The organism is Rhodoferax sp. P2_H8_2 (assembly GCF_056403235.1).
Genome location: NZ_JBFUFW010000005.1, coordinates 171,977 through 229,647 on the forward strand (window position 1 = coordinate 171,977; position 57,671 = coordinate 229,647).

The window sequence follows — 57,671 nt, forward strand, 5'->3', positions numbered from 1 at the left end:
CCATGCGCCGCAATGGCGAGCAGCAGCGAGCGGATCATCCCCGACGTTGGCGGGGGCGCAAACGCGGAACGTTCCAGGGCTGCTGCGTTGCTCATGGCAGATCGATCAGTTGACCAGTTGCACGGACAGGCCTACACGCTCTATGCCCGCCCGCTGCAATGTGTCCATGACCTTGACGACGGTTTCGTACTTCACATTGCGGTCCGCGCTTATGACCACTGCGGTCTTGCCTGCAGTCGCATCGACTTGAACGCGCTTGACGCTGCTGGCCAGATCCTTCAGCGTGACCGAAACCGTCTGGTCCTTGGCCTTGAGCTCCAGTGCATCTTCCTTGCTGACGACGATCTGGATGATCTGGTCCGGTTGCCGCGCTGCCTTGCCCACGCTGGGCAGGTCAATCACGCTGGGCGTGATCAACGGCGCGGTGACCATGAAGATGATCAGCAGCACCAGCATCACGTCGATGAAGGGCACCATGTTGATCTCGTTGATGGTGCGGCGTCCCCGGCCGCCGCGGCCTGCTACAGAAGGCATGGGTAAGTTTCCTTCGGGCTGGGCTTAATGGGGGGCTGCGGCCTGCGCGCTGACGTTGCGCTGCAGGATGTTGGAGAACTCTTCGATGAAGGTTTCCATCTGGATGGAGATGCGGTCCAGGTCGCGCGCAAAGCGGTTGTAGGCCACAACAGCAGGGATGGCGGCAAACAGGCCGATGGCGGTTGCTACCAAGGCTTCGGCAATGCCGGGCGCAACGGTAGCCAAAGTCACCTGCTGCAATGACGCCAAACCATTGAAGGCGTGCATGATGCCCCACACCGTGCCAAACAGGCCGACGTAAGGTGACACGGAGCCAACAGAGGCGAGGAAGGACAGGTTGCTTTCCACCACATCCATCTCGCGCTGGAAGCTGGCGCGCATGGCGCGGCGGGCGCCGTCCATCAGCGTGCCCGCATCGGTGATGCGGCGCTCCCGCAGCTTCTGGTACTCGCGCATGCCGCTGGCGAAGATGCGTTCCATCGGCCCACCGTCGGCTGCATTTTTGGAGGCGGCAGAAAACAGATCGTTCAGGCTGGTGCCAGACCAGAAATCGCGCTCAAATGTTTCATTGAGCGTCTTGACGCGTTTGAGCGAAAACAGTTTGCGGAAGATCGCTGCCCAGCTGGCGATGGACACGCCCATCAGTAGCAGCATCACTGCCTGCACCACGGCGCTGGCGTTCATCACGAGATGGAGGATGGAAAGGTCTTGGCTCATGGTGTGGTGGTCAATACAAAAATCAGGTCAAAAGTTGCTGCAAGCGAGAGGCTGCAGTGTGCAGCTGTTCCATCGAACTGGCAGTAGAAAAACGTACGAACTGGCCGGTCTGGGCGCTGCCAAAGTCGCGTCCCGGTGTCACCGCCACATGGGCGCGGCGCATCACTTCAAACGCAAAATCCCAGCTGCCGTTGACACCCAGCTTTTTGCAGGCATCGGAACAATCGGCCCAGGCATAGAAAGCACCATCGGGCACGACCGGCACATGCAATCCCATGGCCTGCAGGCGCGGGATGAAATCATCGCGTCGCGCCTTGAATTCGGAGCGGCGTTGCTCGTACAGCGCCAGGCTCTCCGGCTCAAAGCAGGCCAGTGCCGCGTGTTGCGCAATGCTGCTGGGGCAGATGAACAGGTTTTGTGCCAAACGTTCGATAACAGGAGCCAGCTCGGTGGGAACGACCATCCAGCCGAGTCGCCAGCCGGTCATGTTGAAATATTTGCTGAAGCTGTTGATGCTGATAATGGATTCATCCAGCGCCAGCGCGGTGTTGCCAAACTGCGCGTCGTAGCTCAGTGGCAAATAGATCTCGTCCACGATGGTCACGCCGCCATGGCTTTGCACGACGTCGTGGATGCGTTGGAGTTCAGCGGGATGAATCGACGTGCCGGTCGGGTTGGACGGCGATGCCAAAAGCACGCCGCGGGTATTTGGCCCCCACGCCGCAGCCACCTTGTCAGCACTCAACTGGAAGCGCTCTTCCGCAGTGGTCGGGATCAATATCGCCTTCGCATCGGCGGCAGATACGAACTGTCGGTTGCAGGGGTAGCTGGGGTCTGGCATCAGCACTTCGTCGCCAGCTTCCAGCAAGGCCAGACAGGCCAGTTGCAAAGCCGCAGAAGCACCGGCAGTTACGACAATACGTGTCGGGTCCACCTGCACACCAAAACGGCTGGCATACCAGGCGCTGATGCGTTCGCGCAGCGGGGCAATGCCATTGGCTTGGGTGTACTGCGTCAGGCCGCTGGTGATGGCGCGCTGCGCTGCCGCTTGCACCAGCGGGGGGGCAGTGAAATCGGGTTCACCGATATTGAGAAACACCATGGGCGTTTCGCTGTTGGCGACGTCACGCGCCATTTGGGAGGCGGCTTTGGCCACCTCCATGACGTAAAAGGGTTCGATGTTGCGTGCGCGTGCGGAGAGTTGCATGTAGCCTTGCGCTTAGCCAGCAGCCTTGCCGCCGCGGTCTGCCTTGACCTCGGCTGCGCGCAGCGAAGGGGCGAGGCCGTTGAGCACCGCGTTGACGTATTTATGGCCGTCAGTGCCGCCAAACTCCTTGGCCAGCTCAACGCACTCATTGAGCACCACGCGCCATGGCACATCGAGGCAATGCTGCATCTCGTAGGCGCCAATCCACATGACTCCGTGCTCGACTGGCGAGATTTCCGTCATGGGGCGGTCCAGCAGCGGAACGATCAAGCCGTCCAGCGTTTCGCCCTGTTCAATGCAGCCATGCAGCAGCGCATCAAAGTGCGCAGCATCGGCTTTGGAGAAGCCCGCGAGGTCGCGCGTGAAGGTGTCGATGTCGGAAGCATTGTTTTGGCCGACCAGGTGCTGGTACAGCCCTTGCAACGCAAATTCGCGCGCGCGACTGCGGTTGGATTTGCTGCCCGCTTTGCGCGCGCCGGTGCTGGTCAGCCCGGTGCGGGATTGACGGGGAGGGCGTTTGGTTGCGGGGGTTTTGGTTTCGGTCATTAGATGCTTTCCAGCAGGTTGGCCATTTCAACAGCGACGCGGGCCGCATCGCGGCCTTTTTCATCCTGACGGGCGATGGCCTGTTCCATGTTTTCAGTGGTCAGTATCGCATTGGCGATTGGGATTTGGTAGTCCAGCCCGATGCGTGTTACGGCAGATCCAGATTCGTTGGCCACCAGCTCAAAGTGGTAAGTTTCGCCGCGGATGATGCAGCCCAAGGCGACCAGTGCGTCGTATTTGGCTTTCTCAGCCAATGCCTGCAGTGCGACCGGTACTTCCAGTGCGCCGGGCACGGTGTGGTGGTCGATGTCACGCTCATCCACGCCCAAGGCGATCAACTCTGCCTTGCAAGCCTGCGCCAATGCATCGGTGACCGAGGCGTTGAACCGCGCCTGCACGATGGCGATGTGCAAGCCTTTGCCATTCAATCGATTGTCGTCCGCGACGCCTTTGTCTGCACCAAACATATGTTTTCCTTAATTCTTTCCAACGATCACTGGCAGATGTAGCCCGTGATTTCAAGTCCATAGCCAGTCATGCTGGGCATGCGACGTGGGCTGCCCATCAATTGCATCTTGTGCACGCCGCACCGGCGCAGAATCTGCGCGCCGATGCCATAGGTGCGCAAGTCCATGCGACCGCGTTCCGGAGCCTGTGCCGGCACGGCAGTGCCGGCAAACTGGGCCAGCAACTGTTCGCCACTTTCACCGCAATTCAGCAATACCACGACGCCCTTGTCAGCCTCGGCAATATGGGCGAGCGCTGCATCCAGGCTCCAGCTGTGCATGGTGCGGCCCGGCTCCAATGCGTCCAGTACGGACAGTGGCTCGTGTACCCGAGCAGGGACGGCGTCGTCGGCTGCCCAGGTGCCGCGTACCAAGGCCAAGTGCACGCCATGGCCCGTCGTATCGCGGAAAGCGCGGGCGGAGAAGTCACCATAAGCGGTTTTGAGGATGCGCTCGCCAACCTGCTCAATCAGCGACTCCACGCGACTACGGTGTGCAATCAAGTCGGCAATCGTGCCAATCTTCAGGCCGTGTTCCGCGGCAAAGAGTTGCAAATCCGGCAGACGGGCCATCGTGCCGTCGTCCTTCATGATTTCGCAGATGACTGCGGTTGGGCTGCAGCCCGCCATGCCTGCCAGATCACAACCAGCTTCCGTATGGCCCGCGCGCATCAACACGCCACCGTCCACCGCTTGCAAGGGGAAGATGTGACCGGGCTGTACGAGATCGGACGCGACTGCGCCAGAAGCGACAGCCGCCTGCACAGTACGGGCGCGGTCCGCAGCAGAAATACCGGTGGTGACGCCTTCTGCGGCCTCGATGGATACGGTGAATGCGGTGGAGTGCTTGGTGCCATTGCGGGTGGCCATCGGGGGCAACTGCAAGCGCTCGCAGCGCTCGCGTGTCAGCGTCAGGCAAATCAGGCCACGGCCATAGCGCGCCATGAAGTTGATGGCGTCAGCCGTCACATGGTCGGCCGCAAGAACCAGGTCACCTTCGTTTTCCCGGTCTTCTTCGTCGACCAGGATCACCATACGGCCAGCGCGCATGTCGGCGACGATGTCTTCAACGGGAGAGATGGATACGGGTTGTAGCGCGGACATTCAAATGCTTTCGGATAAACGGTGCGGTATCGGACTGATTCAGACAGCGGCTGGCGCAGTCATCATGCGCTCCACATAGCGTGCGATCAAATCGATTTCCAGGTTAACGGGAGTGCCTTTTTGCAGACTGTGCAGGGCGGTGTTTTGTACGGTGTGGGGAATCAGGTTGATGCTGATTTCACAGCCCGCTGGTTGGTCCTGCACGCGGTTCACGGTCAGACTGACGCCGTTGACCGTGATCGATCCCTTGTAGGCCAGAAATTTCGCCAGCGACTTGGGCACCAGGACATTCAGTTCCCAGCTTTCACCCACCTGTTCAAACCGGCTTACTTCTCCCACGCCATCGACATGACCGGACACCAGATGCCCACCCAGACGGTCGTTGGCACGTAGCGCCTTCTCTAGGTTGATACTGCCAATCTCACTGAGACCAGCAGTGCGCGCCAGAGATTCTGCAGAAATATCGATCGTGAAGGTGTTTTCAGATGCAGCCAGCGTGGTGACTGTCATGCAAGCCCCATTGAGCGCAATGCTGTCGCCCAAACCCACGTCATCCAAATAGCCCACAGGGCAGGAGATGGTCAGGCGCTTGCCATGTGATAAAGAGCTGCCCAAAGCGTGAACGGCGGCAATGCGCCCCACGCCGGTGATGATTCCGGTAAACATGGGGGTATTTTCGCAGGGAATGGGCGCTGTCCCGTCTTGACTCGCTTTACCCCCCAAAAAATTGTTCACTGCTTTTTTTCTGGGGCAAGCTGCAATTCAAACCCTTATGGCGTGGGCAATAGGGCGCGATAGGGGGCCGGAGTCCTCTGGCGGGTCATTTCCTTGTAGCGCTCGGGGGTGGCTTCCAGCGCAGCGCGGTAGGCTGCCAGGGCTTTGTCCGGGTCTCGGATGTCGGGTCGCTGGTCGTACGCGGCCCCTAATCTCAGCCAGGCATCCACGGCGCTGCCCACCTTGTGACGTATGCGCCATTCCAGTGCCCGCACTACCAAGGGGCCATCCTGGGTTTTTGTTCCTATTTTCAGTGCCAGCAGGGCCAGATTTTCGTCCACAGTGTCATTTTGAAAATGGGGCTCCAGAAGTTGTTTTGCTTCTAGGGCCTGTCCCTCATGCAGCAGGAGTTCAATGTCTAACGCAAATACTGCTTTGGACGTTGGATTAAGTTGCTGTGCTTTTTTGATTTCAAGACGTGCAGCCTCCAAATTGCCCAGTTCCATGTGCGCTTTGGAAATATTGCATGCAATGGCGATGACATGGGGTCGCGATGCCTGCACGGATTCCCATATCCAAAGGGCGTTTTTCCAGTCGCCCCAACTGGCCAACTGGTCGGCCACGACAGGTGTGATTTTGCGGTAATGCGGGTTGAGCGCAATACCCTCCTTGACCATCTCCAGCAATTGTGATTTGGTTGAATCCCACTTGGGGCTGCGTGGATCAGGCGATCCACTGATGGCCAAAGCCAGTTGGATGCTTCGAACCAACTTCCTTTCTGCGCTCGCAGCCCGTTGAGAGATATACACAGCGAGGACCAGACACACGATGCCAATGCCCAAGGCAAGTTTGAGATGCATGCCTTGCAAAAAATACCGATGCATCAGCCAGCGAGGCTGTGAGCCCGCCGCAGCGTCCGTTGCCGCCAACAGAGACAGACTGAGCGCGAACAATGCTCCCGTACAGGCCATGCGCCACGGGAATCCGAAATTGCTAACGATCAACAGCATTAAGAGGCTGACCAAAGCGCTGGTGCGCAAGGGCGCGTACGCGGTCGCAGTGTCTGTGCTATTCGTCCATGTTCTATAGGCTGATATCAGCAGATAGGCAATCAACAGACCGATAAACAGTGCACCGGTTAGCCCATATTCGGACAGGAGCTGCAGGAACTCATTGTGTGCGTAATAGTCTGTCTCGGTGACCGTATCGCCATTTTGATAGAGGGGGACATCCACCTCCCATGCTCCAGCACCGACCCCGGTCACGGGGTGATCGATGGCCATGCGTGCGGTGGCAGCCCACATGACGGAGCGAACTGAAAATGAACCGGTGGTGTATTCGTTGGCTGCACCTACAGAGGCCGCACGGAGGACTGCTCGGCTGATGGCGCTTTGTGCGCCAAACTCGTGGATCAATCTCGGGTTGGCGGTGGGGATAGAGCCAAACGCCAGCAGGCAGCCTGCAAATACTGCGGCGATGACCGAATTCTTCTTGCGGCCCCATGTGGTGATTGCCAATTGAGACCTACAGCGGTAGATTTGCAGAGGCAACAAGGCGCACAGCACCAGCAACGCGAACAGTGCAGAGCGGGTACCTGTCATCATCAACGCAGCAATGTTGAATGCTATGCCCGCAGCCAAACTCAGTGCTTCGCGGAAATCACGAACCCGGAGCAACAAGAGCAAGGAGTAGGGCAGGGCGCAGACCGCGTACTCAGCGAAAAAATTCCGATTGATGAAAGTCGATGCCGGGTTGGGGCCTTGTGGAAACACGTCAAAGTTGCCCCAGAACTGCCAGGCAGTCCAGATGGAGGCGATGGTCACCCCCCAATGGATACCCCATAGCATTCTGCTTTCCAGGTCCTCTGCCTGGGTGTTCATGCCCAGCCACAGCAACAGGCTCAACACCAGCCAGCGTGCGGCTTCCACGCCGCCCAGGTAAGTGTGTGACCAGACCATGCTGCCAAGCGCGTAGACCGCCAGACCGAGCGGCAGCCACATCAGACCATGCCAGATCACGGGCGACTGTCGTTGGCGCTGCATCCATAAGAAAAGCAGCCCGACGCTTAAAGTCATCAACGCCACGATGCCGGACTTCAGCGTGTCTTGCAGCAACTCCTGGCTTGGCACACCCAACCCGGGAGCCAGGATCATCATCAGGCCCAGCAACAAGGCCGTCCAACGGCTTTGCACAGCAGCGCCGGCGTCGGTGTGAACCGCGGTGTTTATAGGTCTCTTCCCTGAACCCGTGCCACAACGCGCAGATCCTGCCCTACAGAGGTGACCGAATGAAATATCAGCGGGATGGCGGCTGCAAGGTCTTCCAATGGATTCAGGGAGGCCATACCGCGACCTGGCCCAAGCAGTTTCGGCGCGATGTAAAACAACAGTTCATCTACCAGCCCAGCCTCAAGCAAGGCCCCGTTGAGTGTGCTGCCCGCTTCGACATGCACTTCATTGATTTCGCGTGTGGCCAGGTCTTCCAGCATGGCCTTCAGATCGACCCGCTGCGCAGTTTCTGAGTCGGTGCTAGAGCAATAAATTACCTTGGCACCCCGTGCCTCCAAAGCTTCTTTTTCCCTATCATTTCGGGCTGCAGCATATATAAACAGTGCGCGGCCAGCTATAAAAAGGCGAGCATCCGGCGGGGTTTCCAGTCTGCTGTCCAGAACGACCAAATGCGGTTGGCGTTTGGTGTCGGGTAAACGCACATCCAGGCGCGGGTTGTCTGCGCGCACCGTACCTATGCCCGTTAGCACGGCGCAAGCGCGTGCGCGCCACGCGTGGCCGTCAGCGCGCGCAGCCTCGGAAGTGATCCATTGGCTCATGCCATTGTGCAATGCAGTCTGGCCATCGATGGATGCCGCAATCTTCATGCGGACCCAAGGTCTTTTGCGGACCATGCGGCTGAAGAATCCGAGATTGAGCTCGCGCGATTCGGCCGCTCCCGGTCCTACTTCTACCGCCACACCAGCTGCACGAAGCCTTGCAAACCCTTGCCCGGATACGCGTGGGTGGGGGTCTTCCAGCGATGCAACAACCTTTTGGATTCCAGCCGCAATGAGTGCATCGCAACATGGGCCCGTGCGACCATGGTGGGAGCAGGGCTCCAGTGTGACGTAGGCAGTTGCTTCCGCTGTGGAGTGTCCGCGCGAAGCGGCGTCTCGTAACGCCATGACTTCCGCGTGCGGTCCGCCGACAGCTTGCGTGTGTCCTTCCCCGATGATCTGGCCCGCAGTATCGGTCAGTACACAACCGACTCGGGGGTTGGGTGCGCACTCATTGCCAGCAATATTGGCAAGCATCAAGGCGCGAGACATAGGCATATGCAGCGACAAGCCTGTGGTGTCGACCATGCCTTGGGCGACTCTACGCTTCGTTAGCCTGGCCTACTTCCAGCACTTGTCTCTAAGGACCGTTGTGCCTTGCACGCCATTGACTTTCACACTTCGCAAGCCTGTCGAGTCAATCTGGTACACCCCGCACTCATCACCCAACATGCCGTTCACTGGCGTGGCATAGACAAGGAAGTAGGTGGGGGTCAAGTCCGCGCCAGAACCCAGCTGGAGTTGGTAGTTGATCCCTGCTCCGCTGGCATCCCCTGGTGACTGCGCGAGAGGTCCCGGAAGAGCGGCAGGGGTGCCGACACGGTCAGTCGCATACGAATCATTAGCTGAATAAAAGCGCTGCATCCACTGCGCCGCCTGTAGCAACTGGGTTCTTGCATCCGCACGCTTGGCTCTCTTGACGTAACTGGTGTACGAGGGCAATGCCACAGCCGCGAGGATTCCGACGATAGCTACCGTAATCATCAATTCAATCAACGTAAACCCGCGAACTTGGCGGCTACCCTTTGAGGCGATTTGCTTTTGCATAAACGTATCCTGTGTTGCTTAGCCAAATTATCGGGGGAACAGCTGCCGCCACTCACGGGTCTTCAATTTTTTGGTGTTAGTGGTTTTACATGTGTTGGTATCTTCACAGGTGAACGTAACTTCCGTGCATTGCGGATCTGTAGAAAGAATACAAAATTTATCCTTATCAGGATCAGGCAGTTTTACAGAAACGTTGCGACCGTCCGCCTTTGACGAAATACCGTTTGCGAAATCAGGATTCGCGTCGTCTGTCCCCAAGTTGAGCAGTGCAAATACATCGCTTGTTGGTGCTGCACCTGACAGCGCATCAAAAATGTAGAAGAAACCTTCGCCGCCAACACCGCCTACGCAAGGGTCAGTAGAAATCCCCTTAGGTGAAATCGAATCTACTGCCACAAAGCGGTTGACCAGCAACTCCATCGGGTACACCAGCCGCTGCCCTGAATTGGGGAAATCAAAGATCCAGCCTTTTTTCCCTGCCGTATAGTCAACTGTATTTTTAGTCGTCGCCACGCGGGTAACTACATTTCCAGCGACCGTCGCGGTCGTGGTGACTTTGACCTCCTGGGCTACCAGCAAAGATTTACTTACCCGTGCTGCGCCAGTGCCGATATCTGCGGCGCCGAAGGGGCGATCATCCCAGATACCTATCAGGGTTTGCTGGTTGGTGCTGGTCTTGTCGACTGCTTCATAAAATTTACCAGTCCCCACGACCACCATATAACCGGGCTTGGGTTGTGTGACCGCAGGCGTCGTGCTGAGGTCCACGACGGTGGGCGGCGCGGTAATGGGCTGGCCCGCATCGGTTTTGTACAGCGGGTCTCCGCCCAATCCGACTTTCCAATCCGCCTTGTTGGTTGAGCTCAGGTCAAACTTCCATACATTACCCAGCAGATCACCGGCGTATACGCCGATCACCATGCCTGTGTCATTGCGAACCAGTCGCACACCACCCAAGCCGTTTTTGTTGGCCCCGCATGTGCCAGCGAGAGTATCGATAACCCTCACCAAGGCACCGGTCTCCATATTTACGATGAACAACTGCGCCTTGCAAGTCCTGCTCTCATATCCATTGCCAAAAATTGCAACCCATGAACCATCCGGGGTGGGCCCCGCCTGAACATCGCTCAGCACATGCCCCAACTCTTCAAAACCAGCCACTTTGGAGCTGACTTCCCATTGCACGCTGCTGGCGTTCAGTGCGGTCACATCGGTGGTCAGCGCCGTGGTGTTAATGGCAAAAACGGCACTTGTTGGACTTGTGGCGGGCGAGCTCTTGCTTGGCTTGCCAGCTCCGGCACCAGTGGTACCTAAAACCATATTGGCCCAAGTGCCGGCTGTGGGCAAATAGGTGTCGGTTTCAGTCAATGGGCCGTCAACATAGTACTGGTGCCCATAGCCTTTGTCGGCCAGCTTGTTGATGCTTGGCAGGAGCGCGTTGGGAATATAGGCGAAAACCTCAATACCGCCAGGGCTGGACGAAACAGAGTTGCCGCCGGCAATGGGATTGCCATCACGGAACGCGTGCAACATGCCGTCGTTGGCTCCCACAAACAAGACGCCTTCCTTCCGATTTGCAATCTTGTTGTTTACAAAGGTTCGATAGCCTCCCACGGCGAGATCGTCGTACTTCAGATCCACATTGGTCTTCACGAAGGTGGGCGTGGAGTTGACCACATCGCCCAAGCGTGTCTGGCGTACGCGGTACACCGCAGATGCTTTCAGTGCATTTTCGTCGGTGGCCTCATTGCTGGCATCTCCTCGCAAGTAGTCTACGAGATTGGTAGTGACGGGCAAGCCTCCCCCCATATCAGTCACCATGGCAGAGGTGAGAGATGAATATTGGAAAGGTACTGCGCGTGTCCCACTGGTCGCGCCATTGCCCGCATAAATATTGCGGGTGAGGTAGGACGGAATCAGTGACGTATAGGTGTTGGCACCAGAAATAGGGTCCTTGCCGGTAGCCGCTTCGACTTCCCAAGCAACGTTCAACTGGTCGCCACCACCGGAGAGATTGAATGCCTTGACGTTACCGGACCATTCCCCAGGCACAAAAATGGGCGTGTACTTGCGGGTAGTTGAAGACAACTCCACTGCCGACACCGCGACGCCGGCCTGGCTGCTGTCAATCCCGGATATCGCGGAAACAATGCTGCGTATAGCGGTGCGCAACTTCTCGGCCGTACCGGCATTGAGAAACTGACCGCGTCCGTTGACCGTCGCATGCCACATGTCATCAATCGCCACTGGATTGTTGCTGGCAGGCGTAGGCCAATCCAGGAGACGAGTACTAGACGTGCCGCTGAGGGAATTGAGTACCGGATTGATCCGGCCGTTTCCCGATGGATCCGGCACCGTCGTAAACGCATCCATCGTTCCCGAAATACCCAAGCCGATTGCATAAAAATTCATATGTGGCCAGGTGGCCTCATCGTTGATAACCGCTTTCAGGCCTGTTTGGCTCAGATTCGGGCGCAAACTCTGGAACCAATATTTGAAGCCAATGTCGGCGAAGCTGCTTGTAAATGCAGCGCCTGAAGCGGTATCGCTATAGGGACCCGTAGGTGTATATGTGACGCCCGCAGCATTGGTCTGCAAGGTGGAGTCGTAGTCTGTCGCGTCGGTATACGTCTCGTTGTAGTAACCATCGGTCATCAGAATCGTGTAATTGCGCCTGCAGCTCGCGTGGGTTTTATCCTCCGTTCCGCTGTAGAGGGTATTCAGCGGGCTGGATCCGGAAGATGGGGTTTCTGCCCACGGTCCACCGTTATCTCCCCGCGTGTAGTACTGCCCCACTTTATTGATGGCATTGCGATTCGGTGTTCCGCCATTGGTAGCAAGAGCATTCAACCAAGTCAGAAAAGCACTGTTGGTAGGCGTGTCGTACAACTTGACACCGGACGCCAGATTGCTGGAGCTACTGATGTTATTGATCGTGCCATAGCCCAAGCGGAAGGAGGCCGCCAAGGGCTGGAAAGCAAGACCCACACCGGTTTTGGCCATATCCAGTCGGGTGCTGTGGTAGGTCTTCCAATTGGCGTAGTTCTGTACTTCCTCCGACCAGGTGCAATAGGCTGTTTGGCTGACACAGTCCACACGATCCTTGAACCTCGGGAACTTGGTAATACTTCCGCTCGCTGTGTGCGGGTAGTACACCGTAGGGTCTGCTCCCACGGCGAGGCCGCTGCCTGCATCCGGGATGTAGCCCTTCATAGGGTCCGATGCGTTTTGCGGGTTGTTCTGCGCAAAGTAATCCGCGATCGTGGTCGGCGTTCCATTGCCCGCCCAGTTGGTGTTGACACCGTTATCCAGCGTGGAGTCAGTCACAACAGAGAAGGTCGCACCTGTGCCCGAGGCTGCCGTGATTTTGAAGGTGGGCAGAACCTTGTAGCCCGCGCCAGCGTCCGTGATCGTGACGCCGGTAATACCGGTGGCGGTACCCGTGTTGACAGTAAAGCTCGCACCACTGCCACTTCCCGTTCCGCTCAGGGTGATGGTGGGCGCCGTAGTGTAGCCAGAACCTTTGTTTGTGATGTTGATGGCCGTAACGCCATAGGTGTTGGCCAGAGTGGGCACGGCAAATGCCGCGCCAGTGCCACCACCCGTGTTGGACAGCGAAATGGTGGGGGCGGAGGTGTATCCAGAGCCGGGATTGGTTACGGTGATGCCTGTAATGACATTGCTCGTGCCTTGTACTATCGTCAATCCTTGGCCTGTTCCGCCAGCCGTTCCACCTAGAGTAATGCTTGGGACCCCTGTGTACCCGGAGCCTGGGTTGGTGATCGTGATATCCGTGATACCCACCGTGTTGGAACTTGTCAGACTCACACCGGCGCCGGTCCCCCCTCCGCCAACCAAGGCCACCGTGGGGGCGCTGGTGTAGCCGCGCCCCGCAGTGTTGAGGGTGACAGAGGTTACGCCTGTATAGGAGGTGGTAGTGCGGGTAACCGCAGCTCCGGTGCCGCCACCGCCGGTAAGCCCAATCGTGGGCGCTACGGTATAGCCGGAGCCTGCATTTGTCAAATTGATGGAAGCTACGCCGCTGTAGCTAGTGCTTGGTGCCGTTCCGCTTGGAATTGTTGTACAGGTCGAGCCGGTGTAAGTAGGGGCAGACGTGTATCCAGAGCCCGCATTGGTAATGGTGATACTGGTAAGTTTGGCGAGTGTGTAGGTGCCAGTGCCTGCGGCCTGGACCCCGCCGGGAGCGGTAGGAGCTGAAAAAGTGAGGGCGCGTGTTCCATTGGTGCATCCGGCGCCAACGCCAGCGAAAGCGCCGCTGGCCGCTTTGTAAAACGTACCAAGCGTGGTAGTGGCGGCTGCCGCCACACCGCCAGGCGCAAGCGCGCCGGTAAAGGTGACGGCCGGAGCGCTGGTGTAGTTCGCCGTGCCGACGTTGGAGACAGCGACCGTATTCACGCGGTTCAGGGTGCCAATGGCAGCGGTGCCTGCGGCTGGTATGCCGCCGGCAGCAAGAGTACCGGTAAAGGTGACAGCTGGTGCGCTGGTGTAGCCAGTGCCATTGCTCGTCAGTGTCAGCGTTCCTGCAGAGTAAATAGTGCCGGTGGTCACCGTCCCGGTGGCAGTCACGCCACCAGCTGGTGCTGCCCCAAATGTGATGGTCTTACCAGTCAGTGGAAAGCCGCTGCCTGGGTTCGTGATAGTGACCGACTGCACCGTCCGGCGCGTAGTATCTATGATCKGGGTACCTTGGGCGGTCATCCCTCCTGGCGTGCCAGGCGCAGAAAAACTGACCGTTGTGCCGGTGGAATAACCGCTGCCGAAACTGGTGGCGGCAATCGTGGCATTCGAGATCTTCTTTACCTGCGTCACGGTGACGGTGCCCGTCGCGGTGGTTCCTCCTGACGGTGGCGGCGAAAAGGTGGCCACTACGCCGGAGTTGGGGTAGTTGGTGCCCATGGAATCAACCGTCACCGAACTGGCGACGGCGATGGAGCCGGTAGTAACCGTTGCTCTGGCGGTGCGCCCTGTACTGGGCGCTAGCGAAAAACTGCCCAGAACGCCACCGATGGGGTATCCAGTGCCCGGATTGACGATGTCGACTCGGTTAACCGTATAAACCGGCGATTGCCCAGGGTTGTAAAAGTAAACGTTGAAACCGAGAATGGCCGCGGTGGGGCCTGCGCCCAGGGGGGTTCCATTTGGCGCCATTCGGCGTGCGTAGTTCACGCGGGGGTCGTAGTAAATCTGGTTGACGTCAGGCGAGCGATCGTGAAATTTGGATGGCGCGTTGTTGCCCGCATCATTGCCGGGCCCTGTCATGCCAAGCCCACCTGCGACTCCGCCGTACTGATAAAGCGCCGTCGAATCCATCGACCCGGAATCGTCAAACACGAAAACAATATTGGGTGGAACACCCGTGGCCGTGTTCAACAGAGGTTCCTGCGCCATCTGAGCCTGCAAGCCGACGCTGGCCGCAGCAAGTGCTATGGCGACGGTGGTCCGTGCGAAGTGCGTGGGTGTCATGGATTTCTCCTACTGGATTTGAATGGTGGATTGCAGCCAAACTTCGCTGCCTTCAGGGCGTGTGCGTGTGGAGTCCACAGGCGCCACTTCGGGGCCGAACCCCCGGGCTGTCACTAGATAGGTGGACGTGTTGTCCAGGGTGCCTGACGCGTTTTGTACTTGCATGGATTCGATCATGCATTCCGGTGGGCGCTTGTAGGTAACCAACCCATTCACCACCGACGACGGCACGGTCGTAAAAGCCGTGGCGGTGGTTACGGCGGGCGTTGATTGCGGCGTTGGCACGGTAAGAAAAGAGTTGCCCAAGCTGGCGCTGGTATCCCAATTTTTCAGGTTGCCACTACCGTCTTTTTCTGACCAGTACGCTGGGCTCTTGTAAGCGAGGGGAAGGGGTGGGGGGGTAACAACGAATATCGGCGAGGGTGAGAATGTCTGCACAACGACGTCCTCGCAGTACCGTAGCGCAATTTCAGCGGCCTGCGTAGCTAGTTGGGTGGTACGCACATTGCCAGACACGGCCTCCGAAGAGCTTGCATTGCGAATGGAAAACGCAGCAAGCAAGGAAATAATGGCAAGCAGGATTAAGGACACAATCAACACCACACCATGCTGCCTTTGCGCAGGCCGTACAGTGAATGGCAGACATTTTCCCGGTGTTGTGTTCATACCAGTGGGGGTAAATTAGTCGGACGCAGGAACACGGTTGCGCAGGACAACCGTGGAATAGAACGTTCGGCGCAAGAAGCCGTCAGGGGAAGTTGAAGGTGCTGCGTTCGGTGCTGCAAAGCAAGCAGCGTATTGGTTGGTGCTGGCATCAAGGCCCACAGGCTTGTCGCTGCGTACCTGCACGCACATCTTGACTGTCATGACGCGAGCCCAGCGCGCAGCGCTGTCGGGCAACGCAGCAAGGTCGGCGTTGCTTTCTACGGCATCAGCAGTCAAATACCCGGCCATGGTCATGGTGCCAGTCGCCTTTGCCGTGCCGTATACAAACTGCAAGTCTTCAATGTTCTCAACCAAAGGCTGCTCCGCCCCCCCATTGCCCTTGCAATAGAGACTTGACACACCAGCCGCCTTTTTGACATAGAACCTGTTGTCTGCCACATAGAAAGTGGGGGTAATGGCCTTTTGAAACTTCGCAGCAGCGCCGCTAGGCAGGTCATAAATCTTGACTTGAGGTGTAGGCGTAACGGCAGTTAGTGCAGCGCCCATGCAATCCGTAGGCTTCCCTGCGGAGGGAATGGTGTTGTTAATGTCTGCCTCATACCTTACGGCGATCGAGTGCGGTGGGGAGCCCGCGCAAGTCAGATCCTTAACGCTGGCCGCCGATGTGACATTGGAAAACACTAGATTGCAGCCCCGAATACCGAAGGGATCTACGGTGGCATCGAAAGCCGGATTGCGCGTGGTCGGCTCGGTGTAATTGGGTTGCTTTGGGTTATCACCCGCCATCCGAATCTGTTGGCTCAAAATGGACAGGGCAGCCTGGGCATCTTCATTCATGCGCCCCTGCGCAGCTGCAACATTCGTAGCCCCGGAGGAACCCAGGTAGGCGGATGTCACCGCAATCATCAATACAAGCCCGATGGTGATAGACACCATCAGTTCAATCAGGCTCAAACCTGCCTGAGCAGCAACAAGTGCGCTCCGACGCAATGGTTTCATAACTTGAACCTCACATGTAGGCAGCGTGGGAACGGATTCGTAAAGGCCGTGAACGAGGGGGCCACATTGGGGTCCGGGCATGCATCTGAGCTGCTTCCATCAAGGGAGGCGAAAGTGGTGGGCTCGTACCAGAGAACCCACAAGTCTCCTTCGGGGCGGCTAAGACTGTCGCAAGCGCCATTGCAAATAACGCGTATCCCAGCGAAGCCAGGCAGTTCCCTGCGCAGGGCCCTATGGGTTTCATTGATATCGACCAGGGCGATTTTTTCAGGCGTACAGTTGGGATAGATACACTCGCCACCGTCAGAAGTGGTCTTGACCAGGGCACCCCAGCTTGGTTTGTCAAGGGTATACGACTCCCCCGGGTATTTGGCGCTTGCGTACTCGCTGCTACGAAAGCCAGCTAGATTGGCCCGCATGCGTTCGATATGGCCGGCGGCAATGCTGGTTGCCGAGGCACGGTAGCCAGATAGCTTGGGCATTTGAACGGCATACGACATCATTCCGCCCAGAGCCAACATGCCAAACGAAAGAATCAGCACCGTTACCAGCACTTCCAGCAGGGACGAGCCCCTTTGTGTGGGCCTGCGAGGGATTGTATTTATGGACATGACGTGTACCCGTCCCCTTTGATTTTGACCCTTCCGCCGACGCTTACGCAAACCATGCGTTGCTCCTCACTGGAGTAGTTGGGCGGGCTGCCAAACGTGAGTGACATTGCTCCCCCGCTTAAGTTTTGAAGCCGACCGGTTGCTGTAAAGACGAGTTTTGTAGTGCTGGAAGCCTCAATGGTGTTGACCCCAGTAATAAGAGCTTGTCTGCGCAGTATTAGGTCACCAGAAGTTACTGACTGGGTGCTGTCTTGGTCGTAAAACACGATCCAGCCCGATTCCCAACCGCTGCCCGTTGCACAACTAGGGTTGGCGGCTTCGGGGTCGTTGCTGCGGCACATCACCATATCCCCGCCGCGGCGGACCCCCTCACTTCGCGCAAAACTGGCGTCTGCAATAAAGGAATTGACCGCGCTCGACATATTCACTGACCGTATGGTCTTGGTGAAAGAAGGTGCTGCCAAGGCAGCCAATATGGCGGCAATTGACAGCACGATCATTAGTTCGACCAAGGTAAATCCCAAGGATTTTTTCATGAATGTGATTCTCAATGAATACTCCATCTCGCCAAAAAGTAAGCGATAAGTGGGCAGCAAGCCCGATTGACGGTAGGGTCCGACTACCGCCGAACCTCATCTACTAACGTCTTAAACTCATCAATATCCTCAAAACTGCGATAAACACTGGCAAAACGTACATAGGCCACTTTGTCGAGCTTCTTGAGTTCGCGCATCACCAGTTCGCCAATCCGGGTAGAGGGGACCTCGCGCAGGCCCAGGTTCAATAGTTTCTCCTCAATTCGCTCTATGGCGCCATCAACCTGCTCGGTGCTGACGGGACGTTTGCGCAGCGCTAGGTTCATCGATGCCAGCAGCTTGATCCGTTCAAACTCTATGCGACGCCCATCCTTCTTGACGATGGCGGGGAAGTTGACGTCGGGGCGCTCATAGGTCGTGAAGCGCTTCTGGCAAGAGGCGCACTGCCGGCGCCTGCGGATGAAGTCCCCGTCTTCGCTGATTCGGGTCTCTACGACCTGGGTATCCGAATGGCTGCAAAACGGGCACTTCATCTGGGGCTACTTACTTATAGACCGGGAAGCGGGAAGTCAGGGCGTTGACCTTGGCGCGAACCGCTTCAATGTTGGCTGCGTCGCGTGGGTTGTCCAGCACATCAGCAATCAGATGGGCGGTCATTCTTGCCTCTTCATCCTTGAAGCCACGGGTGGTCATTGCCGGTGTGCCAATGCGCACGCCGCTGGTGACCATGGGCTTTTCCGGGTCGTTGGGGATGGCATTCTTGTTGATGGTCATGTGGGCGCTGCCCAGTACAGCCTCGGCTTCCTTGCCGGTAATGCCTTTGGATCGCAGATCGACCAGCATGACATGGCTCTCAGTTCCACCGCTGACGATGCGCAAACCGCGAGCGGTCAATGTCTCGGCGACGATCTTGGCGTTGCGGACTACTTGCTGCTGGTACGTCTTGAATTCAGGAGCAAGAGCTTCCTTGAATGCGACAGCCTTTGCCGCGATCACATGCATCAACGGGCCGCCTTGCAGACCGGGGAAGATGGCGCTGTTGATCGCCTTTTCGTGTTGCGACTTCATCAGGATGATGCCGCCGCGTGGGCCGCGCAAGCTTTTGTGGGTGGTGGAGGTCACCACGTCAGCGTGAGGCACCGGGTTGGGGTAGACGCCAGCGGCGATCAGGCCCGCATAGTGAGCCATGTCGACCATGAAGATCGCGCCGACATCCTTGGCGACCTTGGCAAAACGAGCGAAGTCGATCGCCAGTGAATAGGCGCTTGCGCCGGCGATGATCAGTTTTGGCTTGGCTTCGTGGGCTTTGCGCTCCATTGCGTCGTAGTCGATGGCTTCCTTGGCGTCCAGGCCGTAGCTCACGACGTTGAACCATTTGCCGCTCATGTTCAGCGGCATGCCGTGGGTCAGGTGGCCGCCTTCGGCCAGGCTCATGCCCATAATGGTTTCGCCGGGCTTGACGAAGGCCAGCAGCACCGCCTCGTTGGCGGACGCGCCGCAATGCGGCTGCACGTTGGCTGCTTCGGCGCCGAAAATCTGCTTGACGCGATCAATCGCCAGTTGCTCCGCCACGTCTACGTGCTCGCAGCCGCCGTAATAGCGCTTGCCTGGGTAGCCTTCGGCGTATTTGTTGGTGAGCTGTGTACCTTGCGCGGCCATGACGGCGGGCGAGGCGTAGTTTTCGCTGGCGATCAGCTCAATATGGTGTTCCTGGCGAGCGTTCTCGGCCAGGATGGCGGCCCACAGCTCGGGGTCGGTCTGTTCAACGAGGATGTTGCGGTCGTACATGGCAGTCCTTAAAGACATAGGGCCTGTGCGACAGTGACGAGGAATCACTGGCACGGGGGCTGCCCAGGCGAACGGCTGAACACAATGCGAGAAGCCTCGCCTGCGGTACGCTTCCTAGTGGTTATCCCACGTCAGCGGCCAAAACCCGCAGGTTTTGGCGCCTATCGCCAGTCGCGTACCGAGTGAGTTTAACCCAGCGGATTACGAGTTGAACAGGCTGGCCACGGTCTCAGGGGTGGCAGGTTCAATGGCTGGTGCTTTGACCGGAATGGACTGAGGGTTCATTAGCGGAACTGCACGCCCGGAAGCTACCAAGAGCAGTCTACGGTGTTCGGCCAGCACTTTAGCCGCATAGCCTCCGTCGTCCTCCATATTCCCGGCGCCAACGTACAGCTTAAGGCCACCTTCAATGGAGCCGGCGCGGTTGATGCACTCCTGCAGGACTTTGACGCCCACGCGCAGATTGGACACAGGGTCAAAGGCTGCCATTTTGCCGCCGTAGCCTTGGTACTTGTCGGTATGAACGCGTGTCATCACTTGCATAAGGCCTTGCGCGCCGACCGGACTCTGAGCAAACGGGTTAAAGCCCGATTCAATGGCCATGACGGCCAAAACCAGCGTTGGATCCAGTTTGTTGCGTGGCCCTGTTTCATAGGCTTCGGCTACCAATGCGCTCAAGGGCTCGGGCGCAACGTTGTATTTGCGGCTAAGCCAATAGGCGACGGCAGCCTGCTGCTTGGGCAAGTCTTGCGGATTCGAGGCGGTTGCACGGTCCACAGCTTCAGGCTCCGACGGCAAGCCAGTCAGCGCGGTTTGGCGCTCTTGCAACCATTCCATCAAACGGACTTCGCCAGCCTGGCGGATTTCGGGCCGTGCGGACACGGTTATAACGGCAAACATTACGGCCAGGCCCAGCAGGGCAAAACCGTTGTGAGTAATTTCAAAGAATCCCTGGGCGATATCGGTCACGAAGACGCGAAGACCTTGGGTAAATTTTTGGGTCGCTGTCATAGCTCTTCCTTCTTAGGCGGTATGTCAGAGACACTCCGTTTGGGTTGGTACGCTATCAATATCCTGCGGCGTCGTTTTGACATGTGCAGCGATTTGAATATGCCGGGTTCGGCAGCGGATGCGGGTTAGTCCCTACTCAAAATTCGGGACAGGCGGATTCTAGGTGGCTCGAATATATCAAGTCAACAATAAGAAATAGGTTTGTTATTCTATTTTTAGTCTCTTGAAAATTAACTTTTCAGCATTGGCGCGCCATTTTTAAGCTTTTGTTACATCCACAAAATTACCAATCACGGCCAGATTGATCATTGAAAATCCCACTTTGAAAGAGTGCAGGGCTATGACTAGACTGACACTGCCTGAGTTTTCAGGTGATCTGTCGGCAGTAGCCAGTCCCACCTTTGGGTGTAGCGATAAAGCGGCCCCGGCAATTTTCGGCGGCAATCTATTGCCTCCATGACCAGACAGGGACGATCTTCTCCTTGCTGGCAAAAACCGACGGCATGGGCCTGTGGCCAGCCGTCAAGCCCGAGCTTAGACGTTCTGTCTGAGCCCGGGCTTTCTTCTTTGAAGAACCCGTCTTGTATCTATATATAGGTAGTGCACGCGTGCTTCTAAGGGAAAAGTCGAAAGTACGTTGCACATGATTCTGCGGAAATCATCCGCAGGCAATGCCAATCGGGCGATTCGCGGTGAAAATAGCAGGTTCGAGTTCCAACTCCCATTTACCTAGAAGCTACTGTGACGTCGCCCCATACCTCTAAAAATAACGATATCTCCCATCTCGACACGCTGACTGGTGGTGCCTTTACCGCGCCAACTTCGGGCGAGCGCGCGGCGCGCGTACGGGATTGGCTGGCGAGTGACCCAAGCCATGAGGTCATGGCCGACGTGTTCAAGGAGTTGAGCATTAAGGACAAGGGCGCCGCCCGGCTAGTGCGCGAGCGCCTGGACGAAGCCAAGCGTAGCAAGGGTCAGGAAACGCTGGCCTTGGAGTGGGCCATCCGGGCCCAAGCCCTGCTGGATCTGGGTAAGCTCAACATTGCTGATGCACTGGCCTGGCAGCGTGACGCTGCAAAAGCCGGTGCTCCGCTGAGCAAGGAGCCTCTGACTACGTTGAAGGCACAACTGGCTGAACGCGTTCGCGGCATTGAAGACCTGCAACACCATGTGCAAGTGCAGCGCGAAGCCGCCGTACTGCTGGCACAGCGCATTGAAGTGCTATCGACCAAGCCATGGCGCGACGCCCAGGCTGCCTGGGAAACCCTGGGAACAGATGTGGGTCACTGGCAAGTCCAAGCCGCCCAACTGGTGAATGACAGCAACTGGGCCAGTGTTGACGTGAAATTTGCGCCACTGCTGGAGGCTTCAAAAGCCCAACTGCTCGTTGTGTGGGAAGCTTTTCAGGCCGCCTTGAAACAGACAGTGGCCGCTGCAGAAGATGCCACCGCCGCACTGCCACCAGTGCCAGTGTGGGCTGACGAGATTCGCCAAGTACGCGGTATTGCGCCCGAAGCCGTGGCCAAACCAGCCAAGCCCAAAGTCGATCCGGAAGTGCGCGCAAAGGCAGTTGCCACGGTACGCGAAGTGCTAACAGTGCTGGAAACCGAGATTTCTCAGGGTCATGGCAAAGCTTCGGCCGGTGCAGCGGGCGCACTGCGCCAGGCGCTCAAGGAAAACGGCCGTTTGATTGACGACAAGCTCGAAGCCCAAGCCCATGCCGCCTTGGCTGCTGCGGGTGAGCTGGAAGGCTGGCAGCGCTGGCGTGCGGACCAGTTGCGTGAAGAGCTGGTTGCCAAGGCAGAAGGCCTGCTGAAGCGCCCCGAAGGACAAGCCATGGGTGGCCGCAAGGTGCAGGAGGCTTTGCGTTCCTTGCGTGAGCAATGGAAGCAGACCGATCAGGGCGGCGTACCCAACCACGCGTTGTGGAAGCGTTTTGACGAAGCCTGCAACGAAGCACACAAAGTGGTCGAAGCTTGGCTCGACAAGGTCAAGGCTGAAACTGCAGCCCACAAGGCCCAGCGGTTGGAGTTGATTGCTGAGGTGAACGCCTGGGCCGAGGCCAACCGCACTGCGCTGGATGACGACTGGAAGGGTTTCAACCGCATCCTTCACCAGTTTGGTGACCGTTGGCGTGAGGGTGGGCATGTGGGTGAGAAGACATTTGCAGAGCTGATGCCTTTGTGGAAAGCTGCTATTGCCAATGCCGCAGCGCCGCTGGAGGCAATGCAGGCCCAAAGCGTAGCGGCACGCCAAGCCATGATTGAAGAGGCGAAGGTGTTGGGCGATGCGCCAGTACTGCGTATTGATGCGGTCAAGGCACTTCAACAGCGCTGGCAGGCGCAGGCACATGTGGTGCCGTTGGACCGTCGCCAGGAACAAAAAATGTGGGATGCCTTCCGCAAGCCTATCGACGACGCGTTCCAGCGCAAGACCGCTGAACGCGAGAAAGCTGAAGTGGCATTGGGCGCGCGTGATCGTTTGGTGCTGGATGCTGCCAAGGCTTTGGATGCTGCCAATGCATCGGGTGACGCGCAGCGCATTCGTACGGCAATGGCCGATCTGGATGCCGCGTTGCGTGGCCAACGCCAGGCGCAAGCGGACGTTAGTGCCGCCGCACAGAAAGAAACAGAAGCCCAAAGCGCGACGGCTGCGGCTGATCCGGTTAGTGCATCAAATGAGGCTGCAGCGCCCGTAGATAGTGCGCAAGCAGCTACTGAAAATGTAGCAAACGAAAACGAAGAAGCAGCGACTGCACCTGCTGTTGAGGTGGTCGTAGCACCCAAGCCAGCGCCCAAGCCCGTGGTCGCCATGCGTGGCGATGACCGCCCCGGGTCAAAGAAGGACACGCCGGCCCCTGCTGCCGGGCGTGGTGGCAAGTGGGGCGACCGCAAGGACTCCGCGCGCCCAGGCCGTGATGACCGCGGCACGCGCCCCGATAGCCGTGGCGGTGATCGCAATGGACCGGCCGCCGGCCGTGACCGTGCAGCGCCATGGCAAGAGGCTCCGCGTTTGGGTGACACGGCCTTCCGTGCCCAGCGCGATGCACTGGAAAACGCCGAGGCTACGTTGCGCAAGCTGGCAGCGCAGGCCCACGGCGAAGCCCTGACCCATTTGATGACGGCATGGGAAAAGCGGGATGCCGCGCTGGTGCCGAGCGTGCAGGAGTTGGGCGCACGCACCAACCCGACCATTCGCAGCGCTTGGGTGCAAGCGGTGTCCACCGGCCAGGCAGCGCCCAAGGCGCCTCAGGCTCCGGAAGCGTTACTGCGCCTGGAGATGGCGGCGGAAGTGCCTACGCCTGCTGAGCATATCTCCGCTCGCCGTAGCTTGCAGTTGCAGTTGCTGACCAAGCGCAATGACCCCGCGCCTGCCCAGACTTGGGGCCAGGATGCTGCGGCTGTCATGGCAACTGCATTTGATGCAGGTTCCGCACGGCGCTTGCAAAACGTGTTGAAAGTTTTGCTCAAACGTTAGACATCGGCCTGCGAATAGGCCGCGGCCAGCGCCAATGTGAAACAATGGGTGACTGGCCACATCAACGTGGCGATTTGATTGGGAGAACGCGTGGACTCCGTTGACGACCTGCTACGGCGGCTGGAACAACTCAATGCCATCGGGACGGCTTTGTCCAAAGAGCGCGATATCACGCGCCTGCTGGAAAGCATTCTGATTGCTGCCAAGACCATTACCCATGCGGATGGCGGCACGCTGTACCGCGTGACCGATGATCGCCAGGCGCTGCGTTTTGAGATTTTGCGCACCGATTCGCTGCACATCGCGATGGGCGGTACTTCCGGAAAACCGATCAATTTCCCCAATCTGCCATTGCATACTGAGGACGGCAAGTCCAACGACTCGCTGGTGGCGGCCTATTCGGCTATCCACAACGAGACGGTCAATATTGCCGACGCTTACACCGAGCCCAATTTCGACTTCTCGGGAACCCGCCGTTTTGACGAGAAGACCGGCTATCGCTCGCAGTCCTTCCTGTCGGTGCCTATGAAGGACCACGAAGGCGATGTCATTGGCGTATTGCAATTGATCAATGCCAAGCGTCCTGTGACCGGAGAGGTCGTGCCGTTCTCGTCAGCGGACCAAAGCCTTGCCGAGTCGCTCGCATCGCAAGCTGCGATTGCGATTACCAATCGCAGCCTGATGACCCAGCTCGAAACACTGTTCGAAGCCTTCATCAGTTTGATCAATCTGGCCATCGACGAGAAGTCGCATTACACCGGTGGCCATTGCCAGCGGGTCCCTGCGCTCACAATGATGCTCGCCGAGGCGGTGAATGCCACGAGCGAAGGTCCTCTGGCCGACTTTACGATGGATGACCGTGACCGATACGAACTCAAGATTGCCGGGCTGCTGCACGATTGCGGCAAAGTCACGACGCCCGTGCATGTGGTCGACAAGGCCAGCAAACTGCAGACCCTGTTTGACCGTATTGACTTGATAGACACCCGCTACGAAGTGCTGAAGCGCGACCAGGAAATTGCCACATTGCGCGCGCAACTGGCGCTGCGTGATAGCAAAAATGCCGAGGCCGAAGCGCAGATATTGGCCGAGTGCCGCGCGCGCATCGATGCGCTGGATGAAGATCGCGAATTCTTGCGCGCAACCAACCGCGGCGCTGAATCCATGAAGGACGCAGACTTGCAGCGGGTGCGTGATATCGGCATTGCCCATATGTGGCGCAATACGCAGGGCGTGGAGACCGATTTTCTGAGTGCCGACGAGGTGGAGAATCTCACCATTCGCGCGGGCACGCTCACGATGGCCGAGCGTGACACGATTAACTACCACATCGTGGCGACGATCAAGATGCTGGAACAGTTGCCGTGGCCCAAGCATCTGAAGAATGTGCCGGAATATGCGGGTGGCCACCACGAGCGCATGGATGGCAAGGGTTACCCCAAGGGGCTGACACGGGAGCAGATGTCTGTGCAGGCGCGCGTGATGGGAATTGCCGATATCTTTGAAGCACTGACAGCACGTGACCGACCCTACAAGCAGGGCATGAAACTGTCAGAAGCAATGGGCATCATGAGCCGTTTCCGCCAGAACGGGCATATCGATCCTGACCTATTCGACGTGTTCGTCAAAGAGGGCGTGTACCTGCGCTACGCCCAGCAATTCCTCGATCCTTGGCAGATTGACGAAGTCAACGCGCAGGCGTTGCTGCACTAGTAGCGCTCAGTCGCTGGCAGGTGGCCATGCTGCCCACCACACCAGACCATGTCCACCGCATTACCTCCAGGCGAGGAGGGTAGGCATTGGCATCCCAATCACTCAACACATAGCGCTTGTGCTGCGCGTCCAGCGCATGGTCTGCCGGGCGGTGCGTGTGGCCGTGGATCATGGTGTGCGAATGGCTGTCTTGCAGTAAAGCAATCGCAGCGTCGGTATCCACATCGGCATATTGCGTCACTGCGTCTTTGCGCGCTTCGCTCTGGCTGCGCAGGCCGCGGGCGATCTCAATACGTTGTGCCAGCGGTTGTGCCAGAAAGTCGTGTTGCCACTGCGCACTGCGCACCTGTTTGCGAAACTCCAGGTAGGGCTTGTCATCCAGGCACAGCGCATCACCGTGGGTCAGTACCCAGCGCTGTTGCGCCCACGAAAGCACTGTCGGGTCGTCCAGAAGGGTTGCGCCACACGCGGTCATCAGTTCTGCTCCCATCAGGAAGTCGCGGTTCCCGTGCATGATGTAGACCGGTAAGCGCTCGGCGGCTTCAGCAATGGCCAGCGCGCATTGCGCCTCGAAGCTGACAGCCTGGCGCAGGCAGTCGTCACCCACCCACACTTCAAACAGATCGCCCAAAATGAACAGGGCGTCCGTGTCGACAGATTGCAAATAGGTGTTGAAAGCCGCGAAGGTAGCGGTGTCCTGCGGCAGCAAGTGCAGGTCGGAAATGAAATCAATCCGGCGCCAACCGGATGGAGCGATCAGTTCCATCCGGCGTGTGCCTTTAGCTCAGCGCGACAGCTTTTTCAATGACAACGTCTTCTTTCGGGACGTCATCATGAAAGCCCTTGCGGCCAGTCTTGACAGCCTTGATCTTGTCGACCACATCGGTGCCCGACACAACTTTGCCAAACACCGCGTAGCCCCAGCCTTGCGCCGAAGGCGCAGTGTGGTTCAGGAAGCTGTTGTCCGACACATTAATGAAGAACTGGGCAGTGGCCGAATGCGGGTCACCCGTGCGGGCCATGGCAACGGTGTAGTTGGCGTTTTTCAAGCCGTTGTTGGCTTCGTTCTCGATTGGGGCGTCACATGACTTCTGGTTCATGCCAGGCTCCATACCGCCACCTTGCACCATGAAGCCGGGGATCACGCGGTGGAAGATCGTGCCGTCATAGTGACCCTTGGCCACATACGCCAGAAAATTGGCAGTCGACTTGGGGGCCTTGTCAGCATCGAGTTCGAGGGTAATGACACCGTAACCGGTGATGTGCAGTTCAACTTTTGGATTGCTCATGATTTATTTCACCAATGTGGCGGAGGTAATGATGATGGGGGTGACAGGCACGTTCTGGAATACGCCTTTGTTGCCAGTGGGAACCACACGGATTTTGTCGATCACATCCATGCCGGAGGTGACTTTGCCAAATACAGCGTAGCCATCGGCATCGCCTTTGGCATTCAGGGAGGCGTTGTCTTTCACATTGATGAAAAACTGCGAGGTTGCTGAGTTCGGGTTGCCAGTACGGGCCATCGCCAGCGTGCCACGGTCGTTAGTCAGGCCGTTGTTGGCCTCCAGCGGAATCGGTGGTCGGGTGGATTTTTCGCCCATGCTGAAGGTGTAGCCACCGGTTTGCACCATAAAGCCATCAATCACGCGGTGAAAAATTGTGCCTTCGTAGTGCTTGGACTTGACGTATTGCAAAAAATTATCAACCGTCTTCGGGGCCTTTTCGGGGTAAAGCTCGACAGTAAAGTCGCCCATGCTGGTCTTGAATTGGACCGTCGGATTGCCGTCGGCCAATGCCGACAAGGGAAATACCAGGCTGGCGCATGCGGTAAGCAGGGCGCGGCGGGCGATCATGTTCAGGTTTTTCATTACATCGTTCCTTCAAAGAAAATTTTCCACTGAGTGCCTTGTCGCATCCAGTACTGTCGTTTGGTCCATCCGGTCTTCACACCGTCGGCCACTTCACCAAAGGTCACCACCATGGTGTCGTTGGCGTCGGTCCAGCGCAGGTAGGACACATCCTTGAGCTGAATGGTACGCCCTTGCACCTTGGATACCTCGGATTGCAACACAGGTTTCCATTGGTCCAGGCTCTTTCCGTTGCTGCTGAAGTCGGGAGTGTAAAACGCGAGTATCTGGTTCAGGTCGCCCGAGGTCTTGGCGTTGCGCCAGGCATAGAGCGCATCCTCAAAGGGCTTGCTCTCGGTGCGCGTGCTGTGGGGGGCGACCCACTGCAACTGGGTGGCGATCACGACCGGCGTGCTGCGTACCTCTACCGTGCGGATGATGTGTTCCAGATCCGGGTTGGCCAGCACCACGCAGCCGTCGGTAGCCTGCGGGGGGCGAGAAAACTGGTTGGGTGGTGTGCCGTGCAGCCAGATACCGCCACCTGTCTTGCCGCGGCGTGTGTCCAGGATATTGGGGTAGTTGATGGGCAATGCGCCGGAGCCATAAAAATCCTTCAGGGATTTGGGGTCCAGATTGCTGGTGATGTAGTAGATGCCCAGTGGCGTGCGTTGATCGCCTTCGGTGGCTTTGGAGGTTCCCGCCTTGCCGACCGAGATGTAATAGTCCGCCACCAGATTCAGGCCTGCGGGACCATTCTCGAATAGATAGAGTCGGGAGCGCGAAGCATCCACCGCAATGGCGTGGCGCGAGCGCTGCGACAGCGCAAGGAATTGGGACGGCACAGTACCCGGCAGAGGCCGCTCACGTAACGCGCGAATGCGGCGCACCGACTCCTCACGCAGTTCACCCAATGTGCCCCCCGCATTGCGGGCCATGGCTTCTGGCACGTCACCCAATGCCTTGACCTGGCGTGTGCGTGCCGCCAGCAAGTCGCCGTATACCAATTGGGCCAATTGGAAGTTGGGCAGGTCTTCAACGAGCGAAGTCGCTTTCTCCAGTGCCTCGCGGTTTTGGCTCTTGCCGATCAGGTTGTAGATTTCAATCAGGCGTGCTTCCGCAACGCCGTCAGCATCTTTGGCAACTACGGCCTGCTTTTGGGCAACGGCAGGCTTGGATTTGTTCTTTTTATGGGTGCCGGTAGCTGCATGGCTGATATGGGGCGAGGCTATTGCGGCCATGCATAGCAAGGCGACTCCCTGCCTGCGCCAACAGGCACTCCACCCGGACAATCGGTATGACACGCCGATCAACCGCCAGTGGATTCCCGGACAATTTGCCAGCGGTCCCCGTTTTTGACCAGGTCCAGCGTCTTGCGGCTGGAAACGGCCAAACCACCAGCCTTGTAGTCCTGACGAAATTTGGCAGTTGCCTTGTTGCCGTTGACGGCCACGCTGAGGCCCTCGAGTTTGACGCTGATGTTGGCCTTGCTGGTAATGCGCGACTTGCGTTCGCCCTCCCAATCACTGCGGCTTGCGTTGCCTGGAGGGTCAAATTCTTTGCCATACGAGGCCAAGTAGCCCTTGACGTCCTTGGCGGCCCATGCGGTTGCCCAAGCGCGCACTGCGGCTTCCGCTTCCTTGGTGCCATTGCCTGAAGCTGTACTTGTGGCTGCAGGCGTCGGTGCGGAGGCCGTTGCGGCTGCCGCGGGCGGTGGTGTAGGTGTGGCAACTGGAGCTGTAACGACTGGTGTTGCGGCGGCTACTGCAGCGGGTTTGCTCTCGACGGGTTTGCTTGTCGTCACCGGGCTCGCCAGCGTGGGCGGTGCCTTGGCAGTGGTAACCGGCGCAGCAGGGGCCGTCACCGCTGGCAGGGTGGGCACAGCAGTGGGACGTTGGTTCTTCGCGCCAGCGGGCGTAAACAGTTCGCGTATCAACGCCAGCTTGGGTGCAACAGCCTGGTTGGAGGCATCCAGTTGCAGCGCCTTGTTATAGGCTTGGCTGGCCAGCTTGGCGTATACGTCACCCAGGTTTTCGTGGGCTGTGGCGTAACTGGGGTTCGTGCGGATGGCCATTTCCAGCGCCGTGCGGGCCTTGTCAAACTGACTTTGGCCAGCGTACAGCACGGCCAGATTGTTGTAGGGCTCGGGCAGCTCGGGGTAGTCTTCGGTCAGACGGGTGAAGGTTGCGATGGCGTCTGTGGTCTTGCCTGCATCGCGCTGGATCACACCCTTGAGGAATCGCATCTGCGGGTCACGTGGCTTGGCGGCCAGATGCTGGTCCACCTTGGTCATCGCATCGGCCAGTTTGCCGGCACGTACCAGTTGGTTGACGTCTGAATATTCGTCCGCGTGGGCTACCGAAAACACCATGCTGGCAGCAAGGGCCAGCGCACACAAGGGGAACAATGCAGATGAACGGACGTGCTTCATAGAGCCTTTGGTGTTTATGCGTTGGACAAGCCCGTCTCGGCGGAGCTATATACTGCGCTGGATTGTAGCTGAGGGGTTTGTTCCCAAACCCCGCTGCGATAACAGATTTACCCTAACGAATCCACGAGCGGATGGAGACTTTGCCTGGGACTTGAGTCTTGGCGCAGGTAGCGCGATATACCCATGAGTTTGCGAATTTACAACACGCTTTCGCGTGCTTCGGCCCCCTTTACTCCGCTGGAATCCGGGCATGTCCGCATGTACGTTTGCGGCATGACGATTTACGACTTGTGTCACATCGGTCATGCGCGCATGGCGATGGCGTTTGACATCGTGCAGCGCTGGCTCAAAAGCAGTGGATACCGCGTGACCTATGTCCGCAACATCACTGACATTGACGACAAGATCATCCGTCGCGCGCTGGAGCGCAACATCCCGATCCGGCAACTGACCGACGAGATGATTGGTGTGATGAACGAGGACATTGGTCGCCTTGGCATTGAGCCGCCGACGATTGAGCCGCGCGCAACGGAATATGTGCCGCAGATGCTGAGCCTGATCGCCCAGCTCGAGGCCAAGGGCCTGGCCTACCAGGCCAGCAATGGCGACGTCAATTATTCGGTGCGCAAGTTTCCCGGCTATGGCAAGTTATCCGGCAAAGCGCTGGACGATTTGCGCGCTGGCGAGCGCATCGCTGTCGACGACGGCAAGCAGGATGCGATGGACTTCGTGCTTTGGAAAGCCGCTAAACCGACCGAGCCGACCGACGCTAAATGGAGCGGCGCCACCAATGGTCACGACTACGGCCAAGGCCGCCCTGGCTGGCACATCGAGTGCTCGGCCATGTGCACACAAACGCTGGGCGACAGCTTCGATATCCACGGTGGCGGCATGGACCTGCAGTTCCCGCACCACGAAAACGAAATAGCGCAAACCGAAGGCGTGACCGGCCAGCCTATGGCGCAGGTCTGGATGCACAACGGCCTGGTCCAGCTGGACAACGAGAAGATGTCGAAGAGCCTGGGCAACTTCTTCACGATCCGTGAAGTACTGTCCAAGTATGACGCGCAAACCGTGCGCTTCTTCCTGGTGCGTGGCCATTACCGTACGGCGCTGGGTTACAGCGATGCCCACCTGGATGATGCGCGCAGTTCGCTGAAGCGCCTCTACACCGCACTCGATCTGGTGCCGCCCGCGGCGATGCCCAACGGCATTGACTGGACACAAGCCCATGCGCAGCGCTTCAAGGCAGCAATGGATGAAGACTTTGGAACGCCGGAAGCGGTAGCTGTTTTGTTTGAGCTGGCCAATGAGGTCAACCGCAATAACTCGGCTGAACTGTCCGCATTGTTGAAAGCGCTCGGCGGATGCCTGGGTTTGTTGCAAGGCAACCCGAAAGAGTTCTTGCAGGCCGGCGCCAAGCTGGACGATGCGGCCATCGCCGCACTGATTACCCAGCGCAGCGACGCAAAAGCAGCAAAGAATTTCGCGCTGGCTGACCAGATTCGCAAGGATTTGCTGGTGCAGGGTATTGTGCTGAAAGACAGCCCCACAGGCACGACCTGGGAAGTCGCGCAGTGAACGCAGTTGCCAAGGTGGTCGAGCCGGTGCAGGCGGTTCCCTATTTCTGGGAGGAGGCTTGCCGCCATCTGGTCAAAAAAGACCGGGTGATGAAGCGCCTGATTCCGCAGTTTGGCGACGCCTGCCTGCAAACGCGTGGCGATGCGTTTGTCACGCTGGCGCGCAGCATCGTCGGGCAGCAAATTTCGACCAAGGCGGCGCAAACCGTTTGGGACCGCTTCGCGAAATTACCCCGCAAGATGACAGCTGGCAATGTCCTGAAGCTGAAGGTGGATGACATGCGCGAGGCCGGACTGAGCGCACGCAAGATCGAGTATCTGGTGGACTTGGCCCTGCACTTTGACAGCGGTACCTTGCATGTCAAATCATGGGAAACCATGGCGGATGACGAAATCATTGCCGAATTGGTAGCGATTCGCGGCATTGGCCGCTGGACCGCCGAGATGTTTTTGATCTTCCATCTGATGCGGCCCAACGTGCTGCCGCTGGACGATGTGGGCCTGATCAACGGTATCAGCCACAACTATTTTTCAGGCGACGTGGTCAGCCGCAGCGACGCCCGCGAAGTGGCTGCCGCCTGGGCGCCGTACTGCAGCGTCGCAACTTGGTATATTTGGCGGTCGCTGGATCCACTGCCAGTCGCTTATTGAATTGCGGGCCAGGCATTCACACAATGATGTGCGCTGTCCCCACTGATTAGAGGAGCTTTGCTTTGGCAAAAAAGACATTTCTGGATTTTGAGCAACCGATTGCGGAACTTGAAACCAAAATCGAAGAGTTGCGTTATGTGCAAAACGAATCTGCCGTCGATATTTCTGCCGAAATCGACCAGCTCAGCAAAAAGAGCCAGCAGCTCACCAAAGACATCTACAGTGACCTGAGCCCCTGGCAGATCACCAAGATCGCACGTCACGCCGAGCGCCCTTACACGCTGGACTATGTGTCCGATATTTTCACCAACTTCGTCGAGCTGCATGGCGATCGCCACTTTGCCGATGACCTGAGCATCGTCGGTGGCTTGGCCCGTTTCAACGGCACGCCCTGCATGGTGCTGGGCCAGCAAAAGGGCCGTGACACCAAAGAACGCGGCTTGCGCAATTTCGGCATGAGCAAGCCTGAGGGCTACCGCAAGGCCTTGCGTCTGATGAAGCTCGCCGAGAAATTCCATCTGCCGGTGTTCACATTTGTGGACACGCCTGGCGCGTATCCCGGCATCGACGCCGAAGAGCGTGGCCAGTCCGAGGCCATTGGCCGCAACATCTTCGAGATGGCGCAACTGGAAGTGCCCATCATCACCACCATCATTGGCGAAGGCGGCTCCGGTGGCGCGCTGGCGATCTCGGTGGCCGATCAGGTCGTGATGATGCAGTACTCGATTTACTCGGTCATCAGCCCCGAAGGCTGTGCATCCATCCTCTGGAAGACTTCAGAGAAGGCGCAGGAAGCCGCGGATGCACTGGGCATCACTGCACACCGCTTGAAAGCGCTGGGGCTGGTGGACAAAATCGTCAACGAGCCGGTCGGCGGCGCACACCGCGACCCCAAGCAGGCCGCCGCGTTTCTCAAGCGCGCCTTGTCAGACGCCTACCGCCAGATCAGTGATCTGAAGGTCAAGGAGCTGCTGGACCGCCGCTACGAGCGCCTGCAAAGCTATGGCCGCTTCAATGACACCAAGGCCGCAGCCAAGTAAGTCTGGCGCGGTAATCGCATGACGCAGTCGCTACCAGACGCGCTGCAGAACTTCTCCCCCGTATTGCCTTTGGGCGTCGCCTTGAGTGGCGGCGCCGACTCCACCGCCTTGCTGGTGGCTTGCGCCCGCAAGTGGCCCGGGCAGGTGATTGCGCTGCACGTGAACCACGGGCTGCAACAAGCGGCCGCGCAATTTGAAGCCCACTGTGTGGCGTTGTGTGAGCAATTGCAGGTGCCGCTGCGCGTTGCCCACGCGAATGCCAAGCACCAAAGCGGACAGAGCCCAGAGGATGCCGCCCGACAGGCGCGTTACGCATCATTTGTGGCGCTGGCCCGCATAGAACGTGCGCAGCCAGCTATACATTCGATAGCGGTTGCACAGCATGCTGATGATCAGGTCGAGACGCTGCTTCTGGCCTTGAGCCGCGGTGCGGGTGTGGCGGGTCTGAGCGCGATGCCTGCGCACTGGCAGCGCGATGGCATCGATTTCTATCGACCGTTGTTGCAGGTGAGCGCTGCAGACATCCGGAGCTGGCTGGCAGAGCAGGGCGTTGGCCATGTAGAAGACCCCACCAACGTGGATGAGGCCTTCACGCGCAACCGCATCCGTGCGCGATTGATGCCCGCGCTGCAAACAACCTTTCCCCAGTTTCTGGACACCTTCGCAAGAAGTGCCACGCATGCTGCGCAAGCGCGGGAGCTGCTCGATGTGCTGGCCACAGAGGATTTGGCCCAGGTCGTACATTCCGAAAAAGGGCTGGTGCTCATCAAAAAACTGCAAACCCTGGCGCGCAACCGGCAAGGCAACGTATTGCGCTACTGGCTCAAGCAGCGGTTCTCGGTCGTTCCTTCCACGGCACAGCTGGAGGAGTTGCTAGGCCAGGTGGAGGCTTGCACCACTCGGGGCCACCACATCGATATCAAGGTTGGCGCAGGTTTTGTCCGGCGCGAAGGCACAGTGTTGAATTGGTACAATCCCTGAGTTTTGCTCACTGATTGCTGGAATCAATGTCTTTGATTGTTCACAAATACGGTGGCACTTCGATGGGTTCGACAGAACGCATCCGAAATGTCGCCAAACGCGTTGCCAAATGGGCGCGCGCAGGTCACCAGATGGTGGTCGTTCCGTCCGCCATGAGTGGCGAAACCAACCGACTGCTGGCACTCGCCAAGGAATTGGCGCCCGCCAAGCTGGACGAGTCGTATGGCCGTGAACTGGACATGCTGGCTGCCACCGGCGAGCAGGTTTCCAGCGCCTTGCTTGCGATTGCGCTGCAAGCGGAAGGCATTGAGTCGGTCAGTTACGCTGGCTGGCAAGTCCCCATCCGTACTAACAGCGCCTACACCAAGGCCCGCATCGAGTCGATTGATGACGTCAAAGTACGCGCAGATCTGGACGCAGGCCGCGTGGTCATCGTCACCGGTTTCCAGGGGCTGGACGAGCTGGGCAACATCACCACGCTGGGCCGTGGTGGCTCAGACACCTCGGCCGTTGCTGTAGCAGCGGCGATGAAGGCCGCTGAATGCCTGATCTACACCGACGTAGACGGCGTTTACACCACCGACCCACGCGTTGTGCCTGAAGCACGTCGCCTCAAGACGGTGAGCTTTGAAGAGATGCTGGAAATGGCATCGATGGGCTCTAAAGTTCTGCAAATCCGTTCGGTGGAATTTGCTGGCAAATACAAAGTCCCACTGCGCGTGCTCAGCAGCTTTACGGCGTGGGATATCGACATCCAGGAAGAAGCCAGCTCTGGCACCCTGATTACTTTTGAGGAAGATGAACATATGGAACAAGCCATTGTTTCCGGTATCGCTTTCACCCGCGATGAAGCCAAAATTTCGGTGCTGGGCGTGCCCGACACCCCTGGTATTGCGTACCAGATCCTGGGCGTGGTTGCCGATGCCAATATCGACGTGGACGTGATCATTCAGAACGTCTCCAAAGAAGGCAAGACCGACTTCAGCTTTACCGTGAACCGCGGCGATTACGCCCGTACTGTGGACCTGATCAAGGAAAAAGTGCTGCCCAATCTGGGCGCGCAAGAAGTGACAGGCGACACCAAGATCTGCAAGGTTTCCATCGTCGGTATCGGCATGCGCAGCCACGTAGGTGTTGCCAGCCGCATGTTCCGCGTGTTGTCTGAAGAAGGCATCAACATCCAGATGATTTCCACCTCCGAGATCAAGACTTCGGTCGTGATCGACGAGAAATACATGGAACTGGCCGTGCGTGCCTTGCACAAGGCGTTTGATCTGGACCAAGTGACTGCTTAAAACAGCCCAGAGTCGTGAGATAATCCCGGCTGACTGGAAACGTGACCGAGTGGCCGAAGGTGCTCCCCTGCTAAGGGAGTATGGGGTGTAGAGCCTCATCGAGGGTTCGAATCCCTCCGTTTCCGCCAAAAACCGAAAGCCCTGATGCACTTGTGTATCGGGGCTTTTTCGTTGGCGACGTCAATCGATGGAGGCGCTCCAGCGGTCACCCCAATCCTTTTCCAATGCCCGCCGATCCCGCTTCGTCGGGCGGCCTTGCGTCTGGGCCATGGCGGGCTCGGGGCTGAGCCGGTTTTGTTCGGCGATTTGCTGCCGTTTGACCACGCTCTCTGCCGTCTCTTCATACAGCTGCTGTGCCACCGGGGCGGATCCGCGGGTCTCGCTGACGCCTCTAACAACGACAGTGCGTGGGACTCTGGCCTGCATTACTTTCAAGACATCGCCCACGCGAATTTCCTTGGCCGGTTTGACATCCACGCCGCCGACCTGAACCCAGCCCTTTTGCACGGCCTCAACGGCCAGTGAGCGAGTTTTGTAAAAGCGTGCGGCCCAGAGCCACTTGTCGATGCGTGTTTTATCCATAGAAAAGTTTGTTTCAGCCGAGCATAGGCAAACGCACGCTGGCATTCAATCCGATTCTGCGCTCATCTTCCATGCGGTTGGCCAGTTGGATCGTGCCATGGAGTGCCAGAACAATCTCATGCGCGATGGTTAGCCCCAGACCACTGCCCGAACGGGAATTGCCTGCGGAGAAGGGCTGAAACAGCCGGTGGCGCAAATCGTCCGCAATGCCGGGGCCACTGTCGCGCACCATGAATACCGCCTCTTTTCCATCGGGGTGCAGGCTGATGGTCAGCGTGCCTTGGGTTGGTGTGTAGTGGATGGCGTTGTGTAGCAGATTGCGCACCAGCTCACGCAGTATCCAGTCGTGCCCCATGACATGGCATGGCAGTACGTCCAGCTCGAAGTCCAGTTCTTTTTCTGCAATCAAGGGTGCCAGGTCCAGCGCGACGGCCTTAATGGCTTCAGCCCAATCCAGACGTGCGAAATCCTGCTGCTGGCGCAATTGTTCTACCTTGGCCAGTGACAGCATTTGATTGGCCAGCAAGGTCGCGCGGTCCACAGTCTGGTGAATTTCCTGCAGGGCGGTGTCGGCTGGTATGTCGCCACGCTGTGCCGACTGGACCTGCACCTTGAGTACGGCCAGCGGCGTGCGCAACTGGTGCGCGGCATCGCGGACAAAACGCTTCTGGTGGTCGAGCATGTGTTGCAGGCGCTGCATGAACTGGTTGGTTGCGGCGGCCAGTGGCTGGATTTCGGCAGGCAGATCCGGGGCATTGATGGGCGTCAGGTCATCCTCATTGCGGCGGCTCAATTGCTCACTCATGCGCCGAACCGGCCTTGTGACACGCTGCACCACCACCAAAACCACCACCGTGATGACGGTAATCAGAATGGCTTGTCGCAGCAAGGTATCGACCAGAATCTGGCGTGCCAGCGTTCGGCGCAATTGCAGCGTTTCCGCGACTTGCACCGCGGCCATGCCCTTGCCCTGGGCGCTAGAAACTGGCTGCAGCAGGATGGCTACCCGCACACTCTCGCCGCGAAACTCCGCATCGTAAAAATCAACCAGAGCGGCGTAGGGCCCTGTGTCCGGCAAGGTGCCACGCCAGGCTGGCAAGTCCCGTTCGCCATCTATCCATTGGCCATGCGTGTCCGATACGCGGTACACCATGCGGCTGCGGTTGTCTCCCTCAAAGGCCTCCAGCGCGGAATAGGGGATATGTGCCTGAAAACGCGCCTGCGGGCCTTCGCCCTCAACGTCCAGCAACTCTCCGATGGCCTTGGCCGAGGCCAGCAGTGTGCGGTCGTAGGCCACATTGACGGCAGCTAGCGCCTGTCGGTACAGGCTGAAGGTGTCTACCACGACAAAGAGCAAAACCGGCACGAGGATGCCCAGCAGCAGGTTGCGGCGCAGAGAAGCAGCGGCGCGCAGGGTGAACATCTTTAGCCCTCGGCCTTGAGCAGGTAACCGAGCCCGCGCAGCGTGACCAGGCCAGCGCCCGTACCCACCAGTTTTTTGCGCAGACGGTAGACCACGACTTCAATCGCCTCGTACTGCACGTCCACCTCGCCGGGAAATACCACTTCGAACAGGCGCTCCTTGGCCACTGCCTGGCCAGGGCGCAACATCAGTGCCCCCATCAAAGCCAGTTCGCGGGGCGTGAGTTCCAGAATCTGGTGGCGGTGGTAGATGGCGCCTTGTGCGCGGTCGTAGCTCAGGGCGCCGACGACAGTCCGACTCTCTGCGGCCTCGCTGGGTGCAACGGCACGTCTATGCAAAGCGCGCAGCCGGGCTTCCAGTTCGTCCAGATCAAAAGGCTTGGGGAGATAGTCGTCCGCACCGGCATTGAGGCCCACGATGCGGTCGCCGACGGTGCCGCGTGCAGTCAGTATCAGCACCGGGGTTTGCAGCCCGGCGTCTCGGGCATGTCGCAGTATGTCCAGTCCATCCATGCCCGGCAGGCTCAAATCCAGCAGCACGACGTCGGGTCGCAATTGCTGCCAGTGGGCGAGCGCATGCTGGCCGTTGTCGCAAATCTGTACCTTGATCTGCGCCCGCTCCAAGCTGCGTTGCATGGCGGTATACAGCGCGGGATCGTCTTCAATCAGCAGCAGTTGCATGGACAGAAATTGCGGGTTTTCCCTAGGGATTTGGACAGCGGTTTGACAGGATGGCAGCGCATCATAGGTCCAGTTTCAACTGAGCCAACCGAGGAGACCCCCATGCGTCGTGATGAATTCCTGAAGACTTTGGCTGCTTTCGCCGCTACTGGCAGCGTGCCCTTTGCGGCCCACGCCGCCACCAATCTCAAGATGATGATCCCCGCCAATCCGGGCGGCGGCTGGGACACCACGGGGCGTGCTTTGGGCAAAGCGATGCTGGATTCACACGCCGCGGACACAGTGCAGTACGACAACAAGGGCGGTGCTGCGGGAGTCATCGGCTTGGCGCAGTTTGTCAACGCCAACAAGGGCGACGGCAATGCGCTGATCGTGATGGGCGCGGTGATGCTGGGCGGCATCATTACCGGCAAGCCGCAGGTGTCGCTGGACAAGGCCACTCCGATCGCGCGCCTGACCAGCGAATACAACGTGTTTGTGGTGCCGGCAGACTCACCGTTGAAGACCATGAAGGACGTGGTCGCGCAGTTGCAGAAAGACCCTGGCAGCGTGAAATGGGGCGGTGGCTCACGCGGCTCTACCGAACATATCTGCGCATCGATGCTGGCTAGCAAGGTCGGCGTGGACCCGAAGAAGGTCAACTACGTGGCCTTCCGTGGCGGCGGCGAAGCGACTGCAGCCATTCTGGGCGGCAACGTCACGATTGGTGGCAGCGGCTACAGCGAGTTTGCCGAGTACATCACCGCGGGCAAGATGCGCGCGATCGGCGTGACCTCCGAGAAGCGCCTGCCGGGCCTGAACATCCCCACACTGAAGGAAATGGGCTACGACGTGGTACTGGGCAACTGGCGCGGCGTGTATGGCGCGGCGGACATTACCCCTGTGCAACGCGCAGCATTGACCGAGCTGATTCAGAAGGCCGTCAAATCCAAGTCCTGGACCGATTCGCTGGAAAAGAATGGCTGGACACCTGCGCTGTTGACAGGCAAGGCGTTTGACGACTTTGTCGACAACGAATTTGCCAGCCTGCGTGGCGTCATGCACCTGTCGGGAATGGTGTGATGACGCAGGCCCTGAATCGCAAGCGCCAACTGGCCGTCGGCGCCGGTGTCGTGGTGCTGGGCATGGGCCTGGGTTGGGGTGCGATGGACATTCCTTCGGACGCTGGATACGCCGGCGTCGGCCCCAACTTTTTGCCCTGGGTGGTTGCTATCGCCTTGTTTTTGTGCGGCATTACTTTGCTGGTAGAAGCCAGCCGCGGCGGCTTCAAGGACATGGAGGAGCCTTCGACCGACGAGGCCGCCTTCTGGCCGGGATTTCTGTGGATGTCGGCCGGGCTGCTTCTGAATGCGGCGCTGATCACAACCATTGGCTTTGTCTTCAGTTGTGCGTTGTGCTTTGTGTTGGCGGCCCGCGGCCTACGCAGTTCACAGGGGCAGGCATCGACCGGCATTCGCGCATGGGTGGTTGACGGTGTTGTCGGCCTGCTGATCGCTGCGCCGGTGTACTGGATGTTTACCAAATTCCTGGCGATCAATCTGCCCGGTCTGACTTCAAGCGGGTGGTTGTAATGGAAATCTGGAACCAATTGCTTCAGGGTTTTGCCACCGCCGGCACGCCGGTCAATTTGCTGTGGGCCTTCGTCGGCTGCGCATTGGGTACTGCGGTGGGCGTCCTGCCCGGCATTGGGCCAGCTACCGCCGTTGCGATGCTGCTGCCGATCACCGCCAAGGTGGACGCCACCGCATCGATGATTTTCTTCGCTGGCATTTATTACGGCGCCATGTACGGTGGCTCCACCACTTCCATCCTGCTGAACACGCCGGGCGAAACCGCCAGCATGGTGACAGCAATGGAAGGCAACAAGATGGCCAAGAGCGGTCGCGCGGGTGCGGCTTTGGCTACCTCCGCCATTGGCTCTTTTGTCGCAGGCACTATCGCCACCGTGTTTGTCACGCTGTTTGCGCCCATCGTGGCGGAGTACGCGGTCAAACTCGGCCCGCCCGAATACTTCTGCCTGATGCTGTTGGCGTTCACTACCGTCAGCGCAGTGTTGGGGCAGAGCACCTTGCGTGGGTTGACGGCGTTGTTTGTTGGCCTTGCCGCCGGACTGATCGGCATGGACCAGATCACGGGCCAGGCGCGCTACACCGGCAATGTGCCGGAGCTGATCGATGGCGTCGAAATCGTGCTGGTGGCGGTCGGTTTGTTTGCGATCTCCGAAGCGCTGCATGCCGTGCTGTTTGAAGGCAAGGTCGTGGAGTCGGAAAACAAGATGAGCCGCGTCAGCATGACGAAGAGCGATTGGCGCCGCTCGATTCCAGCCTGGCTGCGCGGCACGCTGATCGGCACGCCGTTTGGCTGCATCCCCGCAGGTGGGACCGAGATACCCACCTTCCTGAGCTACGCCACCGAGCGGAAATTGGCAAAAGGGGAGAACCTGGCGGAGTTCGGAAGCAAGGGCGCCATCGAAGGCGTGGCCGGCCCGGAAGCCGCCAACAACGCCACGGTGACTGCGGCGTTAATTCCACTGCTGACACTGGGCATCCCGGTGTCCAACACCACAGCCATTTTGCTGGGTGCATTCCAGAATTACGGCATCCAGCCCGGGCCGCAACTGTTTACCAGTTCCGCGGCGCTGGTCTGGGCGCTGATTGCGTCGCTGTATATCGGCAACGTGATGCTGTTGGTGTTGAACCTGCCGCTGGTCGGTCTGTGGGTCAAGCTGTTGAAGGTGCCCAAGGCGCAGTTGTATGCCGGCATCCTGATCTTTGCAACGGTCGGAGCCTATGGCATGCGCCAGAGCGCGTTTGATTTGTTCCTGCTGTATGGCATTGGTGTGCTGGGGCTGGTGATGCGCCGTTTCAGCTTCCCGACCGCGCCGGTGGTGGTGGGCATGATCCTCGGGCCTTTGGCAGAGGCGCAGTTGCGCAATGCGATGTCGATTGGCGAGGGCAGTGCAATGATCTTCCTGCAGCGCCCCATGTCGTTGGCGTTGCTGCTGGTCGTGGTCGCGGTATTGGTGCTTCCCCGCTTGGCGCGGTACCGGGCGCAGAAAAAGCAGGCCACCTAGCTAAATTTGTATAAAAAGTGGCTGCAAGCGTCGCAGAATGTGCGTAAGCAGCTCCTTTTTTGATAGCGATTTTCGGCGGGGACTCCACGGTTAACATAGCCGCATGGACACTCCAGACTCCCTGCCGCGCGACGCCCAGAGCATTCTGGAGCTGGCGGCGCGCTCCATGTTTGACCTGTTTGCCACTGCCAGCGAAGGCATGATGTTGGTGGACCGCAGCGCACGCGTGGTATGGATCAACGAGCAGTACAAACGCTTTCTGCCAGCCCTCGGCTTTGAGCGGGAAGAAGACTTTGTGGGCCATCCGGTGTCCAAGGTTGTGCAGAACACGCAGATGCACCAGGTGCTGGAAACCGGGCGCCCCATCCTGATCGATCTGCTGACGAACCGGGCAGGTACCTTTGTAGTCAGCCGCATTCCTTTGCGCGATGCAGCGGGCAGCGTGATCGGCGCTTTGGGCATCGTGCTGTTTGACCATCCCGAAACCACGTTGCAACCGTTGATCGAAAAGTTCGCTCTGCTGCAACGGGATCTGGACGATGCGCGCCGGGAATTGGCAACACAGCGCAAGCAGTCGCCGGGCCAGCGCCAGTCCAAACATACCTTTGCCAGTTTCATCGGACTCAGCCCTGCCGCCGTAGAGGTTAAGCGCCAGGCGCGCCGTGCTGCGCTGTCCAGCAGTCCGGTACTGCTGTTGGGTGAAACCGGTACCGGCAAGGAGCTGCTGGCCCATGCGATGCATGCCGCTTCCAAGCGCGCACAGGGCCCGTTTGTCGGCGTCAATATCGCGGCAGTGCCTGATACCTTGCTGGAGGCCGAGTTCTTTGGTTTCGCACCGGGCGCATTCACGGGAGCCGACAAAAAAGGGCGGGATGGCAAGTTCCAATTGGCGCATGGCGGTACCCTGTTCCTCGACGAAATTGGCGACATGCCGCTGGCGACGCAAGCCAAACTGCTGCGCGCTTTGCAGGAAGGCGAAATCGAACCTCTGGGCTCCAACAAGCTGATACCGATTGATGTGCGCGTGATTGCTGCCACTTCGCGTGACCTGACAAAGCTGGTACGCGAAGGCAGTTTCCGCGAAGACCTTTTTTATCGCCTCAATGTGCTGCCCATCCGCGTGCCAGCCTTGCGCGAGCGCAAGGGTGATATCGCGGCCTTGCTGGAAGTGCTGAGCGAAGAGGTCGCCTTGCGCAGCGGCATGCCGATGCCCGAGATGACGCCACAGGCTTTGTCCCTATTGCAGGCGCAACCCTGGCGCGGCAATATCCGTGAATTGCGCAATGTGCTGGAACAGGCGGCAATGCGCAGCGATGGGCAAGTGGTGGGTGTTGCAGAGGTGGAGGAGGTGTTGCGCGAATCTGGTGTGCAGCCGATGGCGGTCGAAGCGCTACCCACTTTCTCATCGACGGTGGATACCGACCTGTTGCGCCCTCTGGCGGAGCAAGTGTCAGCGCTGGAGCTGCGTGCCATTCAGGCCGCAATGGGCGTCCATGGTGGCAACAAGGCTGTGGTTGCCAAACGTTTGGGTATTTCCCGCGCCACGCTGTACGATAGGTTGAAGTTGTCTGAAAAAAATACAGTTAGTCTGTAATTCAGACAAAATAGTGTTCAAAATTAAGTCAAATTAATCGACTTGATGAGTGAGAGTAGAAAAAGTTCAATGAAATCAAGCCACTTCGCCGTGGCATGGAATGTGCAATTTATCAACGCGTTTTTATAACAACAGGAGACTGGTATGCATTTTTCCCGCTGGGCCATTTCGGCCGTTCGAACATCTTTGGCGCTGACCGTCCTGGCCAGCAGCATCGCCGGTGGATTGGCGATGGCGCAGTCCAAGGAAATCAAGATTGCGCACGTTTACAGCAAGACCGGGCCCCTGGAAGCCTACGGCAAGCAAACCCAAACCGGTTTGATGATGGGGCTGGACTATGCGACGGGCGGCACCATGATGGTCGCTGGCAAGAAGATTGTCGTGATCGAAAAAGACGACCAAGGCAAGCCTGACTTGGGCAAGAGCCTGTTGGCCGCAGCCTACGGTGATGACAAGGTGGACCTCGCAGTCGGCCCAAGCTCCTCTGGCGTCGCACTGGCCATGTTGCCTATCGCTGAAGAATACAAAAAGATCCTGTTGGTAGAGCCCGCTGTGGCCGACTCCATCACCGGCGACAAATGGAACAAATACATCTTCCGCACCGGCCGCAACAGCTCGCAGGACGCGATCTCCAACGCCGTGGCGCTGGACAAACCCGGCGTAACGATTGCCACCCTGGCGCAGGACTATGCGTTTGGCCGTGACGGCGTAAAGGCTTTCCGTGAATCGATCAAGAAAGCCAAGATCGCCCATGAAGAATATCTGCCTACCGCGACAACCGACTTCACGGCCGGTGCGCAGCACATCATTGACAAGCTCAAGGACATCCCCGGTCGCAAGATCATCTGGATCATCTGGGCAGGCGGCGGCGGCAATCCATTCAAGATCGCCGACATGGACCTGAAGCGCTACGGCATTGAAATCGCCACCGGCGGCAACATCCTGCCCGCGATGGTGGCTTACAAGCAATTCCCCGGTATGGAAGGCGCGGCCTACTACTACTTTGGCATGCCCAAGAACCCGGTCAACGAAGCCATGGTGGCGCGCCACTACAGCCAGTTCAAGTCACCTCCTGACTTCTTCACTGCGGGCGGCTTCTCTGCTGCGATGGCCATCGTGACTGCACTGAACAATTCCAAGGGTGACACCAAGGCTGACACGCTGATCAAGACCATGGAAGGCATGAGCTTTGATACGCCCAAGGGCAAGATGACCTTCCGCAAGGAAGACCACCAGGCGATGCAAAGCATGTACCACTTCAAGATCAAGGTGGACCCGGCTTTTGCATGGGGCGTTCCTGAACTCGTCCGCGAAATCAAGGCGGAAGAGATGGATGTCCCCATCCGCAACAAACGCTAAAAAGAGTGTGCCCGGCTACTGCGCAATCGTCATGCGGCGTTGCGCGGTGCTCGGGATCCTCACGTACCTGAGTACGTTCCGGTCCCTGCGCTCCGTGCGCCTTGCCTGACGACTGCTCGCTACACCGTTCCCACTCTTTTGGGGACCAATACAAATGCTTGAAACCAAAGAACTCACGATCCGCTTCGGCGGGCACGTGGCGGTGAATGCTGTCAGCTGTACTTTCCAGCCGGGCACGCTCACGGCCATTGTTGGCCCCAATGGGGCTGGCAAGACGACCTACTTCAACCTGATTTCCGGGCAGCTCAAGGCCAGCCACGGAACGGTGTCGCTCAATGGCCGCGATCTTTCTGGTCTGCCGCCTTCGGCGCGCACGCTGGCCGGGCTGGGGCGGGCGTTTCAGCTGACCAATCTGTTTCCGTTTTTGACGGTACTGGAGAACGTTCGGCTGGCGGTTCAGGCGACCAAGAGCGGCAAGCACCTGCGCGGGCTGAATCTGTGGAGCATTTGGAGTGATCACAAGGCACTGACCCAGCGGGCATTGGAGATTCTGGAGTCGGTCGCGATGACGCACCAGCAAGGCCAGGCCGTCGTGAGCCTGCCGCATGGCGACCAGCGCAAGCTGGAAGTGGCGCTGTTGATGGCTCTGGACCCGCAGGTCTACATGTTCGACGAACCCACTGCGGGCATGAGCCATGACGAAGCACCGGTCATTCTGGATTTGATCCGCGCGCTGAAGAAGGACAAGACCAAAACCATTCTGCTGGTGGAACACAAGATGGACGTGGTGCGCGAACTCTCGGACCGCATCATCGTTCTGCACAACGGAACGTTGGTCGCTGATGGCGACCCCGCAACTGTGATTGCATCGCCCGTTGTGCAAGAGGCTTACCTCGGCGTAGCTCCCGCAGAGGAGGAGGCGGCATGAGCGATAACCTTCTTACGCTGTCAGGTGTTCATACCCACATCGGGGCGTACCACATCCTGCATGGCGTGGACCTCGCAGTGCCGCGCGGTGAACTGACGATGCTGCTAGGCCGCAATGGCGCGGGCAAGACCACGACACTGCGAACCATCATGGGCCTGTGGCAGGCGTCGCAAGGTACGGTGGTGCTGGATGGCCAGGACATTACACATACGCCTACTCCGCTGATTGCCTCGCAAGACGTGGCCTACGTGCCGGAAAACATGGGCATATTTTCTGATCTCACGGTGCAGGAAAACATGCTGCTGGCCGCCCGCAAAGCTGGCCGCGCTTCGCAGATGGACGCGGCGCGACTGCAATGGATCTACAAGCTGTTTCCCGCGGTGGAAAAATTCTGGAACCATCCCGCCGGCAAGCTGTCCGGCGGTCAAAAGCAGATGCTGGCGGTGGCGCGCGCCATCGTTGAGCCGCGCAAGCTGTTGATCGTTGACGAGCCCAGCAAGGGCTTGGCACCCGCGATCATCAACAACATGATTGATGCGTTTGCCGAGCTGAAGAAGACCGGCACCACGATCTTGCTGGTGGAACAGAACATCAGCTTCGCAAAACGCCTGGGTGACCACGTTGCCGTGATGGACGACGGCCGTGTCGTGCACGCGGGTTCGATGAAAGACCTGGCGGAGAACGAAGAACTGCAGCGCTCGCTGTTGGGGCTGGCACTATGAAAAAACTCGATTTCGACTGGAAGCCGCTGGCTTTGGTGCCCTTGCTCGCCGTGCTGGTGATGCCGATGATTGGCTCGTCATCCACCTGGTTGACGCTCACCGTTGCGGGCCTCGCGATGGGCATGATTATTTTCATCATCGCCTCTGGCTTGACGCTGGTGTTCGGCCTGATGGATGTACTGAACTTCGGCCATGGCGTGTTTATTGCGCTGGGCGCTTTCGTGGCCACCACCGTAATGGGGCTGATGGGCGACTGGACGGCATCAGGTGAGCTGTGGCGCAATTTGGTGGCGGTGTTCCCGGCGATGCTGGTGGCGATGCTGGTGGCTGGGGCTGTGGGCTTGGCGTTTGAGCGTTTCATCGTGCGCCCGGTCTACGGGCAGCATCTGAAACAAATCCTGATCACCATGGGCGGCATGATCATTGGCGAAGAGCTGATCAAGGTCATCTGGGGCCCTGCGCAAATTCCTTTGCCGCTGCCCGAAGGTATGCGTGGCTCCATCCTGCTCGGGGATGCTGCGATTGAGAAGTACCGCTTGATGGCTGTCGTTGTAGGGCTGGTGGTGTTTGGCGCACTGGCCTGGGTACTCAGCCGTACCAAGCTGGGCTTGCTGATTCGCGCCGGTGTGCAAGACCGTGAAATGGTCGAGTCGCTGGGCTACCGCATCAAACGCCTGTTCATTGGCGTGTTTGTTGTGGGTAGTGCGCTGGCGGGTCTGGGTGGCGTGATGTGGGGCATGTACCAACAGACGGTGACGCCGCAAATGGGCGCGCAAATCAATGTGCTGATCTTCATCGTGATCATCATTGGCGGCCTGGGCTCAACCGGTGGTGCGCTGATAGGCGCTTTGCTGGTTGGCTTGATGGCCAACTACACCGGCTTCCTGCTTCCCAAGGTCGCGCTGTTTTCCAACATCGGATTGATGGTCGCCATCTTGCTGTGGCGCCCTCAGGGTGTTTATCCCGTCGCCAACCGATAAGGAGCTGAACATGTTGCAAAGATTTCTCTCCAACGATTTGCCGCGCAGCCGCTGGCTGGCGCTGCTGCTGGTTTTGCTGGTGCTCGCGCTGGCGTTCACGCCGTTTCTGTTTCCCGGCGTCAAGGCGCTGAACGTGGCAGCCAAGATTCTGGTTTTCATCGTGCTCGTGGCTTCGTTTGACCTGCTGCTGGGCTACACCGGTATTGTGAGTTTTGCGCACACGATGTTCTATGGCATTGGCGCGTTTGGCATTGCAGTGGCGACGACGCGTATGGGCCCGACCTGGGAAGCCATTGCGGTGGCACTGGTGGCGTCACTGGCGCTATCTTTTGTATTGGCTTTGGTGATCGGCTTGTTCTCGCTGCGGGTGCGTGCGATCTTTTTCGCGATGATCACGTTGGCCGTGGCGTCGGCGTTTCTGACATTGGCCTCGCAGCTCAGTGACATTACTGGCGGCGAGGACGGACTGACGTTCAAGGTGCCCGAGATACTGACACCCGCCTACGAATTCAGCGACCAACCCTTTCTGGGCGTGAATCTGGATGGGCGGCTGCTGTGCTACTACGTGTTGTTCATCACGACCGTCGTGCTTTTCCTGACGTTGCTGCGCATCGTCAACTCACCGTTCGGCCGCGTATTGCAGGCTATCCGTGACAACGAATTCCGCGCCGAGGCGATCGGCTACCGCGTCGTGGTGTACCGCACCACGTCCAGCATTCTGTCTGCCTTGTTCGCCACGCTGGCCGGTGCGATGCTGGCGATCTGGCTGCGCTACAACGGGCCAGATACATCGCTATCGTTCGAGATCATGATGGACGTGTTGTTGATCGTGGTGATTGGTGGCATGGGCACGATGTATGGCGCCATCATCGGCGCGGCGCTGTTCCTGGTGGCGCAAAGCTACTTGCAGGATCTGTTGCGCCTGGGCAGCGAGGCCGCCTCTTCGATACCGCTGTTGGCCTCGCTGCTGTCACCGGACCGCTGGCTGTTATGGCTGGGGCTGCTGTTTGTGCTGTCGGTGTATTACTTCCCGACCGGTGTGGTGGGGCGCTTGCGCACCGCCGCCATGCGCCAAGGCTAAACCTGCGAGGACCCAAGGCCATGACACACAGCTCTCACTATTTGCAGTGCGCCGGGTACGAACTCCACTACACACAGTGGGGTGCTGCGGATGCACCCGTGGTCATCGCATGGCACGGCCTGGCCCGCACCGGGCGCGATATGGACGAGCTTGCGGCCCATCTCGCCCCGCGCTACCGCGTGATCTGCCCGGACACGATAGGTCGCGGCCTAAGCCAGTGGAGTAAACAACCGGACGCGGAATATTGCCTTGCGTTTTATGCGCGATTGGCTGAATCGTTGATGGATCAACTTGCGATTGAACGCGCGCATTGGGTGGGTACCTCGATGGGCGGCGCGATCGGTACCGTCTGTGCCGGTGGGCTTCTGACGCCATCGACGAAGCCGCGCATTTTGAGTCTGACGCTCAATGACAATGCGCCCGAAATCGCTGCCGCTGCTGTGACGCGCATTCGTTCTTATGCCGGCAACCCACCCGCGTTCGACACAGTGATGGAGTTGGAAGCTTTCTTCCGCCAGGTCTACAAGCCCTACGGCTGGCTGAGTGACGCGCAGTGGAGGCGCCTGACCGAAACCTCCACGCGGCGTCTGCCAGATGGCCGCTATACGCCGCATTACGACCCGGCGATGGTGCGTCAGTTCATCGCGCACCCGGACGACTACCTGATCTGGGAGCACTACGACGCGATTGACGTGCCGGTGCTGTGCTTGCGCGGTGAGGATTCCGATCTGGTGTTGCGCGAGACGATTGCCCAGATGCGGCAACGCGGCCCCGGAGCGACCGGGAATTTGCAGGTGGTGGAGATTGCGGGCTGCGGCCATGCGCCGGCCTTGAATGTGCCAGACCAGTTGAATCTGGTGACCCGGTTCATTGACACGGCCCACGCGAAAGTGCTACAAAAAACATAGCTGCTTACGCACATTATTCGGGCGCCGTGGCCAATTTGTGGCATAAAGCGGGGCATGAAAACGAAACACGCTCTTTGGTTGACCACACTTGCACTGTGTGCCACCACCGCATTTGCCGCTACCCCCACCCAACCTGTCGCAAAACCTGCCATAAAACCAAACATCGTGATCCTGGTCGCTGATGACTGGGGCTTTACCGATGTAGGTGCGTTTGGCGGTGAAATCTCCACACCGAATATCGACGAGCTGGCCAAGCGAGGCGTGCGCTTTTCCAACTTCCATGCCGCTGCTTCCTGCGCGCCCTCGCGTTCGATGCTGCTCACCGGCGTGGACAACCACCGCAACGGCGTCGGCAATCTGCGCGAAGCGATGCCGAGGGAACATCGCGGCCAGCCTGGCTACCAAGGCTCGCTGAACCAGAACGTCGTGACCGTGGCCAGCCTGTTGCAGGACAGCGGCTACCGCACCTACATCACTGGCAAATGGAACGTGGGCTCCGAGCCCTACAACCTGCCCAACAAACGCGGTTTTGACCGCTCCATCATCCAGGGCGACACCGGTTCCGACAACTGGGATCCACAGCAGCGCTACCTGCCGCATTCCTCCAAGGTGGAGTGGTTTGAAGACGGCAAAGAGGCAGTGATGCCAAAGGAGTACTACTCCTCGACCTATTTCGTCGATCACATGATCAACTACCTGAAGACCGACACGCGCAAGGAACAACCGTTCTTTGCCTATGTGGGCTTTCAGGCCAACCACGTGCCGCTGCAAGCGCCCAAGGTCTTCATCGACAAGTACAAGGGTCGCTACAAGGACGGTTGGGATGCGCTGCGCGAAGAGCGGCGCCAAAGGGCCATCGCGCTGGGGCTGGTTCCTGCAAGCGCCGCCGCGGTGCGGATGAAGACCACCGGCGACTGGAACGCCCTGAGCGAAAAGGACAAGCTGTACGAACAGCGCCGCATGGAGGTCTATGCGGGAATGGCCGACGCGATGGACTTCGAGGTAGGCCGCCTGATTGCGCATTTGAAGGAAACCGGCGAGTACGACAACACGGTGTTTGTATTCATGTCGGATAACGGCCCCGAGGGCGCGGACTACAGCCAGGCGCGCGGCTGGATCTGGACGCAGTACAGCCTGGACATTGACCGTATGGGTGGCCCCGGCGCCTATGCGGTTCCAGGCCCGAGTTGGGCCAGTGCGCAGGCCTCACCGCTGTCTACTTACAAGTTCTATGCAGGGGAGGGTGGCATCCGCGTGCCGATGCTGATCGCAGGCGTCAAGGGCTCCAAACCGCAACAAATCCAGACTGCGCTGACCCATGTGACCGACATTGCTCCGACCCTGCTGGACCTCGCCGGTGTGCAGGCACCGGGCAATCGCTACAAGGATCAGGACGTGGAGCCAATGGTGGGCAAGAGCCTGCTACCCGTGTTGACGGGCAAAGCACAGGCGGTGCGCGGGGAGCGAGAGGTGTTGGGCTATGAGTTGTCGGGCAACGCCGCCATCTTCAAGGGCGATCTGAAGCTGGTTGTGAATCTGCCGCCGGTAGGCGATGGCAAGTGGCATCTTTATGACATGCTGAAAGACCCCGGCGAGACCAATGACCGGATCGACCAGATGCCTGAGGTGGTGCGTGGCATGTCAGCCGACTACGACCGCTATGCGCAGCAAAATGGTGTGCTTGCGATGCCCAAGGATTACAACCCGCAGCGTCAGGTGTTGATCAACAGTTTCTTCAACTATTGGTGGCCTACGTACGGATTGTTCGTTGTTAGTTTGCTGGTTCTGCTGTTTGGATATGGTGGGTATCGGGTGTTGGGTCGTATTCGTCGGAAACGGGCTGTCTAGCACCTCTTCTTTCGCCCGCTGACGTTGCGGGGTAAGCCTCAAAGCGAATGTCCCCCGGCCTTCGGCCTCCGCCTTGATTTCGCAATGAGGCCAACCCCACACCGTCAACTCGTCAATGCTGGCGACTGAACCGCACCAATATCGTTTCAGATCAGGTGGGTTGGGTGCTCCCCGCAGCGAAATCAAGGGGGAGGCCGAAGGCCGGAGGACATTCGCGGAGGGGAGTACCCGACACGCCTGTTCCAGAAGTAGCGCTGCTTTCAAATACCGGCAATATAGAACGCTTAGACTTGAGCCAATTGATTTCCGAAAGCCTCTCCATGCCACTGACAGCCAAAAAAGTCTCTCTCTCCCTGTTGAGCATCCTGGTAATTGCAGCCCTGCTGTTCGCCGCCTACATCTTCATCGCGTTCTCCTGGAGCTACTCCGAGGGTGAGCGCGCGGGTTTCATGCAAAAGCTCTCCAGCAAAGGCTGGATTTGCAAGACCTGGGAAGGCGAGCTGTCGCTGATTGCGATTCCCGGTGCTGCTCCCGAGAAGTTCTTTTTCACCGTCCGCGACCCAGCGGTTGCAACGCAGATTGAAGCGACGATGGGCAAGCGTGTGACGCTGCACTACGAACAGCACAAGGGCCTGCCCACTTCCTGCTTTGGTGAAACCGACTACTTCGTTAACTCCGTCAAAGAAGTCGTTCCGCAACCGGCTGATCGCCTGTTGCCTTAATCCTTTGCACCCATCGCCAGCGCCTCTTTGCGCGATGTGGCCAGTTCCTTGGCATCCGGTGCTTCCTGAGTAGGCCAGCCAGACAGGTGGCGCTGCGTGATGTTGCACAGCGCGGTGATCCACTCGGGGTCGTCGTTGATGCAAGGGATGTAGTGGAACACCTTGCCGCCTGCTTTTAGAAACGCGTCGCGCGCCTCCATGTTGATTTCTTCCAGCGTTTCCAGGCAGTCGCTGGTAAAGCCGGGGCACACCACGTCCACGCGCTTCGTGCCCGCCTTGGCCATCGCCACCAGGCTAGGCTCGGTATACGGCTGAAGCCATTGCGCACGGCCTAGGCGCGATTGGAACGTAACCTTGTATTGGTCCTTGCCAATACCCAGTTGCTCGGCCAGCAGCCGCGCGGTCTTCATGCATTCGCAGTGGTAGGGGTCTCCCAGTTCCAGCGTGCGTTGCGGCACGCCGTGAAAGCTCATCACCAACTGGTCCGGCTTGCCGTGTGTTTGCCAGTGCCGCTCTATGCGCATCGCGAGCGCCATGATGTAGCCGCCGTCGTCGTGGTAGTTGTTCACAAAACGCAGCTCGGGCAGACGGCGCGTCTTTTGCCCCCAGTCGTACACCGCATCGAACACACTGGCTGTCGTCGTTGCCGAATACTGCGGATAGGCGGGCACGATCAGTACGCGGGTAAAGCCTTCCGCCTTGAGCGCATCCAGTTGCGACAGGATGGATGGCGAGCCGTAGCGCATCGCGTGGCGTACGGTGACGCGGTGGTTGCGCTGGCCCAGCCAACCTTGCAGCATCTTGGCCTGCTTCTCGGTCCAGATGCGCAGGGGCGAGCCTTCGGGTGTCCAGATGCTGGCGTACTTCGCCGCCGACTTGGCGGGCCGCACGCGCAAGATGATGCCGTGCAGGATCAGCCACCATATCAATCGCGGAATTTCAACGACACGGTGGTCGCTCAAAAATTCGGCCAGGTAACGGCGCACCGCCTTGGGCGTGGGCTCATCGGGCGTGCCCAGGTTGCAATACAGGACGGCAGTGCCAGCGGGCTGGCCATGCTTGAAGGGAGGCTCGGGGGAGAACGGTGAAGGAATGGGCATGCGCTATTCTCCCGCACCTATGCTGGACCTTTCAAACATTCGGGCAATGACCCTGGACCTGGACGACACGCTGTGGCCGATCCGCCCGACGATTGAGCGCGCCGAGCTTAAGTTGCAAGAATGGCTGGCAGTGCGCGCGCCTGCCACTGCCACGCTGTTTTCCTCTCTGCCAGAGCGGCTTGCATTGCGTGCGCAGGTCGAGCGGGACATGCCACATATCAGCCACGATTTGAGCGCATTGCGTATGGAGACCATTCGCCTGGCCTTGCGTTCGGCGGGTGACGCGGAAGAATTGGCGCAAGGCGGGTTCGACGTGTTCTTTGAAGCGCGCATGGAGGTGACTCTGTATGACGAGGTGGTGGACGCACTCACACGCTTATCCGCCCGCATGCCACTGCTGGCACTGACCAATGGCAATGCCGATGTGCAGCGTGTGGGTCTGGGGCACTTTTTTCAGGGCAGCATTGGCGCGCGCGAAGCGGGCTTCGCCAAACCCGACCCGCGCATATTTCATGCGGCGGCAGATGCCTTGCAGTGTGCGCCGCACCAGGTCTTGCATGTGGGCGATGACCCGCACATGGATGTGCTGGGCGCGCTGGACGCGGGCATGCAGTCTGCCTGGGTCAACCGCACCGGCGCTGTCTGGCAACACCCGCAGACCCCGCACTTGCATGTGCCGGATCTGGCACAACTTTGTACTCGGCTGGGAGTCTAGGGAACCGGTTGCAGCGTCAGCGTGCTCTTGGTGTGCTCTTTGACATCGGCCACACTCAGGTGCTGCGGCACATAAATGCCTTCGGCGTGGCGCTCGGCCTGGTCGGCGTAATGCCGGTCAAACAGCACGCCGCTTTGGCCCACCGGGTTGATGCCCACCGCCTTGCTGGCATCCGCAAAATCAATCACGCGGCGGGTAGATGGCCCATAGGTCACGGCCCAGGGCGCCGGGCCAATCGAGTTGGACAGGTTGTTCGGCGTTTCCCGGCCGCCGGGTACGCGGAATGGGCCGACGTTGAACAGCAAGTTCAGCGGCTTTTGCATGCCCAGCGGATGGCCGTGCGTCAGCGTGTGTGTTGCACCCCAGGTCCATTCGAGCAGGCTGCTGCCGTATTGGGTTTGCAGGTGCTTCAGCGTATGGTTCCAGACGATGCGCATGGTCTCGTACCGGCTCTCTTTGGCCTTGGTATTCACGTTGTCCCACCAAGGTGAGGTCGGGTCTGCAGCGAGCAGTGCCAGCGCGTGGTCCATCGCCGGGGTTTCCAGCAGGTTCTTGAACTGCTCTTCGCCCAGCTCGTCTTCAAACGCTTCTTTGGCCAGCTCGTACATCATCTGCGCGAACAGCGTGGCACCAATGCTGTCGCGGGTGTAGTCGCCGTCCCATTTGAGCAGCGGTTCCAGAAACGCTTTGTCATTGGGGTCGGTGATGACCTGCTGCAACACCGGCAGCAGCTCTTTCAGAACGCGCGGGGCGTAGCCATTGCCACTGTCGAGTTGCAGGGCCTGCGCGGCAGCGGTGTTCCATTTCTTCGCCGGGTCCTTCAATGCGTCGTCCAGGCGACGCACGCGATCTGGCAGCAGGTAATAGCCCGGCACCGGCACGCCGCTGGTAGGTTGCGGCTGGTGGTTGGCGGAGACGATGTAGCCGCGCGCCGGGTTTTCTTCTTGCGGGTTGAAGTCGAAGTTGTAGTAGCCCAGCTTGTCGGCTTCGCCCTTGGCGGCGTCGAGGATGAACATCGGGTTCACACCGGGCGGACGGATCGGCAACTTGGCAGCAGCCCACCAGGCGATGTCGCCAGCGGTGTTGGCCCAGACAATATTCAGACCCGGCGCATGGATCTTGCGCGCTGCTTCGCGCGCCTTGTCGCGTGTGTCGGCGCGGTTGAGTTCGTAGAAGGCATCGAGGATGGGGTTGTCGGTTTGCAGGAAGGCCCACCACATGGCCACCGGTTTGCCGTCCAGCGCTTCCTTGAAAGCGTCGGTGATGATGGGGCCGTGCGGTGAGGTGCGCAGCACCAGTTGCACCGGTGCCTTGCCCTTGACCGCAATCGTTTCAGTCCGCTCTGTCAGGTCCACCCACTGGTCGCCCGCCCATACTTGCTTAGCGTTTTCCGGGTTCACCTTTTCTGCGATCAGATCGATGTCATCGTTCTCAAACATCGTCAGGCTCCAGCCGAACTGCGTGTTGTGGCCTAACAGCGCCACCGGGTTCAGCGCCTGGTAATGGCCGTACAGCTCAAAACCCGGCGAACTCAAATGTGCTTCGTACCAGACGGCGGGCACCGAGAAGCCGATATGCGGATCGCCCGCCAACAGCGGCTTGCCGCTGCCGGTGCGGGTGCCCGCAATAGCCCATGCATTGCTACCCTGGAAAAAGGGCAGGCCCGCGAGGCTCAGCGCTTGCTGGCTTACCTTGGACAGATGCGCCAGCTGGCTCAGGTCTTTGGTGCCCAGCGCCGCCGTGTTGACCACTCCCTGCGCGTGCCACTCAGTGTCAAAAGCGCGCAAATAGTCCGGGCCCAGATGGTCGCGGATGTAGGTCATCACCGGCTCGGTCTTGAAGGCCGCGGCAAAGCTGTAGGCGAGATAGCCAGAGACGGCGATCGTGTCTTCGGGTTTAAACGGCGTCTGTGGAATGCCCAGCAGATCAAACTCCATAGGCGCGCGGTGTGTGTCCTGGTACTGGTTGATGCCGTCCAGATACGCCAGCAGCGCTTTTCCAGAGGGAGTCGAGAAGTCCATCTTCTTCACATACTGCTGCGCGTGCTCGCGGATGCCCAGCGTGCGAAACAGCTTGTCGACTTCCAGCAAATCGGGGCCGAGAATTTCGGCCAGCTCACCCTTGGCGAGGCGGCGCACCATCTCCATCTGAAACAGACGGTCTTGCGCATGCACATAGCCCAGCGCCTTGTACATGTCGCTCTCGTTCTCGGCGCTGATATGCGGCACGCCGCGCTCGTCGTACTGCACGCTCACGGTGGCGCTCAGACCATGGATGTCTACTGTCCCCTTGCGCACCGGCAGCTTGGTATAGATGTACCAACCCGCAAGGCTGCCGATGATGAGCATCAACAGGGCCAGCGCGAGGCCCACTATCTTGAAGAATGTTTTCATGGATTGTTCAGAAGCGAGATCGCGTGGCGCCCACTGCGCACAGCGCCTTCCAGTGTAGCGGGGTAGGGGCCGTCGACGTAGTCACCGCAGGCAAACAAACCCTGCGCAACGCGGGCCGCAGGGCGTTGCAGTGCGGGTGTGCAGGCGAAGGTGGCACGCTTCTCGACGACAGTCTGCACGGCCTGCATCTCCAGCCCCAGTTGATCACGCGCCTGCTGCAAGACCTGCGCTTCCAGCGCCTCGCGCTCACCGTGGCTGGCGCTGACGACCCAAGCCAGCAAGCCCTTGGGGCCACCCAGTTGGCCGCGGTCAAACACGAACTGGGCCGGAGCCAATGTCGAGTTACTGCGCAGCGCGAGCATCGGTTGCTGCAAGCGTGCGTTCGGCGCGAAGGCATAGACCGTGGTGATCGCTTCGAAGTGCAAAGCCTCTGCCTGAGCAACCCAATGCTTCATTGGGGTTGGTATTATTTCAGGAGCTGCTTGCGCACATTCCGCAAGGGCCTGGGCCGCATTGGATGATGAAGTCGCCCAGACAACGGCGTCAAAGGTTTCTCCGTTGATTTGCCATGGCGCGCTGGCATCCGCTGTGTAGTGCAACGTCTGCACGCGTGTGCCGGTGTGCACCATGCCGCCGCGCTGCTGCACCCAGCGCGCAGCCGCTTCAGGAAACAGCGCGCCCAGATCGATGCGCGGTAACAGCAGGTTGGAGCCGCCCGTGCCACCAAACAATGAGTCCTGTAGCACGCGCAGAAATACCGTGCCACTGGCCTGATGCGCGGGTGTGTTGAGCGCAGAAACGCACAGCGGCTCCATCAGGGTTTGCATGATGGTGGGCGTCAGGTCTGCACACAGGTCGGCAACGGTGGCATGCGGCGCGCAGCGAAAGCCCTGGTTCTGCCAGCCGATGGCCGTACGCAAGAGCGACCACTTGTCACCCCAGCGCCAGCCGCGTGCTGTCAGGATGCCGGCAAAGGCGTCGAGTGGACTGGGCCACAGTGGCAACACCAAGCCCGCGCCATCCGGGAATTGCAAAGTCAGTGGCAAGCGCAGCAGGGCATCTTCGGGCTTCACGCCTACGGTACGCATCAGCGCCAGCGTGTCGGAGTAGGCGCCAATCAGGATGTGCTGGCCGTTGTCCAATGTGATGCTGGTACCGTCGGGCAATCTGCCATTGAGCGCTCTGGCCCGCCCACCGACTGCGCGGGCTGCTTCAAAAACCGTCACCTGGTGGCCGGCTTCAATCGCCGCTACTGCGGCTGCCATGCCCGCCCAGCCCGCGCCAACGATGGCTATCTTCATAGCCTGCCGAGGGCTTGAACTTTCCACGCCAGCCAGAATTTGCGCAGTGGTGTCAGGCTGATGCGCTGGTGCAGCACCTGGAAGTTCTCGTGCTCAATCTCGCGCAGTAGCGCCCGGTAAATGCTGCCCATCATCAGGCCTGGCTTTTGCGTGCGGCGGTCCGACTCAGGCAGCAAGGCGAGCGCTTCGTCGTACAGACCTTGCGCGCGTTGCGCCTGGAATTGCATCAGCGCGGTGAAACGGTCAGAGTACGTGCGCTGCAATATTTCCTGCGCCTTGACTTCAAACTGTTGCAGTTCATTGACCGGCAGGTAGATGCGTCCCCGCATTGCGTCTTCACCGACGTCGCGGATGATGTTGGTCAGTTGCAGCGCCTGGCTCAGCTTGTGGGCGTAGGCGGTGGTTTGTGGATCGGTCTGCCCAAAAATCCTTGCCGCCACTTCGCCGACGATGCCAGCGACCAGATGGCAATAGCGTTGCAGGCCAGGGTAGTCGAGGTAGCGCGTCTGCTCCAGATCCATCTGGCAGCCGGCAATGATGTCCAGCAGGTGCCGGGGCTCAATCGCGTAATCCGCACAGTGCGGCATCAGCGCCTTCATCACCGGATGGCTGGGCTGGCCCGCAAACGCGCTGCCCACTTCTTTTTGCCACCAGGCCAGCTTGGTCGCCGCAACGCTGGGGTCCACCATGTCGTCCACCACGTCATCCACTTCACGGCAGAATGCATAGAACGCAGTGATCGCGGCCCGGCGCGGTTTGGGGAGAAACAGGAAGGCGTAATAGAAGCTGCTGCCCGAGGCGGCTGCTTTTTCTTGTACGTATTGCTCGGGGGTCATATCTTCTGATTGTCACTCAGGCTTTGGGGTCTAAATTCACTTTTGATGTGACGTTTCTTCTGGATCGGGCGTGTCGGGTACTCTTTTCCGTACGTGTCCCCCGCGGCCGTGAGGG

51 protein-coding genes, 1 tRNA gene and 1 riboswitch (1 of these 53 cut by a window edge) are annotated in these 57,671 nt (G+C 58.9%); of the genes, 21 read left to right on the top strand and 31 right to left on the bottom strand.

All coding sequences use genetic code 11. The features are described from left to right. The 19 genes from tolA to AC1DV6_RS11310 form a co-directional block, all read right to left on the bottom strand. Positions 1-95, bottom strand: partial view of a cell envelope integrity protein TolA gene (tolA, locus tag AC1DV6_RS11220; protein ID WP_477977552.1) — the 5' end (the start) only. The gene continues 805 nt to the left of window position 1, outside the view; 95 of the gene's 900 nt are visible here — the first part of the coding sequence; the start codon lies at positions 93-95; its stop codon lies beyond the left edge, outside the window. Between the two features lie 10 nt (positions 96-105). Beyond that, positions 106-534, bottom strand: a complete 429-nt coding sequence (locus AC1DV6_RS11225) for a biopolymer transporter ExbD (protein WP_477977553.1) — start codon at positions 532-534, stop codon at positions 106-108. Positions 535-558: 24 nt separating this feature from the next. Further along, on the bottom strand, positions 559-1,251 hold the full coding sequence (gene tolQ, locus AC1DV6_RS11230) for a protein TolQ (protein WP_477977554.1): 693 nt from the start codon (positions 1,249-1,251) through the stop codon (positions 559-561). A gap of 22 nt (positions 1,252-1,273) precedes the next feature. Beyond that, positions 1,274-2,458: a pyridoxal phosphate-dependent aminotransferase gene (locus AC1DV6_RS11235; protein WP_477977555.1), complete on the bottom strand. Its 1,185-nt coding sequence runs from the start codon at positions 2,456-2,458 to the stop codon at positions 1,274-1,276. Between the two features lie 12 nt (positions 2,459-2,470). Further along, positions 2,471-3,004: a transcription antitermination factor NusB gene (nusB, locus tag AC1DV6_RS11240; RefSeq protein ID WP_477977556.1), complete on the bottom strand. Its 534-nt coding sequence runs from the start codon at positions 3,002-3,004 to the stop codon at positions 2,471-2,473. Beyond that, the gene (gene ribH / locus AC1DV6_RS11245) at positions 3,004-3,471 is read right to left on the bottom strand and encodes a 6,7-dimethyl-8-ribityllumazine synthase (RefSeq protein WP_477977557.1); all 468 of its coding nucleotides are present in this window, start codon (positions 3,469-3,471) and stop codon (positions 3,004-3,006) included. Before ribH ends, nusB begins: the two co-directional genes overlap by 1 nt. Positions 3,472-3,497: 26 nt before the next feature. Continuing rightward, positions 3,498-4,613 carry a bifunctional 3,4-dihydroxy-2-butanone-4-phosphate synthase/GTP cyclohydrolase II gene (gene ribBA, locus AC1DV6_RS11250; protein ID WP_477977558.1) on the bottom strand — a complete coding sequence of 372 codons (1,116 nt, stop codon included), beginning with the start codon at positions 4,611-4,613 and terminating at the stop codon, positions 3,498-3,500. 39 nt (positions 4,614-4,652) lie between these two features. Then, positions 4,653-5,279, bottom strand: coding sequence for a riboflavin synthase (locus AC1DV6_RS11255; protein ID WP_477977559.1), 627 nt, complete (start codon positions 5,277-5,279; stop codon positions 4,653-4,655). A 104-nt stretch (positions 5,280-5,383) separates the two neighbouring features. Continuing rightward, on the bottom strand, positions 5,384-7,255 hold the full coding sequence (locus tag AC1DV6_RS11260; protein WP_477977560.1) for an O-antigen ligase family protein: 1,872 nt from the start codon (positions 7,253-7,255) through the stop codon (positions 5,384-5,386). A gap of 296 nt (positions 7,256-7,551) precedes the next feature. Next, positions 7,552-8,682, bottom strand: coding sequence for a bifunctional diaminohydroxyphosphoribosylaminopyrimidine deaminase/5-amino-6-(5-phosphoribosylamino)uracil reductase RibD (gene ribD / locus AC1DV6_RS11265; protein WP_477977561.1), 1,131 nt, complete (start codon positions 8,680-8,682; stop codon positions 7,552-7,554). Positions 8,683-8,715: 33 nt separating this feature from the next. Next, positions 8,716-9,201 carry a type IV pilin protein gene (locus AC1DV6_RS11270; protein WP_477977562.1) on the bottom strand — a complete coding sequence of 162 codons (486 nt, stop codon included), beginning with the start codon at positions 9,199-9,201 and terminating at the stop codon, positions 8,716-8,718. Between the two features lie 27 nt (positions 9,202-9,228). Continuing rightward, positions 9,229-14,685, bottom strand: coding sequence for a hypothetical protein (locus AC1DV6_RS11275; protein ID WP_477977563.1), 5,457 nt, complete (start codon positions 14,683-14,685; stop codon positions 9,229-9,231). A gap of 9 nt (positions 14,686-14,694) precedes the next feature. Further along, positions 14,695-15,351, bottom strand: coding sequence for a pilus assembly PilX family protein (locus AC1DV6_RS11280; protein WP_477977564.1), 657 nt, complete (start codon positions 15,349-15,351; stop codon positions 14,695-14,697). A 15-nt stretch (positions 15,352-15,366) separates the two neighbouring features. Beyond that, positions 15,367-16,350, bottom strand: a complete 984-nt coding sequence (locus AC1DV6_RS11285) for a PilW family protein (protein WP_477977565.1) — start codon at positions 16,348-16,350, stop codon at positions 15,367-15,369. Then, the gene (locus tag AC1DV6_RS11290) at positions 16,347-16,961 is read right to left on the bottom strand and encodes a prepilin-type N-terminal cleavage/methylation domain-containing protein (RefSeq protein ID WP_477977566.1); all 615 of its coding nucleotides are present in this window, start codon (positions 16,959-16,961) and stop codon (positions 16,347-16,349) included. The genes AC1DV6_RS11285 and AC1DV6_RS11290 overlap by 4 nt, the downstream gene beginning before the upstream one ends. Further along, the gene (locus tag AC1DV6_RS11295) at positions 16,952-17,497 is read right to left on the bottom strand and encodes a GspH/FimT family pseudopilin (RefSeq protein ID WP_477977567.1); all 546 of its coding nucleotides are present in this window, start codon (positions 17,495-17,497) and stop codon (positions 16,952-16,954) included. Before AC1DV6_RS11295 ends, AC1DV6_RS11290 begins: the two co-directional genes overlap by 10 nt. 83 nt (positions 17,498-17,580) lie before the next feature. Then, positions 17,581-18,030, bottom strand: a complete 450-nt coding sequence (gene nrdR, locus AC1DV6_RS11300; protein ID WP_477977568.1) for a transcriptional regulator NrdR — start codon at positions 18,028-18,030, stop codon at positions 17,581-17,583. A 10-nt stretch (positions 18,031-18,040) separates the two neighbouring features. Further along, the gene (gene glyA / locus AC1DV6_RS11305; RefSeq protein WP_477977686.1) at positions 18,041-19,285 is read right to left on the bottom strand and encodes a serine hydroxymethyltransferase; all 1,245 of its coding nucleotides are present in this window, start codon (positions 19,283-19,285) and stop codon (positions 18,041-18,043) included. 54 nt (positions 19,286-19,339) lie between these two features. Further along, positions 19,340-19,470, bottom strand: a riboswitch (ZMP/ZTP riboswitch). 16 nt (positions 19,471-19,486) lie between these two features. Continuing rightward, on the bottom strand, positions 19,487-20,296 hold the full coding sequence (locus AC1DV6_RS11310) for a lytic transglycosylase domain-containing protein (protein ID WP_477977569.1): 810 nt from the start codon (positions 20,294-20,296) through the stop codon (positions 19,487-19,489). A 741-nt stretch (positions 20,297-21,037) separates the two neighbouring features. On the opposite strand from AC1DV6_RS11310, the gene AC1DV6_RS11315 reads away from it, so the two are divergent. Both AC1DV6_RS11315 and AC1DV6_RS11320 read left to right on the top strand, forming a co-directional pair. Further along, complete coding sequence (locus AC1DV6_RS11315) at positions 21,038-23,773, top strand: DUF349 domain-containing protein (RefSeq protein WP_477977570.1); 2,736 nt, start codon at positions 21,038-21,040, stop codon at positions 23,771-23,773. 90 nt (positions 23,774-23,863) lie between these two features. Further along, complete coding sequence (locus tag AC1DV6_RS11320; RefSeq protein WP_477977571.1) at positions 23,864-25,486, top strand: HD domain-containing phosphohydrolase; 1,623 nt, start codon at positions 23,864-23,866, stop codon at positions 25,484-25,486. Here the strand turns inward: AC1DV6_RS11320 and AC1DV6_RS11325 are convergent. From AC1DV6_RS11325 to AC1DV6_RS11345, 5 genes are all read right to left on the bottom strand, one after another. Beyond that, positions 25,461-26,252: a UDP-2,3-diacylglucosamine diphosphatase gene (locus AC1DV6_RS11325; RefSeq protein WP_477977572.1), complete on the bottom strand. Its 792-nt coding sequence runs from the start codon at positions 26,250-26,252 to the stop codon at positions 25,461-25,463. The genes AC1DV6_RS11320 and AC1DV6_RS11325 overlap by 26 nt on opposite strands. Positions 26,253-26,265: 13 nt before the next feature. Then, positions 26,266-26,775: a peptidylprolyl isomerase gene (locus AC1DV6_RS11330; protein WP_477977573.1), complete on the bottom strand. Its 510-nt coding sequence runs from the start codon at positions 26,773-26,775 to the stop codon at positions 26,266-26,268. A gap of 3 nt (positions 26,776-26,778) precedes the next feature. Continuing rightward, entirely contained in the window at positions 26,779-27,357 is a 579-nt protein-coding gene (locus AC1DV6_RS11335; RefSeq protein WP_477977574.1) for a peptidylprolyl isomerase, read from the bottom strand. Further along, positions 27,357-28,574 carry a L,D-transpeptidase family protein gene (locus tag AC1DV6_RS11340; RefSeq protein WP_477977575.1) on the bottom strand — a complete coding sequence of 406 codons (1,218 nt, stop codon included), beginning with the start codon at positions 28,572-28,574 and terminating at the stop codon, positions 27,357-27,359. Before AC1DV6_RS11340 ends, AC1DV6_RS11335 begins: the two co-directional genes overlap by 1 nt. Before the next feature lie 68 nt (positions 28,575-28,642). Next, on the bottom strand, positions 28,643-29,764 hold the full coding sequence (locus AC1DV6_RS11345; protein WP_477977576.1) for a YybH family protein: 1,122 nt from the start codon (positions 29,762-29,764) through the stop codon (positions 28,643-28,645). 183 nt (positions 29,765-29,947) lie between these two features. Between AC1DV6_RS11345 and cysS the strand changes: the two genes are divergently transcribed. The 6 genes from cysS to AC1DV6_RS11375 all read left to right on the top strand — a co-directional run bounded on the left by cysS (position 29,948) and on the right by AC1DV6_RS11375 (position 35,439). Beyond that, on the top strand, positions 29,948-31,345 hold the full coding sequence (gene cysS / locus AC1DV6_RS11350) for a cysteine--tRNA ligase (RefSeq protein WP_477977577.1): 1,398 nt from the start codon (positions 29,948-29,950) through the stop codon (positions 31,343-31,345). Continuing rightward, positions 31,342-31,995, top strand: coding sequence for a DNA-3-methyladenine glycosylase family protein (locus tag AC1DV6_RS11355; protein WP_477977578.1), 654 nt, complete (start codon positions 31,342-31,344; stop codon positions 31,993-31,995). Before cysS ends, AC1DV6_RS11355 begins: the two co-directional genes overlap by 4 nt. Before the next feature lie 62 nt (positions 31,996-32,057). Beyond that, on the top strand, positions 32,058-33,035 hold the full coding sequence (locus tag AC1DV6_RS11360) for an acetyl-CoA carboxylase carboxyltransferase subunit alpha (RefSeq protein ID WP_477977579.1): 978 nt from the start codon (positions 32,058-32,060) through the stop codon (positions 33,033-33,035). A gap of 18 nt (positions 33,036-33,053) precedes the next feature. Continuing rightward, complete coding sequence (gene tilS, locus AC1DV6_RS11365) at positions 33,054-34,016, top strand: tRNA lysidine(34) synthetase TilS (RefSeq protein ID WP_477977580.1); 963 nt, start codon at positions 33,054-33,056, stop codon at positions 34,014-34,016. Between the two features lie 26 nt (positions 34,017-34,042). Continuing rightward, positions 34,043-35,311, top strand: a complete 1,269-nt coding sequence (locus tag AC1DV6_RS11370) for an aspartate kinase (protein ID WP_477977581.1) — start codon at positions 34,043-34,045, stop codon at positions 35,309-35,311. Positions 35,312-35,346: 35 nt separating this feature from the next. Beyond that, a tRNA-Ser gene (locus tag AC1DV6_RS11375) sits at positions 35,347-35,439 on the top strand. A gap of 52 nt (positions 35,440-35,491) precedes the next feature. Here AC1DV6_RS11375 and AC1DV6_RS11380 read toward each other — a convergent pair. From AC1DV6_RS11380 to AC1DV6_RS11390, 3 genes are read right to left on the bottom strand one after another with little or no spacing between them, the layout of a single operon-like run. Further along, the gene (locus AC1DV6_RS11380) at positions 35,492-35,893 is read right to left on the bottom strand and encodes an RNA-binding S4 domain-containing protein (protein WP_477977582.1); all 402 of its coding nucleotides are present in this window, start codon (positions 35,891-35,893) and stop codon (positions 35,492-35,494) included. A 13-nt stretch (positions 35,894-35,906) separates the two neighbouring features. Next, on the bottom strand, positions 35,907-37,316 hold the full coding sequence (locus AC1DV6_RS11385; protein WP_477977583.1) for a sensor histidine kinase N-terminal domain-containing protein: 1,410 nt from the start codon (positions 37,314-37,316) through the stop codon (positions 35,907-35,909). 2 nt (positions 37,317-37,318) lie between these two features. Continuing rightward, positions 37,319-37,996, bottom strand: coding sequence for a response regulator (locus AC1DV6_RS11390; protein WP_477977584.1), 678 nt, complete (start codon positions 37,994-37,996; stop codon positions 37,319-37,321). Positions 37,997-38,098: 102 nt separating this feature from the next. Between AC1DV6_RS11390 and AC1DV6_RS11395 the strand changes: the two genes are divergently transcribed. From AC1DV6_RS11395 to AC1DV6_RS11450, 12 genes are all read left to right on the top strand, one after another. Continuing rightward, on the top strand, positions 38,099-39,058 hold the full coding sequence (locus tag AC1DV6_RS11395; protein WP_477977585.1) for a Bug family tripartite tricarboxylate transporter substrate binding protein: 960 nt from the start codon (positions 38,099-38,101) through the stop codon (positions 39,056-39,058). Next, a complete protein-coding gene (locus AC1DV6_RS11400; protein WP_477977586.1) occupies positions 39,058-39,567 on the top strand; it encodes a tripartite tricarboxylate transporter TctB family protein in 510 nt (169 codons plus the stop codon). Before AC1DV6_RS11395 ends, AC1DV6_RS11400 begins: the two co-directional genes overlap by 1 nt. Then, the gene (locus AC1DV6_RS11405; protein ID WP_477977587.1) at positions 39,567-41,069 is read left to right on the top strand and encodes a tripartite tricarboxylate transporter permease; all 1,503 of its coding nucleotides are present in this window, start codon (positions 39,567-39,569) and stop codon (positions 41,067-41,069) included. Before AC1DV6_RS11400 ends, AC1DV6_RS11405 begins: the two co-directional genes overlap by 1 nt. A gap of 103 nt (positions 41,070-41,172) precedes the next feature. Continuing rightward, positions 41,173-42,663, top strand: coding sequence for a sigma-54 interaction domain-containing protein (locus tag AC1DV6_RS11410; RefSeq protein ID WP_477977588.1), 1,491 nt, complete (start codon positions 41,173-41,175; stop codon positions 42,661-42,663). A gap of 231 nt (positions 42,664-42,894) precedes the next feature. Next, entirely contained in the window at positions 42,895-44,022 is a 1,128-nt protein-coding gene (locus tag AC1DV6_RS11415; protein ID WP_477977687.1) for a substrate-binding domain-containing protein, read from the top strand. Between the two features lie 154 nt (positions 44,023-44,176). Next, positions 44,177-44,950 carry an ABC transporter ATP-binding protein gene (locus AC1DV6_RS11420; RefSeq protein WP_477977589.1) on the top strand — a complete coding sequence of 258 codons (774 nt, stop codon included), beginning with the start codon at positions 44,177-44,179 and terminating at the stop codon, positions 44,948-44,950. Continuing rightward, positions 44,947-45,672, top strand: a complete 726-nt coding sequence (locus AC1DV6_RS11425; RefSeq protein WP_477977590.1) for an ABC transporter ATP-binding protein — start codon at positions 44,947-44,949, stop codon at positions 45,670-45,672. The genes AC1DV6_RS11420 and AC1DV6_RS11425 overlap by 4 nt, the downstream gene beginning before the upstream one ends. After that, positions 45,669-46,652, top strand: a complete 984-nt coding sequence (locus AC1DV6_RS11430) for a branched-chain amino acid ABC transporter permease (RefSeq protein ID WP_477977591.1) — start codon at positions 45,669-45,671, stop codon at positions 46,650-46,652. Before AC1DV6_RS11425 ends, AC1DV6_RS11430 begins: the two co-directional genes overlap by 4 nt. Positions 46,653-46,662: 10 nt before the next feature. After that, a complete protein-coding gene (locus AC1DV6_RS11435) occupies positions 46,663-47,733 on the top strand; it encodes a branched-chain amino acid ABC transporter permease (protein ID WP_477977592.1) in 1,071 nt (356 codons plus the stop codon). A 20-nt stretch (positions 47,734-47,753) separates the two neighbouring features. Next, the gene (locus AC1DV6_RS11440) at positions 47,754-48,641 is read left to right on the top strand and encodes an alpha/beta fold hydrolase (RefSeq protein WP_477977593.1); all 888 of its coding nucleotides are present in this window, start codon (positions 47,754-47,756) and stop codon (positions 48,639-48,641) included. Positions 48,642-48,695: 54 nt separating this feature from the next. Next, positions 48,696-50,489 carry an arylsulfatase gene (locus AC1DV6_RS11445; RefSeq protein WP_477977594.1) on the top strand — a complete coding sequence of 598 codons (1,794 nt, stop codon included), beginning with the start codon at positions 48,696-48,698 and terminating at the stop codon, positions 50,487-50,489. A gap of 290 nt (positions 50,490-50,779) precedes the next feature. Next, a complete protein-coding gene (locus AC1DV6_RS11450) occupies positions 50,780-51,211 on the top strand; it encodes a hypothetical protein (protein ID WP_477977595.1) in 432 nt (143 codons plus the stop codon). On the opposite strand, the gene hemH is transcribed toward AC1DV6_RS11450, so the two are convergent. After that, positions 51,208-52,311 carry a ferrochelatase gene (gene hemH, locus AC1DV6_RS11455; RefSeq protein ID WP_477977596.1) on the bottom strand — a complete coding sequence of 368 codons (1,104 nt, stop codon included), beginning with the start codon at positions 52,309-52,311 and terminating at the stop codon, positions 51,208-51,210. The genes AC1DV6_RS11450 and hemH overlap by 4 nt on opposite strands. On the opposite strand from hemH, the gene AC1DV6_RS11460 reads away from it, so the two are divergent. After that, positions 52,310-53,026, top strand: a complete 717-nt coding sequence (locus tag AC1DV6_RS11460; protein WP_477977597.1) for an HAD family hydrolase — start codon at positions 52,310-52,312, stop codon at positions 53,024-53,026. The two genes, hemH and AC1DV6_RS11460, sit on opposite strands and share 2 nt — an antisense overlap. Here AC1DV6_RS11460 and AC1DV6_RS11465 read toward each other — a convergent pair. Genes AC1DV6_RS11465 through hpnD form a run of 3 tightly spaced genes read right to left on the bottom strand, consistent with a single transcriptional unit; the run spans position 53,023 to position 57,556 of the window. Beyond that, complete coding sequence (locus AC1DV6_RS11465) at positions 53,023-55,419, bottom strand: penicillin acylase family protein (protein ID WP_477977598.1); 2,397 nt, start codon at positions 55,417-55,419, stop codon at positions 53,023-53,025. The genes AC1DV6_RS11460 and AC1DV6_RS11465 overlap by 4 nt on opposite strands. Then, positions 55,416-56,720, bottom strand: a complete 1,305-nt coding sequence (hpnE, locus tag AC1DV6_RS11470) for a hydroxysqualene dehydroxylase HpnE (protein WP_477977599.1) — start codon at positions 56,718-56,720, stop codon at positions 55,416-55,418. Before hpnE ends, AC1DV6_RS11465 begins: the two co-directional genes overlap by 4 nt. After that, a complete protein-coding gene (gene hpnD, locus AC1DV6_RS11475) occupies positions 56,717-57,556 on the bottom strand; it encodes a presqualene diphosphate synthase HpnD (RefSeq protein WP_477977600.1) in 840 nt (279 codons plus the stop codon). Before hpnD ends, hpnE begins: the two co-directional genes overlap by 4 nt. Positions 57,557-57,671: the final 115 nt, after the last annotated feature.

Coding starts and splice junctions, on each gene's coding strand:
- AC1DV6_RS11310 (WP_477977569.1), bottom strand. CDS start 20,296: ATGACAGCGACCCAAAAATTTACCCAAGGTCTTCGCGTCTTCGTGACC.
- AC1DV6_RS11235 (WP_477977555.1), bottom strand. CDS start 2,458: ATGCAACTCTCCGCACGCGCACGCAACATCGAACCCTTTTACGTCATG.
- AC1DV6_RS11420 (WP_477977589.1), top strand. CDS start 44,177: ATGCTTGAAACCAAAGAACTCACGATCCGCTTCGGCGGGCACGTGGCG.
- tilS (WP_477977580.1), top strand. CDS start 33,054: ATGACGCAGTCGCTACCAGACGCGCTGCAGAACTTCTCCCCCGTATTG.
- AC1DV6_RS11295 (WP_477977567.1), bottom strand. CDS start 17,497: ATGAAAAAATCCTTGGGATTTACCTTGGTCGAACTAATGATCGTGCTG.
- glyA (WP_477977686.1), bottom strand. CDS start 19,285: ATGTACGACCGCAACATCCTCGTTGAACAGACCGACCCCGAGCTGTGG.
- AC1DV6_RS11395 (WP_477977585.1), top strand. CDS start 38,099: ATGCGTCGTGATGAATTCCTGAAGACTTTGGCTGCTTTCGCCGCTACT.
- AC1DV6_RS11430 (WP_477977591.1), top strand. CDS start 45,669: ATGAAAAAACTCGATTTCGACTGGAAGCCGCTGGCTTTGGTGCCCTTG.
- AC1DV6_RS11270 (WP_477977562.1), bottom strand. CDS start 9,201: ATGCAAAAGCAAATCGCCTCAAAGGGTAGCCGCCAAGTTCGCGGGTTT.
- AC1DV6_RS11370 (WP_477977581.1), top strand. CDS start 34,043: ATGTCTTTGATTGTTCACAAATACGGTGGCACTTCGATGGGTTCGACA.
- AC1DV6_RS11335 (WP_477977574.1), bottom strand. CDS start 27,357: ATGAAAAACCTGAACATGATCGCCCGCCGCGCCCTGCTTACCGCATGC.
- AC1DV6_RS11385 (WP_477977583.1), bottom strand. CDS start 37,316: ATGTTCACCCTGCGCGCCGCTGCTTCTCTGCGCCGCAACCTGCTGCTG.
- ribD (WP_477977561.1), bottom strand. CDS start 8,682: ATGGTCGACACCACAGGCTTGTCGCTGCATATGCCTATGTCTCGCGCC.
- hemH (WP_477977596.1), bottom strand. CDS start 52,311: ATGCCCATTCCTTCACCGTTCTCCCCCGAGCCTCCCTTCAAGCATGGC.
- AC1DV6_RS11345 (WP_477977576.1), bottom strand. CDS start 29,764: ATGAAGCACGTCCGTTCATCTGCATTGTTCCCCTTGTGTGCGCTGGCC.
- AC1DV6_RS11225 (WP_477977553.1), bottom strand. CDS start 534: ATGCCTTCTGTAGCAGGCCGCGGCGGCCGGGGACGCCGCACCATCAAC.
- cysS (WP_477977577.1), top strand. CDS start 29,948: ATGAGTTTGCGAATTTACAACACGCTTTCGCGTGCTTCGGCCCCCTTT.
- AC1DV6_RS11425 (WP_477977590.1), top strand. CDS start 44,947: ATGAGCGATAACCTTCTTACGCTGTCAGGTGTTCATACCCACATCGGG.
- ribH (WP_477977557.1), bottom strand. CDS start 3,471: ATGTTTGGTGCAGACAAAGGCGTCGCGGACGACAATCGATTGAATGGC.
- AC1DV6_RS11255 (WP_477977559.1), bottom strand. CDS start 5,279: ATGTTTACCGGAATCATCACCGGCGTGGGGCGCATTGCCGCCGTTCAC.
- AC1DV6_RS11280 (WP_477977564.1), bottom strand. CDS start 15,351: ATGAACACAACACCGGGAAAATGTCTGCCATTCACTGTACGGCCTGCG.
- AC1DV6_RS11330 (WP_477977573.1), bottom strand. CDS start 26,775: ATGAGCAATCCAAAAGTTGAACTGCACATCACCGGTTACGGTGTCATT.
- AC1DV6_RS11465 (WP_477977598.1), bottom strand. CDS start 55,419: ATGAAAACATTCTTCAAGATAGTGGGCCTCGCGCTGGCCCTGTTGATG.
- AC1DV6_RS11380 (WP_477977582.1), bottom strand. CDS start 35,893: ATGGATAAAACACGCATCGACAAGTGGCTCTGGGCCGCACGCTTTTAC.
- hpnE (WP_477977599.1), bottom strand. CDS start 56,720: ATGAAGATAGCCATCGTTGGCGCGGGCTGGGCGGGCATGGCAGCCGCA.
- tolQ (WP_477977554.1), bottom strand. CDS start 1,251: ATGAGCCAAGACCTTTCCATCCTCCATCTCGTGATGAACGCCAGCGCC.
- hpnD (WP_477977600.1), bottom strand. CDS start 57,556: ATGACCCCCGAGCAATACGTACAAGAAAAAGCAGCCGCCTCGGGCAGC.
- AC1DV6_RS11340 (WP_477977575.1), bottom strand. CDS start 28,574: ATGGCCGCAATAGCCTCGCCCCATATCAGCCATGCAGCTACCGGCACC.
- AC1DV6_RS11390 (WP_477977584.1), bottom strand. CDS start 37,996: ATGCAACTGCTGCTGATTGAAGACGATCCCGCGCTGTATACCGCCATG.
- AC1DV6_RS11325 (WP_477977572.1), bottom strand. CDS start 26,252: ATGGAACTGATCGCTCCATCCGGTTGGCGCCGGATTGATTTCATTTCC.
- AC1DV6_RS11460 (WP_477977597.1), top strand. CDS start 52,310: ATGCGCTATTCTCCCGCACCTATGCTGGACCTTTCAAACATTCGGGCA.
- AC1DV6_RS11435 (WP_477977592.1), top strand. CDS start 46,663: ATGTTGCAAAGATTTCTCTCCAACGATTTGCCGCGCAGCCGCTGGCTG.
- AC1DV6_RS11400 (WP_477977586.1), top strand. CDS start 39,058: ATGACGCAGGCCCTGAATCGCAAGCGCCAACTGGCCGTCGGCGCCGGT.
- AC1DV6_RS11285 (WP_477977565.1), bottom strand. CDS start 16,350: ATGAAACCATTGCGTCGGAGCGCACTTGTTGCTGCTCAGGCAGGTTTG.
- AC1DV6_RS11415 (WP_477977687.1), top strand. CDS start 42,895: ATGGCGCAGTCCAAGGAAATCAAGATTGCGCACGTTTACAGCAAGACC.
- AC1DV6_RS11410 (WP_477977588.1), top strand. CDS start 41,173: ATGGACACTCCAGACTCCCTGCCGCGCGACGCCCAGAGCATTCTGGAG.
- ribBA (WP_477977558.1), bottom strand. CDS start 4,613: ATGTCCGCGCTACAACCCGTATCCATCTCTCCCGTTGAAGACATCGTC.
- AC1DV6_RS11440 (WP_477977593.1), top strand. CDS start 47,754: ATGACACACAGCTCTCACTATTTGCAGTGCGCCGGGTACGAACTCCAC.
- AC1DV6_RS11405 (WP_477977587.1), top strand. CDS start 39,567: ATGGAAATCTGGAACCAATTGCTTCAGGGTTTTGCCACCGCCGGCACG.
- nrdR (WP_477977568.1), bottom strand. CDS start 18,030: ATGAAGTGCCCGTTTTGCAGCCATTCGGATACCCAGGTCGTAGAGACC.
- nusB (WP_477977556.1), bottom strand. CDS start 3,004: ATGACCGAAACCAAAACCCCCGCAACCAAACGCCCTCCCCGTCAATCC.
- AC1DV6_RS11290 (WP_477977566.1), bottom strand. CDS start 16,961: ATGTCCATAAATACAATCCCTCGCAGGCCCACACAAAGGGGCTCGTCC.
- AC1DV6_RS11445 (WP_477977594.1), top strand. CDS start 48,696: ATGAAAACGAAACACGCTCTTTGGTTGACCACACTTGCACTGTGTGCC.